This is a genomic window from Burkholderia sp. BCC1047, from assembly GCF_902833155.1.
GTDB lineage: Bacteria > Pseudomonadota > Gammaproteobacteria > Burkholderiales > Burkholderiaceae > Burkholderia > Burkholderia sola.
This window is the reverse complement of sequence record NZ_CADFEH010000018.1, coordinates 57,087-114,757: the sequence shown is the minus strand read 5'-3', so window position 1 is coordinate 114,757 and position 57,671 is coordinate 57,087. Positions and strand designations below refer to the sequence as shown.

47 protein-coding genes (2 of these 47 cut by a window edge) are annotated in these 57,671 nt (G+C 67.4%); 32 read left to right on the top strand and 15 right to left on the bottom strand.

The features are described 5' to 3' along the window. From HWX55_RS19575 to HWX55_RS19520, 12 genes are all read left to right on the top strand, one after another. Positions 1–948, top strand: the 3' portion of a protein-coding gene (locus HWX55_RS19575) for a DUF1302 domain-containing protein (RefSeq protein WP_175976937.1). It extends 897 nt beyond the left edge of the window; 948 of the gene's 1,845 nt are visible here — the last part of the coding sequence; its start codon lies beyond the left edge, outside the window; the stop codon is at positions 946–948. A gap of 49 nt (positions 949–997) precedes the next feature. Beyond that, positions 998–3,358, top strand: a complete 2,361-nt coding sequence (locus HWX55_RS19570; RefSeq protein ID WP_175976936.1) for an efflux RND transporter permease subunit — start codon at positions 998–1,000, stop codon at positions 3,356–3,358. A 31-nt stretch (positions 3,359–3,389) separates the two neighbouring features. Next, positions 3,390–3,668 (top strand): hypothetical protein, encoded by a 279-nt coding sequence (locus tag HWX55_RS19565; protein ID WP_175976935.1) that lies wholly within the window; start codon positions 3,390–3,392, stop codon positions 3,666–3,668. 34 nt (positions 3,669–3,702) lie between these two features. Continuing rightward, positions 3,703–4,671, top strand: a complete 969-nt coding sequence (locus tag HWX55_RS19560) for a YCF48-related protein (RefSeq protein WP_175976934.1) — start codon at positions 3,703–3,705, stop codon at positions 4,669–4,671. A 43-nt stretch (positions 4,672–4,714) separates the two neighbouring features. Continuing rightward, complete coding sequence (locus HWX55_RS19555; RefSeq protein WP_175976933.1) at positions 4,715–6,199, top strand: FAD-dependent oxidoreductase; 1,485 nt, start codon at positions 4,715–4,717, stop codon at positions 6,197–6,199. Beyond that, positions 6,200–6,871, top strand: coding sequence for a c-type cytochrome (locus tag HWX55_RS19550; RefSeq protein ID WP_175976932.1), 672 nt, complete (start codon positions 6,200–6,202; stop codon positions 6,869–6,871). Positions 6,872–7,044: 173 nt separating this feature from the next. Beyond that, entirely contained in the window at positions 7,045–8,175 is a 1,131-nt protein-coding gene (locus tag HWX55_RS19545) for a DUF5938 domain-containing protein (RefSeq protein ID WP_175976931.1), read from the top strand. Between the two features lie 42 nt (positions 8,176–8,217). Further along, positions 8,218–9,771: an AMP-binding protein gene (locus tag HWX55_RS19540; RefSeq protein WP_175976930.1), complete on the top strand. Its 1,554-nt coding sequence runs from the start codon at positions 8,218–8,220 to the stop codon at positions 9,769–9,771. A gap of 25 nt (positions 9,772–9,796) precedes the next feature. Continuing rightward, positions 9,797–11,038: a thiolase family protein gene (locus tag HWX55_RS19535; RefSeq protein WP_175976929.1), complete on the top strand. Its 1,242-nt coding sequence runs from the start codon at positions 9,797–9,799 to the stop codon at positions 11,036–11,038. Positions 11,039–11,049: 11 nt separating this feature from the next. Next, a complete protein-coding gene (locus HWX55_RS19530) occupies positions 11,050–12,534 on the top strand; it encodes an FAD-dependent oxidoreductase (RefSeq protein WP_175976928.1) in 1,485 nt (494 codons plus the stop codon). A gap of 167 nt (positions 12,535–12,701) precedes the next feature. Continuing rightward, positions 12,702–13,379 carry a TetR/AcrR family transcriptional regulator gene (locus HWX55_RS19525; RefSeq protein ID WP_244140602.1) on the top strand — a complete coding sequence of 226 codons (678 nt, stop codon included), beginning with the start codon at positions 12,702–12,704 and terminating at the stop codon, positions 13,377–13,379. 171 nt (positions 13,380–13,550) lie between these two features. Beyond that, the gene (locus HWX55_RS19520) at positions 13,551–14,840 is read left to right on the top strand and encodes an acyl-CoA dehydrogenase family protein (protein ID WP_175976926.1); all 1,290 of its coding nucleotides are present in this window, start codon (positions 13,551–13,553) and stop codon (positions 14,838–14,840) included. Positions 14,841–14,902: 62 nt separating this feature from the next. On the opposite strand, the gene hchA is transcribed toward HWX55_RS19520, so the two are convergent. Further along, positions 14,903–15,784: a glyoxalase III HchA gene (hchA, locus tag HWX55_RS19515; protein WP_175976925.1), complete on the bottom strand. Its 882-nt coding sequence runs from the start codon at positions 15,782–15,784 to the stop codon at positions 14,903–14,905. 361 nt (positions 15,785–16,145) lie between these two features. On the opposite strand from hchA, the gene HWX55_RS19510 reads away from it, so the two are divergent. Together HWX55_RS19510 and HWX55_RS19505 are read left to right on the top strand one after the other, a co-directional pair. Continuing rightward, a complete protein-coding gene (locus tag HWX55_RS19510) occupies positions 16,146–17,813 on the top strand; it encodes a fatty acid--CoA ligase (RefSeq protein WP_175976924.1) in 1,668 nt (555 codons plus the stop codon). Between the two features lie 272 nt (positions 17,814–18,085). Then, a complete protein-coding gene (locus HWX55_RS19505; RefSeq protein WP_175976923.1) occupies positions 18,086–20,851 on the top strand; it encodes a LuxR C-terminal-related transcriptional regulator in 2,766 nt (921 codons plus the stop codon). 24 nt (positions 20,852–20,875) lie between these two features. Here the strand turns inward: HWX55_RS19505 and HWX55_RS19500 are convergent, their stop codons facing one another. Then, the gene (locus HWX55_RS19500; RefSeq protein WP_027813897.1) at positions 20,876–21,748 is read right to left on the bottom strand and encodes a LysR family transcriptional regulator; all 873 of its coding nucleotides are present in this window, start codon (positions 21,746–21,748) and stop codon (positions 20,876–20,878) included. Between the two features lie 195 nt (positions 21,749–21,943). On the opposite strand from HWX55_RS19500, the gene HWX55_RS19495 reads away from it, so the two are divergent. From HWX55_RS19495 to HWX55_RS19485, 3 genes are all read left to right on the top strand, one after another. Continuing rightward, positions 21,944–22,981, top strand: coding sequence for an NAD(P)H-quinone oxidoreductase (locus HWX55_RS19495; RefSeq protein WP_175976967.1), 1,038 nt, complete (start codon positions 21,944–21,946; stop codon positions 22,979–22,981). Between the two features lie 137 nt (positions 22,982–23,118). Then, positions 23,119–24,093, top strand: coding sequence for a LysR family transcriptional regulator (locus HWX55_RS19490; RefSeq protein WP_175976922.1), 975 nt, complete (start codon positions 23,119–23,121; stop codon positions 24,091–24,093). A gap of 48 nt (positions 24,094–24,141) precedes the next feature. Beyond that, entirely contained in the window at positions 24,142–24,531 is a 390-nt protein-coding gene (locus tag HWX55_RS19485) for a BON domain-containing protein (protein ID WP_175976921.1), read from the top strand. Positions 24,532–24,638: 107 nt separating this feature from the next. On the opposite strand, the gene HWX55_RS19480 is transcribed toward HWX55_RS19485, so the two are convergent. Beyond that, a complete protein-coding gene (locus HWX55_RS19480; RefSeq protein ID WP_006483086.1) occupies positions 24,639–24,794 on the bottom strand; it encodes a DUF3309 family protein in 156 nt (51 codons plus the stop codon). A gap of 201 nt (positions 24,795–24,995) precedes the next feature. On the opposite strand from HWX55_RS19480, the gene HWX55_RS19475 reads away from it, so the two are divergent. The 8 genes from HWX55_RS19475 to HWX55_RS19440 all read left to right on the top strand — a co-directional run bounded on the left by HWX55_RS19475 (position 24,996) and on the right by HWX55_RS19440 (position 37,394). Continuing rightward, complete coding sequence (locus tag HWX55_RS19475; protein WP_175976920.1) at positions 24,996–25,670, top strand: histidine phosphatase family protein; 675 nt, start codon at positions 24,996–24,998, stop codon at positions 25,668–25,670. 19 nt (positions 25,671–25,689) lie between these two features. Then, entirely contained in the window at positions 25,690–26,721 is a 1,032-nt protein-coding gene (locus HWX55_RS19470; RefSeq protein ID WP_175976919.1) for a phosphotransferase, read from the top strand. A 70-nt stretch (positions 26,722–26,791) separates the two neighbouring features. Further along, positions 26,792–27,556, top strand: a complete 765-nt coding sequence (locus HWX55_RS19465) for an SDR family oxidoreductase (RefSeq protein WP_175976918.1) — start codon at positions 26,792–26,794, stop codon at positions 27,554–27,556. 7 nt (positions 27,557–27,563) lie between these two features. After that, on the top strand, positions 27,564–28,322 hold the full coding sequence (locus HWX55_RS19460) for a glucose 1-dehydrogenase (protein WP_175976917.1): 759 nt from the start codon (positions 27,564–27,566) through the stop codon (positions 28,320–28,322). A 40-nt stretch (positions 28,323–28,362) separates the two neighbouring features. Further along, positions 28,363–29,607 carry an acyl-CoA dehydrogenase family protein gene (locus HWX55_RS19455; RefSeq protein ID WP_175976916.1) on the top strand — a complete coding sequence of 415 codons (1,245 nt, stop codon included), beginning with the start codon at positions 28,363–28,365 and terminating at the stop codon, positions 29,605–29,607. Between the two features lie 61 nt (positions 29,608–29,668). Then, positions 29,669–30,574: a LysR family transcriptional regulator gene (locus HWX55_RS19450; protein WP_124594876.1), complete on the top strand. Its 906-nt coding sequence runs from the start codon at positions 29,669–29,671 to the stop codon at positions 30,572–30,574. A 146-nt stretch (positions 30,575–30,720) separates the two neighbouring features. Beyond that, positions 30,721–31,917 carry a M48 family metalloprotease gene (locus HWX55_RS19445; protein WP_175976915.1) on the top strand — a complete coding sequence of 399 codons (1,197 nt, stop codon included), beginning with the start codon at positions 30,721–30,723 and terminating at the stop codon, positions 31,915–31,917. Then, entirely contained in the window at positions 31,914–37,394 is a 5,481-nt protein-coding gene (locus tag HWX55_RS19440) for an AAA domain-containing protein (RefSeq protein WP_175976914.1), read from the top strand. The genes HWX55_RS19445 and HWX55_RS19440 overlap by 4 nt, the downstream gene beginning before the upstream one ends. Positions 37,395–37,592: 198 nt before the next feature. On the opposite strand, the gene HWX55_RS19435 is transcribed toward HWX55_RS19440, so the two are convergent. The 4 genes from HWX55_RS19435 to kdgT all read right to left on the bottom strand — a co-directional run bounded on the left by HWX55_RS19435 (position 37,593) and on the right by kdgT (position 42,947). Further along, entirely contained in the window at positions 37,593–38,714 is a 1,122-nt protein-coding gene (locus HWX55_RS19435) for a J domain-containing protein (RefSeq protein WP_175976913.1), read from the bottom strand. A gap of 315 nt (positions 38,715–39,029) precedes the next feature. Further along, positions 39,030–41,414: a DNA polymerase II gene (locus HWX55_RS19430; RefSeq protein WP_175976912.1), complete on the bottom strand. Its 2,385-nt coding sequence runs from the start codon at positions 41,412–41,414 to the stop codon at positions 39,030–39,032. A gap of 79 nt (positions 41,415–41,493) precedes the next feature. Further along, positions 41,494–41,790: a hypothetical protein gene (locus HWX55_RS19425; RefSeq protein ID WP_175976911.1), complete on the bottom strand. Its 297-nt coding sequence runs from the start codon at positions 41,788–41,790 to the stop codon at positions 41,494–41,496. A 137-nt stretch (positions 41,791–41,927) separates the two neighbouring features. Beyond that, positions 41,928–42,947: a 2-keto-3-deoxygluconate transporter gene (gene kdgT / locus HWX55_RS19420; RefSeq protein ID WP_175976910.1), complete on the bottom strand. Its 1,020-nt coding sequence runs from the start codon at positions 42,945–42,947 to the stop codon at positions 41,928–41,930. A gap of 242 nt (positions 42,948–43,189) precedes the next feature. Here kdgT and HWX55_RS19415 point away from each other — a divergent pair, with 242 nt between their 5' ends. Continuing rightward, the gene (locus HWX55_RS19415) at positions 43,190–43,549 is read left to right on the top strand and encodes a hypothetical protein (RefSeq protein ID WP_244140606.1); all 360 of its coding nucleotides are present in this window, start codon (positions 43,190–43,192) and stop codon (positions 43,547–43,549) included. Between the two features lie 18 nt (positions 43,550–43,567). Here the strand turns inward: HWX55_RS19415 and HWX55_RS19410 are convergent, their stop codons facing one another. Continuing rightward, positions 43,568–45,172, bottom strand: a complete 1,605-nt coding sequence (locus HWX55_RS19410; protein WP_175976909.1) for an EAL domain-containing protein — start codon at positions 45,170–45,172, stop codon at positions 43,568–43,570. A 425-nt stretch (positions 45,173–45,597) separates the two neighbouring features. Between HWX55_RS19410 and HWX55_RS19405 the strand changes: the two genes are divergently transcribed. Continuing rightward, positions 45,598–45,894, top strand: a complete 297-nt coding sequence (locus HWX55_RS19405; RefSeq protein WP_175976908.1) for a hypothetical protein — start codon at positions 45,598–45,600, stop codon at positions 45,892–45,894. Between the two features lie 22 nt (positions 45,895–45,916). Here HWX55_RS19405 and HWX55_RS19400 read toward each other — a convergent pair whose 3' ends face one another. Beyond that, positions 45,917–46,225 (bottom strand): hypothetical protein, encoded by a 309-nt coding sequence (locus HWX55_RS19400; RefSeq protein ID WP_175976907.1) that lies wholly within the window; start codon positions 46,223–46,225, stop codon positions 45,917–45,919. Between the two features lie 335 nt (positions 46,226–46,560). Between HWX55_RS19400 and HWX55_RS19395 the strand changes: the two genes are divergently transcribed. Then, a complete protein-coding gene (locus HWX55_RS19395) occupies positions 46,561–47,091 on the top strand; it encodes a YcxB family protein (RefSeq protein ID WP_175976906.1) in 531 nt (176 codons plus the stop codon). 75 nt (positions 47,092–47,166) lie between these two features. Here the strand turns inward: HWX55_RS19395 and HWX55_RS19390 are convergent, their stop codons facing one another. The 3 genes from HWX55_RS19390 to HWX55_RS19380 all read right to left on the bottom strand — a co-directional run bounded on the left by HWX55_RS19390 (position 47,167) and on the right by HWX55_RS19380 (position 51,086). Next, positions 47,167–48,786: a histidine-type phosphatase gene (locus HWX55_RS19390; protein WP_175976905.1), complete on the bottom strand. Its 1,620-nt coding sequence runs from the start codon at positions 48,784–48,786 to the stop codon at positions 47,167–47,169. A 182-nt stretch (positions 48,787–48,968) separates the two neighbouring features. Further along, positions 48,969–49,403, bottom strand: a complete 435-nt coding sequence (locus HWX55_RS19385; protein ID WP_124639201.1) for a phosphatase — start codon at positions 49,401–49,403, stop codon at positions 48,969–48,971. A gap of 324 nt (positions 49,404–49,727) precedes the next feature. Further along, positions 49,728–51,086, bottom strand: coding sequence for an NAD(P)/FAD-dependent oxidoreductase (locus HWX55_RS19380; protein ID WP_175976904.1), 1,359 nt, complete (start codon positions 51,084–51,086; stop codon positions 49,728–49,730). A gap of 100 nt (positions 51,087–51,186) precedes the next feature. Here HWX55_RS19380 and HWX55_RS19375 point away from each other — a divergent pair, with 100 nt between their 5' ends. Next, positions 51,187–52,140: a LysR family transcriptional regulator gene (locus HWX55_RS19375; protein WP_175976903.1), complete on the top strand. Its 954-nt coding sequence runs from the start codon at positions 51,187–51,189 to the stop codon at positions 52,138–52,140. A gap of 19 nt (positions 52,141–52,159) precedes the next feature. Here the strand turns inward: HWX55_RS19375 and HWX55_RS19370 are convergent, their stop codons facing one another. Next, on the bottom strand, positions 52,160–52,354 hold the full coding sequence (locus tag HWX55_RS19370; protein WP_175976902.1) for a hypothetical protein: 195 nt from the start codon (positions 52,352–52,354) through the stop codon (positions 52,160–52,162). 193 nt (positions 52,355–52,547) lie between these two features. On the opposite strand from HWX55_RS19370, the gene HWX55_RS19365 reads away from it, so the two are divergent. Next, the gene (locus HWX55_RS19365; protein ID WP_175976901.1) at positions 52,548–53,465 is read left to right on the top strand and encodes an AraC family transcriptional regulator; all 918 of its coding nucleotides are present in this window, start codon (positions 52,548–52,550) and stop codon (positions 53,463–53,465) included. Positions 53,466–53,699: 234 nt separating this feature from the next. Then, positions 53,700–54,587, top strand: a complete 888-nt coding sequence (locus HWX55_RS19360; protein WP_175976900.1) for an NAD(P)H-binding protein — start codon at positions 53,700–53,702, stop codon at positions 54,585–54,587. Between the two features lie 21 nt (positions 54,588–54,608). On the opposite strand, the gene HWX55_RS19355 is transcribed toward HWX55_RS19360, so the two are convergent. Together HWX55_RS19355 and HWX55_RS19350 are read right to left on the bottom strand one after the other, a co-directional pair. Further along, positions 54,609–55,811 (bottom strand): benzoate/H(+) symporter BenE family transporter, encoded by a 1,203-nt coding sequence (locus HWX55_RS19355; RefSeq protein WP_175976899.1) that lies wholly within the window; start codon positions 55,809–55,811, stop codon positions 54,609–54,611. A gap of 175 nt (positions 55,812–55,986) precedes the next feature. After that, positions 55,987–57,012 (bottom strand): fatty acid desaturase, encoded by a 1,026-nt coding sequence (locus HWX55_RS19350; RefSeq protein WP_175976898.1) that lies wholly within the window; start codon positions 57,010–57,012, stop codon positions 55,987–55,989. 241 nt (positions 57,013–57,253) lie between these two features. Here HWX55_RS19350 and HWX55_RS19345 point away from each other — a divergent pair, with 241 nt between their 5' ends. Next, positions 57,254–57,671, top strand: the 5' portion of a protein-coding gene (locus HWX55_RS19345; protein ID WP_175976897.1) for a PhnD/SsuA/transferrin family substrate-binding protein. It continues 407 nt past the right edge of the window; only the first 418 of its 825 coding nucleotides appear in the window; it begins with the start codon at positions 57,254–57,256; its stop codon lies beyond the right edge, outside the window.

Here is a 57,671-nt window from a genome sequence, read left to right as displayed (position 1 = left end):
AACGGCGCGTACGCCGGACCGCCGTTCAACGACATCGGCCTGCCGAGCACGACGAACCTGCCGGCGAAATACCGGCCGCAGTTCGGCGTGAAGTTCAACTATGCGCCGCGCTCGTTCGACGCGAACTTCGCGTTCTACTACCTGAACTACACCGACAAGTCGCCGGTGCTCGCGTCGCTCGCGAACGGCACCGAGCAATGGTCGTATCTCGGCCGGCGCCAGCTGTTCGGCGTCAGCGCGAACTTCGGCGTCGGCCCGTGGGCGATCGGCACCGAACTGTCGTACCGGCCGCGCGACGCGGTCGCGCTGTCGAGCTGCTACGGCGCGGGCGGTCCGCTCGACCTGAACACGAACGGCGTGGCCGGCGTGAATTGCCCGCAATGGGTCGACAAGAAGAAGTTCCAGTACGACATCAACGGGCTGCTCGCGCTCACGCGCAGCGAGTATCCGTTCCTGAAGCTGCTCGGCGCCGATTCGGCCGCGCTGACGTGGGAACTGACGTGGATCTACTACCCGGGGCTGAAGTCGAGCGGCGTGACGCGCACGGTCGACGGGCAGACCGTCACCCAGGTGCCGCAAACCGGCTACCTGCCGTGGCTGAACAACGGGTCTGCGGCCGGCTATCCGATCGGGATGGGCCAGGGTACGTCGAGTTCGGTGGGCGCGACGATCGACTTCAACTGGACCTATGACGGCTCGCTGATTCCCGGCTGGCAGGTCACGCCGGGCGTGACCTTCAGCACTGGCCTGTACGGCTACACGCCGACCTTCACAGCGAACTACATGCAGGGTGCGAAGTCGCTGAACGTCTACGTGCTGTTCAACCAGAACCCGCCGAACTGGCAGGCCGGCATCAACTTCACTTCGTTCTGGGGCGGTCACAACACGGTGGGCCAGCCTTATGCGGACCGCAATTTCGTCGGCTTGTTCGTCACGCGGAATTTCTGACGGCGGCGGGTGGCAGGTGGGCCACCCCAATACATGAAGGGGTAACGTCGTGCTCAATCGTCTGGTCAGTCGCCTGGAAAGGCTTTTCTTCGGTCACCGCGCGATCGTGCTCGCGGCGATCGCGTTGTTCACGGTCGCGATGGCCGTGTTCGCCGTGCAACTGCGCATGGATGCCGGGTTCGAGAAGCAGATGCCGATCGGGCACGAGTACATCCGCACGTTCCAGCAATACCGGAACGACCTGCTCGGCGCGAACCGGATCACGGTGGTCGTGCGCGCGAAGCACGGCTCGATCTGGTCGAAGCAGGGGCTGACGCGGCTGTACGACGTCACGCAGGCCGTCACGTACCTGCCGAACGTCGACCGGATCGGCGTGCGCTCGTTGTGGACGCCGAACGCGTTCGTCAACGAAGTGACCGACGAAGGGTTTCGCGCCGAACCGATCATCCCCGGCACGGTCACGCCCGACCAGTTGACGCCCGACATCGTCGCGCGGGTGCGCCGGGCGACGACGCTCGGCGGCTACGTCGGCACCCTCGTGTCGCACGGCGAGGACAGCGCGATGATCACGGCCGAGCTGAACGAGCGCGACAGCGCCGGCAAGGTGCTCGACTACGTCGCGTTCAATCATCTGCTCGAAGACAAGATCCGCAAGCCGTTCGAGGATACCGGCTACGAGATCCAGATCATCGGTTTCGCGAAGCAGATCGGCGATATCGCCGACGGCGCGACGGCCGTGCTCGGCTTCTGCGCGGTCGCGCTGCTGCTGACCACGCTCGCGGTGTACTGGTACTGCCATTCGGTGCGCTTCACGGTGCTGCTGGTCGCGTGCTCGCTCACGTCGCTCGTGTGGCAGTTCGGCACCCTGAAGCTGCTCGGCTTCGGCCTCGATCCGCTCGCAGTGCTCGTGCCGTTCCTCGTGTTCGCGATTGGCGTGTCGCATGGCGTGCAGCAGGTGAACTTCATCGTCCGCGAGATCGCGCACGGGCAGAGTTCGTTCGATGCCGCGCGCCACAGCTTCAGCGGCCTGCTGATCCCGGGCGTGCTCGCGCTGATTACCGCGTTCGTGTCGTTCATCACGCTGTTGCTGATCCCGATCCCGATGGTGCGCGAGCTGGCGATCACCGCATCGCTCGGCGTCGCGTACAAGATCGTGACGAACCTGATCCTGCTGCCCGTCGCGGCATCGTGCTTCAACTTCACGAAAACCTACGCGGACAATTCGCTGAAGCGCGCACAGCAGCGTGCGAAGCCGCTGCGCGTGCTCGCCCGCGTGGCGGAGCCGAAGTACGCGGGCGTCACGGTCGCGCTGACGGTGGCGATCTTCGCGCTCGCCGCGTGGCAAAGCCGCGATCGCGTGATCGGCACGCTGCAGCCGGGCGCGCCGGAGTTGCGCGCGGACGCGCGCTTCAACCGCGACGCGACGTCGATCGCCGGCAACTACGACATGGGTCTCGACTGGCTGACGGTGGCGATCGAATCGACCGGCAACGCGTGCGACAACCCGGCAGTCGGCCTGTACGAGGACGACTTTTCGGCCGCGATGAAGACCGAGCCGGGCGTCGTGTCGGTGCAGTCGTACTCGGCGATGCTGCGCGCGTACAACCAGGGCTACAACGAGGATTTCCCGAAGATGAACGTCGTGCCGATCGCTGCCGAGAACTACGGCGCGGTGTCGGTCGACGTGTCGCGCCTGAAGGGCTTCATGAGCCGCGACTGCGGGATGACGGCCGTGCACCTGTTCCTGACCGATCACAAGGCGACAACGATCAACCGCATCCTCGACGACGTGAAGCAATACCGCGCGTCGCATCCGTTCCCGGGCATCACGGTGCGGCTGGCCGCGGGCAACGCGGGCGTGCTCGCCGCGACGAACGACGAAGTCGAGAAGAGCGAGTTGCCGATGATGCTCTACGTGTATGCGGCGATCCTGGTGCTCGTGTTCCTGGCCTACCGCGACTGGCGCGCGATGCTCGCGTGCTGCGTGCCGCTGTCGGTCGCGACCTTCATCGGCTACTGGTTCATGAAGGAGCTGCAGATCGGGCTGACGGTCGCGACGTTGCCGGTGATGGTGCTGGCGGTGGGTATCGGCGTCGATTACGCGTTCTACATCTATAACCGGCTGCAGGTGCATCTCGCGGGCGGGCAGGACATCGTGAAGGCCGTGCAGCACGCGATGCTCGAAGTGGGCGTGGCCACGATCTTCACCGCGATCACGCTGGCGATCGGCGTCGCGACGTGGAGCTTCTCGGCGCTCAAGTTCCAGGCCGACATGGGCAAGCTGCTCGCGTTCATGTTCATCGTGAACCTGGTGATGGCGATGACCGCGCTGCCCGCGCTCGCGTCGGTGCTCGAACGCTGGTTTCCGCGCCGCAAGCCGGCCCGCGCACCGGGCCTGTTCAGCCACTGACGCCGACCCACATTCCGACGGAGATTCAGTCATGGTCAAGACCCTCGCTATTTGCGGCGTGCTTTGCTTGGCGGCGGCAGCGTTTGCACGCTTCCATGAAGCGCGACAGCCGGCGCCGGCCCACGCGTTCGCGACCGACGCGCAACGACTCAGCGTGCGCCACGCCGCTTTCGACGAGCCGGCCGTGGCCCCGTCGTCGAACGACGGCGACGCCGGCCGTCAGGCGGCGGCCGCGCAGGGTGCCGACAAGCCCGCCGTCATCGCGCTCGGCGTCGCGCATGCGGGCTGGTCGGTGCTGTTCAGCCACTGATGCCCGCGCACACCACCACTACGGAGGTTCATCCATGATCAAGACGCTCGTTGCCTGTACCGCGCTGTGCGCCGCCGCGGCGGCCTTCGCGCAACCGCAGGACGGCACGGTGGCGGCCTGGGCCGCGAAGCCCGCGCATGCGTGGGCCGCGCCGACGCACCGGATGCTGATGGATGCGGCGCGCGCCGGATCGCGGATCGTCGCGGTCGGCGAGCACGGCATCGTGCTGCTGTCCGACGACGACGGCAAGACCTGGCGGCAGGCGCAACGCGTGCCGGTAGCGGCGACGCTGTCGACCGTGTCGTTCGCGGATGCGAAGCACGGCTGGGCCGTCGGCCAGTGGGGCGCGATTCTCGCGACCGACGACGGCGGCGAAACGTGGGCCACGCAGCGGCTCGATACGTCGGTCGACCAGCCGCTGTTCTCGGTGCTGTTCACGAATGCGAGCGACGGCATTGCCGTCGGCCTGTGGTCGCTGATGCTGCAGACGCACGACGGCGGCAAGACGTGGGCGCGCACGACGCTGCCGAAGCCGCCGGGCGGCGGCAAGGCCGACCGCAATCTCTATCACGTGTTCGCCGACGCCGCACACGCGCTTTACATCGTGTCCGAACAGGGGATGGTGCTGAAGTCGGCCGACGGCGGCGCGAACTGGACCTATCTGCCGACGGGCGGCAAGGGCACGTTGTGGTCGGGCGTCGCGATGCCGGACGGCCGGATCGTGGTCGGCGGGCTGCTCGGCAGCCTGTTCGAGAGCCGCGACGGCGGCGCGACGTGGACCGCACAGCACACCGGCACGCGCAGCTCGATCACCGATCTCGTCGCGACCGGCGGCGGGCTGACCGGCGTCGGGCTGGACGGCCTCGTGCTGACGCAGCGCGTGGCCGGCGGCCCGTTCGACGTCGTGCAGCGCGCGGATCGCGCGACGCTCACCGCCGCGCTGATCGATACGCGCGGCAAGCCGGTGCTGTTTTCGCACGACGGCGTGCTGGCCGCGCCGTGAATTGAATTCGTCGAGAAAAACGAGGAAGCATGGAGCACTCGGAATGAAACGCAAGGACAAGCCGGACATGAAGGCCCGGCGGCAAATATTGCGCGTCGCGGCCGCGGGGGCCGCGTCGCTCGCCGCCGGCGAGGTGTCGTTCGCCGAAGGCACGGCGTCGGCATCGACATCCGCGGATCGCGGCGTGTTCGATGTCGTCATCATCGGCGCCGGGCTCGCGGGCCTGACCGCCGCGCGCGACCTGAAGCGCGCCGGATGCGAATCGTTCGTCGTGGTCGAGGCGCGCGATCGCGTCGGCGGGCGGACCTACAACCACGACCTCGGGCACGGCGTGGTGTCCGAAGCCGGCGGCCAGTGGATCGGCCCGGGGCAGACGGCGATTGCCGATCTCGCCCGCGAACTGGGCGTCGATACGTTTCCGACGTATTACGCGGGCAAGACCGTCGTGCTGGCCGGCGACGCGCGCGTCGCCCAGGATTTCCACGGCGGCTCGGGCGGCGACGACGCGCTCGGCGCGAAGCTCGGCGCACTCGCGCGCGGCGTGCCGTCCCGCGAACCGTGGACCGCGCAGCACGCGGCGGAGCTCGACAAGCTGACCTACGGCGAGTGGCTGCTCAAGCAGGGTGTGACCTATGAAGACGGCTACTTCCTCGGCCTCGCGGCGAAACTGTCGCTCGGCGGCGCGCCGGCGCAGCTCGGGCTGCTGCACTACCTGTCGATGATCAACAGCGCCGATTGCGATTACGCGAAGCTCGAATCGACCAAGGGCGGCGCACAGGAAACGCGCTTCGTCGGCGGCTCGCAGGTATTGAGCTTCCGGATGGCGAGCGAACTCGGCGCGAAGGTGCAACTGTCCTGCCCGGTGCGCAAGATCTCGGGCTGGGACCGTGACGTCGTCGACGTGCAGACCGATCGCGGCGTGCTGCGCGCGCGGCGCGTGATCGTCGCGCTCAATCCGGCGCTGTGCCAGCAGATCGCGTTCGATCCGCCGCTGCCGGACGGCCGCGCGCAGTTGCAGCGGAACTGGCCGGCGAATGCGCCGATGCGCAAGACCGTGCACGTGTACGACCGGCCGTTCTGGCGCGACGACGGCTACAACGGACAGATCTTCGAGGTCGGCGGCCCGGTGTTCATGGCGTACGACAACTCGCCGCCGGACGGCGCGGTCGGCGTGCTCGCCGCGTTCGTCGCGCCGGGCGCGCTGCCGGCCGAGCCGAAGGCCGCCGAACGGACGCTGTCGGCCATCTTCGCGCGCGCGCTCGGCGACAAGGCGCTGCACCCGACGCAGTTCCACGACTACGACTGGGGCCGCGTCGATCCGTGGACGCTGCAGTGCATCCATCCGTTGCCGCCCGGCTTCTGGACGAAATGGGGCAGGTTCCTGCGCCCGGCGGCCGGCCGGCTGATCTGGTCGGGCACCGAGACGGCCGACCTGTGGGCCGGTGCGATGGACGGCGCGGTGCGCTCCGGACACCGCGCGGCGCTGCAGGCGCTCGGCAAGCTGGCCGGCCGCGGCGGGGAGGCCTGAATGAAACGAACCTGGATGATCGGCGCCGCGCTGGTGCTGGCGGGCGGGATGGCGGCAGGCGTGCTGTACGGGCCGGATCTCGTCGACGGCATGCGTTACCAGAAAGCGCTGGCCGCGATCGGCGAAGCCGACAAGGCCAACGGCGGCGCGTGGTCGCAGCTGCAGGAGACGTGCGTCTTCTGCCACGGCGCGCAAGGGCAGTCGCGGAACGCGTGGTATCCGTCGCTGTCCGGCCAGCCGGCCACGTATATCGCCGCGCAACTGCGCGCGTTCGCCGCGGACCAGCGCCGCAACGCATACATGGGGCCGCTTTCGCGCGAACTCGACGACGCGAAGATCGACGCGCTGGCGACCTATTTCGCGCGACAGGCGCCGGCGCGTAACGAGGCCGTGCCGGCCGACGCGGCGCTCGACAAGCGGGGAATGGCGCTCGTGGAGGCGCGAAGCTGCCGTGCGTGTCACGGCTCGGCGCTGACAGGCAAGGATCCGGCGCCGCGCCTCGCTGGCCAGGGGCAGCTTTACCTGGAGACGCAACTGGCGGCGTTCCGCTCGGGCGAGCGGCACGATCCGACTGGCGCGATGAACGCGTTGGCCGCGACGTTGTCGGGCGACGACACGCGTGCGGTTGCGCACTATCTGGCCGGCCTGGCGCCGGACGGAGCGGCGAAGTGATGCGCGAAACGCGTCAGGGCCGGGAATACCCTGCCTTTTTCTTTATCCCTTACTTTGTCATAGTGACCTAAAATTGGTAATGTGTTCTACAAAAGAACACGCCGGATACGCATCAGCAGTACCAGAGTTTGAACCGAACCGGTTCTCGACAATTCACGTTTCAGGAGACAAGCATGGCCAAGCACCCCGTCGTCGTTTATGGCGCAAGCGGTTACACCGGCATGTTGATCATGGATTGGCTGATCGACCAGAACATCGCGTTCACGGCGGTCGCGCGCAATGCGGGCCGCGCGAAGGAAATGATGGCGCAGCGCGTCGTGCGGCTCGAATCCGCGCAATACGAAATCATCGAAGCGGAGCACGACGTCGATGCGCTCGTGAAGGCTTTCCGCGGTGCGAAGGTGGTGTGCAACACGGTCGGGCCGTTCTCGAGCTTCGGGCTCGTCGGCGTCGAGGCCGCGCTGAAGGCCGGCTGTCACCACCTCGATACGACCGGCGAACAGTCGTATATCCGCGCGGTGCGCGACCAGTTCGGCGAGCAGTACCGCCAGGCCGGCCTGCTGGTGTCGTCGTCGAACGCGTACATGTACACGTTCGCCGAGATCGCCGCCGAGCTCGCGCTCGAAACGCCGGGCATCGATGCACTGGAGACGGCCACGCTGACGCGCGGGCCGCGCGGCGCGGCCGGCGTGAGCATCGGCTCCACCGCGACGATCTTCGACGGCGCGCGCCACGAGTCCTGCTACCTGTGGGAGAAGGCGCTCGTGCCGCACGCCGCGGATGCATCGTTCACCGTCGCGACGCCCGAGCTGATGCAGCCGGTGTTCTGCCTGCCGTGGGGCGGCACGTCGCTGCCCGTCTATTTCGAGCACGATGCGCGCGTGCGCAGTTGCATCTCGTGCGTAGGCTTCTACGACAACAACGTGATGAAGCTGGTGCACCAGTTCGGGCAGAAATGGGAAGCCGAATACAAGCACCTGCCGCGCGAACAGCAGGACGAAGTGCTGAAGCAGGTCGTCGCGTCAACCACGCCGACGATGCCGCCGCGCGAGCGCACGACGATCCAGCGCAGCGTCGACTTCGCGGTCGGCCGCGGCCAGCTCGCGGCGGTGCGCGCGACGGTGCACGGCGTCACGCCGTACATCTCGACGGGTGCGATTCACGCAGCCGGCGTGCTCAAGCTGCTCGACGGCGATACCGCGCGCACGGGCTTCGCGTCCGGCTCGAAGGCATTCGGCCATCGCTACCTGCTCGGCTTCCTCGAACAGCGCGGGCTCGCGCGCGCCACGGTCACGCAACTGTGACGGCCGCCGCCGCACCGGACCAGACCCAACGGAACTTGTGACATGGCCATTATCGATTTCTACGACCGCGGCTGGCGCCTCAATCCCGACGGCATCGCGTACATCCAGGGCGATCGCGACTACACGTTCCAGGAGATCGGCGAGCTGTCGTGCCGCATCGCCAACGGGCTGCTCGCCGCCGGCTTCGCGAAGGAGGCGAAGGCGGCGGTGTGGGCCGACAACGACGTGATCGGCTGGAGCTGCGCGCTCGGGATGTGGCGCGCCGGGCTCGCGTACATCCCGGTGAACGGCCGCAACGCGGTGGCCGAGAATCAGTACGTGCTCGACGCGTTCGACTGCGAGGTGCTGTTCTTCCATCACGCGTTCGCGGCCGCGATCGACGCGCTGCGGCCGAGCCTGCCGAAGGTCCGGCTGTGGGTGTGCCTCGACGCCGACCTGCCGTGGGCGCCGTCGCTGGCCGCATGGAGCGAGCGCCAGCCGGCGACGCCGCCGGCCGTCGATTACGCGATGGACGACGTCGTCGCGCTGTCGGCCACGGGCGGCACGACGGGTGCGCCGAAGGGCGTGATGAACACGCATCGTTCGCTGCAGACGTACTTCGCGCAATTCATGATCGCGATGACGTACGACGATGCGCGCCCGGTCAATCTCGCCGCGGCGCCGATGACGCACACGGCCGGCATGATGTCGCTGCCGTGCACCGCGCGCGGCGGCACGGTGGTCGTGCTGCCGAAGCCGGACCCGGCGCTACTGCTCGGCGCGATCGTCAAGCACCGCGTGACCGAGTTCTTTCTGCCGCCGACCGTGATCTACCGGCTGCTCGACATCCCCGGCATCGAGCAGGTCGATTTCTCGTCGCTGCGCTACTTCCTGTACGGCGCCGCACCGATGTCGGTCGAGAAGCTCAAGCGCGCGATCGACGTGTTCGGCCCGGTGATGACGGGCGGCTATGGGCAGACCGAGGCGCCCGCGTCGATCTCTTACCTGACGCCCGCCGAGCATTTCGTCGACGGCAAGCTCGCATCCGACACGCGGCTCGCGTCGGTCGGCCGCCCCAATCCTCTGGTGCGCGTCGAGATCGTCGGCGAGCGCGGCGACGTGCTGAAGCAGGGCGAGACCGGCGAGATCTGCGTACGCGGCGACCTCGTGATGAAAGGCTACTACCGCGCGCCGGACAAGACGGCCGAGACGATCGTCGACGGCTGGCTGCACACCGGCGACATCGGCCACCTCGATCGCGACGGCTATCTGCACATCACCGACCGCAAGAAGGACATGATCATCAGCGGCGGCTTCAACGTCTATCCGAGCGAGATCGAGCAGGTGATCTGGGCGCATCCGGCCGTGCAGGACTGCGCGGTGATCGGCGTGCCCGACGACAAATGGGGCGAAGCCGTGAAGGCCGTGGTCGAGCTCAACGCCGGGCAGCAGGTGAGCGCGGAAGAACTCGTCGCGCTGTGCAAGGAGAAGCTCGGCTCGGTGAAGGCGCCCAAGAGCGTGGATTTCGTCGCCGCATTGCCGCGCAGCACGGCCGGCAAGGTGCTGAAGAAGGACCTGCGCGAACAGTACTGGCAAGGCCAGCAACGCAGGATCTGAGCCTGCTTATTACGGATTCCATACGATGAGCAAAATATACATCGCTGGCATCGCGATGACCGTGTTCGGCCGGCATCTCGACCGCAGCCTCGACGATCTGGCGAGAGAGGCGCTGCAACGCGCGTTGCGCGACGCCGGCTGCCACGCCGATGCGATCCGCGCTGCGTTCTACGCCGGCATCACCAACGGCCCGCTGCAGGGGCAACTGTCGATTCCCGGCCAGGTCGTGTTCAGCAAGATCGGCCTCGAAGGCATTCCGGTGTTCAACGTCGAGAATGCATGCGCATCCGGCAGTACGGCCGTGCACCTCGCGGTGCGGCAGTTGCAGTCGGGCGCGTGCGACGTCGCGCTCGCGCTCGGCGCGGAAAAGATGAACGTCGCGGACAAGGCGAAATCGTTCGCGCTGTTCGACGCCGGCTGGGACGTGTCGCGCGTCGACGAGAATTTCGCGACGCTCGCGCGGCTCGGCGAAGGGATCGAGCCGCCGCCCGGCTCGGAGTCCGAGCGCCCGTACAGCCGCTTCATGAAGATCTACGCGGCGATGTGCCGGCACCACATGCATACGTACGGCACGACGCAGCGGCAGATCGCCGCCGTGTCGGCGAAGAACCACGGGCATTCGGTGCACAACCCGTATTCGCAGTTCCGCCAGCCGTTCACGATCGACGAGGTGCTGGCGGCCGCGCCGATCACGTACCCGATCACGCTGCCGATGTGCGCGCCGCTGTCGGACGGCGCGGCGGCCGCGATCCTGTGCACGGAGGAAGGGCTGGAACGCATCGGCGCCGATCGCAGCCGCTGCATCCGGATCGCCGCGAGCGTGATCCGCAGCTTCACGCGACGGCGCATCGACGAGCCGCACAAGCACATCGGCCGGCTCGCCGCGTTGCAGGCGTACGAGCAGGCCGGCGTGGGGCCGGAAGACATGGACGTGGCCGAAGTGCACGACGCATCGGCGATGGGCGAAATCATCCAGGCCGAGAACCTGGGCTTCGTGCCGCTCGGCGAAGGCGGTCCGGCCGCCGAGCGCGGCGAGTTCACGCTCGGCGGGCGCATCCCGATCAACCCGTCGGGCGGCCTCGAATCGAAGGGCCATCCGCTCGGCGCGACCGGCATCGGGCAGTTGTACGAGCTGGTCACGCAGTTGCGCGGCGAAGCCGGCGCACGGCAGGTGGACGGCGCGCGTCATGCGATCCAGGAGAACGGCGGCGGCTTGCAGGGCGTCGAAGAGGCCGCGTTGGCGATTCACATTCTCAGCAGGGACTGACGGAGGCGGACATGAGCGACGCACACGGCGCGATGGCGCTCGGGCAGGGAGCGCAGGCAGGGCAGACGACGCGACAGGCATCGGGCGGGGTCGGCGCGGCCGCGGCGATGCAGACGGCGGGCGCCGACGCGGCCGGGCCGCTCGCGCGCTGGGGCGAGGAAATGCGCGCCGACGCCGCGTTGCAGAAGTATCGTCCGGTCGGCGGCTGGATCGACGTGCCCGAGCGTGCGCAGCCGCCGCTCGAAGGCGACATGCAGGCGGACGTGATCATCGTCGGCGCGGGCTTCGCCGGCCTGTCCACCGCGCTGGAGCTGGCGGCGCGCGGCGCGAGCGTCGTCGTGCTCGAACGCGAATTCGCGGGCTTCGGCGCGAGCGGACGCAACGCCGGCTATCTCGCCGGCGGCCAGGGCCTCGAATACGAGCTGTTTCTCAAGCGGGTCGGCCACGAGCAGGCGAAGCGGATCGTCGACTTCTACGACGAAGGCGTCGCGTACGTCGAACGCAAGCTCGCCGAATACGCGATCGACTGCGACTACCGCGCGTCGGGCATCATTCGCGCGGGCGTGCATCCGTCGCAGGAGAAGCGCTTGCGCGAGAGCATGGCAACGGGCATCGAACTCGGCTCGCCCGCGCAGTTTCTCGATCGCGCGGCGATGCGCGAACGCGGCATTCCGCCGGCTTTCCTGTTCGGCGCATACGTGCCGGGCGGCGGCACGCTCGATCCGGGCAAGTACGTGACGGGCTTGCGGCGCGCGGCGCTCGCGGCCGGCGTGAAGCTTTACGAGAACACCGCGCTGCTCGATTTCGACACGGGCGAGACGGTGCGCGTGCGCACCGCACGCGGCAGCGCGAGTGCGCCGGTGCTGGTGCTCGCTACCAATGCGTACACCCCGCAGCTCGGGCTGCTCGGCGACAAGGTGATGCCGCTGCGCGTGTCGGCGCTCGAAACCGAGCCGCTGTCCGACGCGCAGCTCGCGGCGCTCGGCTGGCCGAATCGCGAGGGCATCGTCACGTCGCACTTGACGATGGAGAGCCATCGCCTGACCGCGCGCAACACGCTGCTGCTGACGACCAAGCGGCTGCATTACGTATACGGCTCGCAGACGCCGAACGTGCCGGACGACGACGCGTATCGCGCGCTGCTGAAGGCGCTGCACACGCGCTTTCCGCAACTCGGCAACGTGCCGGTGCGCGCGTGCTGGAGCGGCTACATCTCGTTTGCGAGCGATGCGTTGCCGGTGGTGGGCGCGACCGGCGCGCATGGAAACGTGTTTTACACGGCCGGGTGTTCGGGGCATGGCGTCGGCACGCAATCGCTGATCGGGCGCGTGCTGGCCGAGCGCATTCACGATGGACGATCGCCGCTGCTCGACGCGTTGACGCACAAGACGCCGTCGGTGCCGCCCGAGCCGTTGCGATGGTGTGCGATGACCGCGATGCTCGGCGTCGCGAACCTGCTCGACGAACGCGTGAACCGCAAGGTGCGGCCGGTGTAGCGGCGCATGCGATCGTAGCGACACGCAAACGTGCATACGGCCGGGCCGCCCGACGGACGGGCGGCTCGATGGAAAATGCAGCGCGCATCGGGTATAGTCGTTGGCGCTCCGTCAGGCACGGAGCATCCATTCGACGAAGCCGAAACGCCACCTTCACGACGAACACGATGACAGTGTCCAACGAGCCGCGTAGCACGAGAAAGCGGCGCACTTCGACTCCCGCCGCCGCGGCCGGCAACACCGAGGGCCTGCGGGCGCAGGGCCTGCGCACGCGCAACACGATCATTCGCGTCGCACGCAAGCTGCTGCTGGAAGGCGGGCCGCTCGAATTCTCGCAGCGCGCGGTTGCGGCTGCTGCGGGCATCAGCGTCAGCAATCTGCAGTACTACTTCCCGACACGCATCGCCGTATTGCGGGCCGTCATCGAGCCGGTCATCGAAGCATATCTCGACGACATGAAGCGCGCGATGAGCAGCGAAGCGTCGCCGCGAGACGTGTTCGAAGAGATCATCGTGCGCTCGATCGCCGATGCGAAGGATGCGAAGTACAACGCATTGTTCCGGCATTTTCTGTCGTTCGCGGCCACCGATGCCGAATGCCTGAAGCTGTGCGAGGAATGGTATTCGGCGCTCACGCGCGACCTCACGCAACTGGTGCGCGCGCTCACGCCCACCTTCAGCGCGGCCGACAGCCGGCATGCGGCCACGATGCTGATCGCGCTGGCCGACGGCCTCGCGATGCAGTACGGCACCATCGGGCGGCACACGCAGGCGCTCGACGCGTATTTCGCGGCGACGTCGCGCGCGATCGCCTACGGCACGCTGGCCGTTCCTGCCGGCAAGTAGTCGCGCGAGCCGGTAGCGGCCACGCGAACGGAGACAGGGGAATACCCTGTCTTTTTTTTGCTTCCTGTGTTTGTCATGATGACCTATGTTTGGTATGTATTACTAGATGTGGGACGGCCGGGCGCGTCCGCTGCCAGGTCGACATGATTCGAGTCCAGGAGGAGAACGGAGATGATTCGTCTGAACAAGTCCGCGGCGCTGCCCGTGGTCGGCTTGACCGGCTTCGAGACGCCGCTGAGCGAAGAGGAAAGTGCAATCCAGCACACGGTTCATCGTTTTGCGCGCGACGTGCTGCGGCCGATCGGCCGCGAGCTCGACCGGATGACGGCGGAGGACGTGATCGCCCCGGGCTCGCCGTATTGGGCCGCGATCGTCGAGAGCGCGAAGCTCGGGCTCGATCCGCAACTGATCGCGCAGTTTCCGCCGGAGACGGCCGTGCGCATCGAGTCGCTGATCGGGGAGGAGCTCGGCTGGGGCGATTCGGGCCTCGCCGTGTCGATCGGCGCGGCCACCATGCCGCTGATGATGGCGCATACGGTCGGCAACGCGGAACTGGTCGAGATGTGCGCGGGCAAGGTCGGCTGCTGGATGAACACGCAGCCCGATCGCGGGTCGGACGCGGCGATCCTGTATCGGCAGGAACTCGCCGGGAGCGGCCGGCAGCCGGTCGGCAACGTGACCGCGAAGGTCGGCGCCGACGAGATCGTGATCAACGGGCAAAGCTCGGCGTGGATCTCGAACGGCTCGGTCGCGCAGGTCGCGCTTGCGTACATGGCGGCCGACTACGGCGACGGCTTCTACGGCGAAGGCGAGCGCAGCGCGTTCACGAACGGCATCGCGATGATCCTGCCGCTCGATCTGCCCGGCGTATCGCGAGGCAAGCCGCTCGACAAAATCGGCCAGCGCTCGCTGCCGCAAGGCGAGATCTATTTCGACAACGTGAAGGTGCCGAAGCGCTTCGCGGTCGCGCTGAAGGACGACTATCTCGGCAACCTCGCGTCGACGTGGTCGTATGCGGGCACGCACATGTGCCAGGTGTTCGTCGGCGCGGCGCGGGCCGCGTTCGAACTGGCGCTCGCGTACTGCCACGAGCGCAAACAGGGCGGCGCGCTACTGATGGATCACCAGATGACGCATCTGCGCATCGGGGAGATGCTGCGCCGGCTCGAGATGGCGCGCGCGATCGCACGCCGCAGTCTCGCGTTCTCGCGGATGTCGCCGCAGAGTCATCCGTACGCGACAGCCCAGGCAAAGGTGAGCGTGACCGAGGAAGCGATGAAGATCACGCACGAGGCGTTCCAGCTGTTCGGCGGCAACGGCACCACGCGCGAATTCCCGATCGAGAAGCTGTTCCGCGACGTGCGTTCGGCGCTCATCGAGGACGGTGAGAACTACATTCTTGCGTCGCGCCTCGGCGTGCTGGCCGGCAAGCTTTACGAAAACGGTTGGACGCGGGAGTAAGCGGTACCGTGCCGCGCCGCGGCCACGCCCCGGCAGAACATCGCAGGGGCGCGGACCGACCGTCAGTGCCCGACTTCCTTCAGCAGCGCGGCGGCCGCGAGCTTGCCGATGCCGTTCGACGCGAGCGGGCTGTCGCCCGTGATCAGTTTTCGGTCCTGATGGCAGCGCCCGGTCATGTCCTTGTTCAGCACGCGCGCGCCGAGCTTTTCGAGGCTCTGCGCGACGAGCCACGGCAGTGGGCCCGGCATGTAGCCGATGTCGAGGTTTGGCCCGGTATCGAGCGCATCCGGAAACACGCAGATCTCGTAGTCCTTGAACGGGTACTCCCGGGGATCTTCGTCGACGGCGGCCGACAGCAGGCATGCGGGCCCGTGGCACAGCGTGATGATGTGCCGGTCGTGGTCGAGCGCCCAGCGCAGCGTGCGCTTGACGTCCTTGCTGTGCGGAATGCCGGCGAGCACGCCGTGGCCGCCGGGAATGAACACCGCGATATACGGCGAATCGGCGCCCGGATGCTGGTCGAGCACGTCGGACAGCTTGAGCGGCGTCTTCAGCTTCGGCAGGTACTTGCGGTAGGTGCTCTGCACGGCCTCGTCATCGTTCGGCATCGCCCAGAGTTCGAGCTTGGCCGGATTGCCCGACAGCGTCGCGATGTCGATCTCGAAGCCGGCCTTGTCCATGTGATGCATCGGCAGCAGCATCTCGACCGGATGGTTGCCGGTCGAGAACATCTTGCCGTTCGTCATCAGGATGTAGCGCTCGTCGGTCGCGATCATCAGAACCTTCCACTTGCCGCCGGTGTACGGATTCGGGTAATCGGCGCCGTCGAAGTCGGTCTTCGACGACGTGTACTGCGACAGCGAATACGGCGACGGGAAATACGCGTTGTTCTCCGCCGGGTCGGCGGCGGGCGTGCGGTCCGTCTGCGTCGTGTCGGAAGTCATGGCTGCTCCTTGCTCGGGGAATGGGTTCGGATGGGGCGGGCGTGGCCGGCGGGCGCCTGCGTGAGTCGTCGCGACGATTCCGCGGCGGCGACCTGGCTTTCCGGTCATGTCCCGGTCGTGCGGACGGGTATCTCACAGGAAAGATACGTGCTGCGATGAATCCTACAACGCCGTTCCGCGGCGAACGCCTCCCCGAACGGGTGGGTATCCCGTACCCATCGCCGTGATACGCGTCCGGACGGCTCGCCGCCGGTTTCGACGGGGGCTCGTTCCCCCCGGACAGGGGGGACGCGAAAGCCGGCCGGTCCGGTATCGTGGCCGCACGCTTGACTGGCGCGACCGGTCGCCCACGGAGACATTCATGAATTCGTCATATCCATACCCGCAAGACGAACCGGCGCCGTCCGGCCATGCGTCTCCGCTGCTGATCCAGCAGTTGCTTCATGCGCCGCTGGCGACGCGGCCCGAGCAGGAGATCGTGTACGGCGACCGGGTTCGGCACGATTACTGGACGTTCCGGCATCGCATCGGGCAACTCGCGAGCGGACTGTCGTCGATCGGCGTCGGCGCGGGCGACGTCGTCGCGGTGCTGGACTGGGACAGCCATCGCTACCTGGAGTGCTACCACGCGATTCCGATGATGGGCGCGGTGCTGATGACGGCCAATGTCCGGCTGTCGCCCGACCAGTTGCTGTATACGCTCAACCATTCGGGCGCGCGCGTCGTGCTGGTGCACCGCGACTTCCTGCCGTTGTGGGCGGGCATGCGCGACCGGCTCGACACGGTGCGGCACGTCGTGCTGATCGCCGACGGCGACGAAACCGGGTTGCCGGCCGGTTTCACCGACGAATACGAGGCGCTCGTCGCGGCCGGTTCGCCCGATTTCGCGTTCCCCGATTTCGACGAGCAGACCCGCGCGACGACGTTCTACACGACCGGCACCACCGGCCTGCCGAAGGCGGTGGCGTTCACCCATCGGCAGCTCGTGCTGCATACGCTCGCGGGCATGGCGGCGTTGTCGAGCGCGCGGGATCTCGGCCGCGTGCATCGCGACGACGTCTACATGCCGATCACGCCGATGTTTCATGTGCACGCGTGGGGGATGCCGTACATCGCGACCGCGCTCGGGCTCAAGCAGGTCTATCCGGGCCGCTATTCGCCGGACGGATTGGTGGCGCTGATCTCGCGCGAAGCGGTGACGTTCTCGCATTGCGTGCCGACGCTGCTCGCGATGATTCTCGATAGCCCGGCGTCGGCGGCGGCCGACCTGTCGGCGTGGAAGGTAATCGTCGGCGGCTCGCCGCTGTCCGACGGGCTGGCGCGGGCGGCGCTCGCGCGCGGGATCGAGGTCTACACCGGGTACGGGATGTCGGAAACCTGCCCGCTGATGACCATCGCGCAGATCGACCCGCCGCGCGCGGCCGGCGGCGCATCGGCCGACGACGACATCGCGCGCCGGACCAAGGCGGGGCTGCCGTTGCCGCTCGTCGACCTGCGCATCGTCGATGCGCAGTTTCGCGACGTGCCGCACGACGGCCGCTCGGCCGGCGAGGTCGTCGTGCGGATGCCGTGGGCGACACAAGGCTATCTGGGCGATGCGCCGGCGTCGGCGGCGCTGTGGGCCAGCGGCTATCTGCATACGAACGACATCGGCGTGATCGATCCCGACGGCCGGCTGCAGATCACCGACCGCATCAAGGACGTGATCAAGACGGGCGGCGAATGGGTCTCGCCGCTCGAACTCGAGAGCATCCTGTCGCGCCATCCGGCCGTGCGCGAATCGGCGGTGATCGGCGTGAAGGATGCGCGCTGGGGCGAGCGTCCGCTCGCGCTGGTCGTGCTGACCGACGAGCAGGCTGGCCGCGTCGAGCCGGAGGAATTGAAAGCGCATGTGAAGCAGGTGGCCGACCGCGGGCTGATCTCGCGCTATGCGGTGCCGGAACGGCTGCTGATCGTCGACGCGATCGAGAAGACGAGCGTCGGGAAGATCAACAAGCGCGCGCTGCGCGAGCGCTACCAGCCCGACTGACGGGTGCCCGGCCGCCAAGGGACGCTGGCGGCCAGGGCCACGCGGCTCCCCGCCCGGGGTAACCCCCCGAATGGGGGGCTGAACATCGCGTGCCGGTTCGAGAACAATGCGGGTCCCGTGTCGCGGACCGATACGCGCTGCGCGCGCCCACGCCGGTACGGACATCACCTACTTTTGACGGCCGGCGTCGAATCGTTATGCTGTTTTCGGCGCACGGCGAGACCGGGTCCGGCCGGCGGACACGCGATCAGTGCGAGGAGAATACGAACAGCATGGCGCCGATGGACAGCAGACAACCGGCCCGCCCGCCGGACCCCGATGCGATCGAAGTGCTGGTGCGCACCAAGCTGGCGCCGGCGTCGGCGCGCGGGATCGTGACGCGCATCGCGCGGCTCGGGCGGCTCAGGCGCGGCCTTGACCGCCGGCTGACGCTCGTGAGCGCGCCGGCCGGTTACGGCAAGACCACGCTGTTGGCCGAGTGGCGCCATGCGCTGGTGGCGTCGGACGTGAAGGTTGCGTGGGTGAGTCTCGATCAGGACGACGACAACGCGTCGATCTTCGCGTCATACGTGGTCGCCGCGATCGTCGACACGACCGGCGGTGTCGGTGCCCGCGCCCAGCAGTTGTTGCGCGATCGCGCGCTGATTCCGCTGAAGACCGTATTCGACGAACTGCTCAACGAACTGGACAGCGCGGGCGTCGACCTGTTCCTGATGCTCGACGACTTCGATCGCCTCGCGTCGCCGGCCATCCACGACGCGATGTTCGACCTGTTGCGCTATGCGCCGTCGAACCTGCATGTCGTGCTGTCGTGCCGCTCGGCGCCCGCGTTGCCGCTCAGCTATTTCGAATCGCGCGACGAACTCGTGCGGGTGGACGAGAACGACCTGCGTTTCGACGACGCGGAGACGCGTGCGTTCTTCGCGCGGGTGGCCGGCAAGCCGCTCAATGCGGACAACGTCGGGCGCTTGCGCGCGGCGACCGAAGGCTGGGTGTCGGGCCTGCAACTGGCGGCCCTGGCGCTGCACGACGACAGCGACGCGGCGCGCGTGGCCGAGCAGGTCAGCCACGCGCGTGCCGGCATCGCCGCGTACCTGAACGAGAACGTGATGACGCAGGTGCCGGACGCGATCCGCCACTTCCTGCTGCATACGGCGGTGCTCGACCGGATGACGCCGGCGCTGTGCGATGCGCTGACCGGCAGTGACGATGCGCTCGACTGCCTCGAATGGCTAACCGCGCACAACCTCTTCATCCGGTCGATCGACGGCGACCGCCGGCGCTACCGCTATCACGCGCTGTTCCTCCAATACCTGCGGGAGGAGCTGGCGCTGCGCGAGCCCGGCGCGGTGGCGACGCTGCATCGCCGCGCGAGCGCCTGGTACGCGGCCGAACGGCAATGGCCGGACGCCGTCAGGCACGCGCTCGCGGCGGACGACTTCGATGCGGCCGCCGGCTGGGTCGAGGCGTGTGCGATGAAGCTCATCGTGTCGAGCGACGTGCGTACCGTGCTCGACTGGGTGTCGCGCCTGCCCGAGCAGGCGCTGACGGGCCGCCTGCGGTTGCGGATCGCGCATACGTGGGCGCTCGCGCTGTCGATGCAGATCGTCGATGCGCGCCGTGCGCTGGAGGCGCTGGAAGCCGACATCGCGGCCGGGCGGCTCGATACGGACGCCGTCACGGCGACCGAACTGCTGGCCGTGCGCTCGCTGATCGCCGGGCTGTCGGATCGCAGCATTGAATCGCTGCAGCTCGGCGAGCGTGTGTTGGCGGCCGCTCCGCCGGCCGGTTCGTGGGTCGAGCAGATCGGGCAGACGACGCTGATCTTCGGGCTCGGCTACGCGGGCCGCCTCGGCGACGTGCGGGATCTCGGCGCGCGTGCGGAACACGCGGCGTCGGGGCACGAGCCGCTTTACGCGAACGTGTACCGCCAGAACATGTCGGGCCTGGCGGAGTTCGTCGCCGGGCGGCTGCACGACGCGTCGAAGACGTTCGAGACGGCGTTGCGAGCCGCCGAACGCTCGGCGGGTCGCCTGTCGGCGGCGACGGCGCTGTCGGCCGGCTATCTGTCGGCGATCTACTACGAATGGAACGACTGGGCGAAGGTGCGCGACGCGCAGGCCGACCGCTTGGACATCGCGATGCAGGCCTGTTCGCTCGGGCCGTTGCTGAGGTTCATGCAGACCGCCGCCCTGCTGCAATTCCGGTCGGGGAACGACGCGCGTGCGCACGACATGCTCGACGAAGCCGATCGCATCGCGTGCAGCCGGCAATGGCTGCGGCTGCGCGTCGCGTGCATGGCGACCGGTATCCGGCTGCATCTGGACGCCGGCCAGCCGACGCAAGCCCACCGTGTGGGGCGCGCGCTGGCGTCGCTGGTGTCGCCCGTGCCGCCGGACGAAGCGTCGAGCCACGTCGAGACGTGGCAGATGGCGCAATCCGCGCAGGCAAGGCTGCTGCTCGCCGATGCGCGCGCGAACGAAGCCGCGCAGCACATGGCGACCGTGCATGCGGTGCTGGCCGCGCGCGGGTTCGACTGGTTCGCGGCGCAGGCCGCCGTGTTGCTTGCGATCGCACTCGACCACGCGGGCGACGAGAGCGCGGCGCTCGCGGCGTTCGCGCGTGCGCTCGAATACGGCCAGGGCAACGGACTCGTCCGCACCTTCGTCGACGAAGGCGCGGCGGCCGAGCGCCTGCTGGCGCGCATGCAGAAGCGTGCCGATCGCTTTCCGGCAGTCGGCGCGTGGTATCTGCGCGAGCTGGCCCGTGCGTTCGACGCGCAGCGGGCGTCGGGCGGGGCACCGGCCACGCGGCCGGGTGCGCCCGGCAACCTCAGCGCGCGGGAGCTCGAGATCCTCGACTACGTCGCGCGTGGCCTGTCGAACAAGGAAATCGCCCGCGCGCTGCGGGTCGCGCCGGAGACGATCAAATGGCACCTGAAGAACATCTTCGAGAAGCTCAACGTGACGTCGCGCATCCAGGCGGTGCGCAGCGGGCTGGCGCTCGATCCGTCCCGGGTGCGGCGCGACGACGAATGACCGGCTGACGCGCTGCCGCCCGCGTCAGCGGTGCGCGGCGAACGCGGCCACGATCTCGTCGATCGCCGCACGGATACGCGCGGTGTGGCGCAGGTCGCGGTGCGTGACGAGCCAGACCTCGTACGGCGACGCCCGCATGCGGTCGGGCCAGATGCGCGCGAGCCCGTCGCGCTCGCCCATGTGGACGGGAATCTCGCCGACGCCGAGGCCCGCACGCAGCGCCGCACGCAGCATCAGGTTCGAGTTCGTCCGTGTGACGATGCGGCCGCCGTCGATCGGTTCGCCGGCGAGGGTCGGCTTGCGGCTGGCGTCGATGTACGGCTGGTAGACGGCGAGGTCGTGGCCCGCGAACGCGCGGCCGCGCTCGGGCTCGCCGTGCCGGTGAAGATAGTCGGGCGACGCGAACAGGCCCATGTCCCAGCACGCCAGCCGGCGCGCGACCAGATCGGGGTTCTCGGGCCGCACGGTGCGGATGGCGATATCGGCTTCGCGTTTCGCGAGATTCAGGATGTGGGTCGACGTGTTCAGCGCGACGGAGACGTCGGGATGTTTCGCGTGCAGCCGTGCGATCGACGGCATCACGAACTCGATCGCCAGCGCGTCGGTCGTCGTGATCTTCACCTCCCCGGCGAGCCGCCGGTCGACCCCCTGCGTCAGTCGCACCAGCTCGTGCGCGTGCTGCTCCATCGCCTCGGCGGCGCGCAGCGCCAGCTCGCCGACCGGCGTGGGCAGATAGCCTTTCGACGAACGCAGGAACAGCGTCGCGCCGAGCATGTGTTCGAGTGTCGCGAGCCGCCGCCCGACCGTCGCCTGATCGACGCCGAGCGTCTGCGCCGCGCGGCGCAGCGTGCGCTCGCGATGGATCGCGAGAAAGACGCGGGCGTCGTCCCAATTCATCGTGTGTCCCGACTGATGCATTTTTGCATTCCCCGACCGGTAATTCGCTGCGTGCCCGCACGGGGCATCGCCCATAGACTGGCTTCACACACATGGCGATGCCGCGATTCGGGGGATGGCCCGCGAATCGGCCGCGCATCGACGAACGTTGAGGATCATATCGTGATGGATGACGCGAACCCCCTTCCCACCCACATGACCGCGATCGAAATCGTGCGGCCCGGCGGCCCCGACGTGCTCGTGCCGGCGACTCGCGCCGTGCCGGTGCCGGGCTCCGACGACGTGCTGATCCGGATTCACGCGGCCGGCGTCAACGGTCCGGACGTATTCCAGCGCAAGGGGCTGTACGATCCGCCGCCCGGCGCGTCCGACATTCCCGGCCTCGAGATTGCCGGCGAAGTGGTCGCGGTCGGGCGCGACGTCACGCGGTTCGCCGCCGGCGATCGCGTCTGCGCGCTGATTCCCGGTGGCGGCTACGCGGAATACGCGGTCGCGAACGAGAGCAACACGCTCGCGATTCCCGACGGCCTCGGGATGGCCGAGGCAGCGGCGCTGCCGGAGACTTTCATGACGGTCTGGCTGAACCTGTTCCAGCGCGGCCGGTTTGCGGCTGGTGAAAGCGTGCTGATCCACGGCGGCGCGTCGGGCATCGGAACGACGGCGACGATGCTGGCGAAGGCGTTCGGCGCGGCGACGATCATCACGACCGTCGGGTCGGACGCGCAGCGCGACGCGAGCATGCGGCTCGGCGCGGATCTCGCGATCGACTATCGCGGCGAGGATTTCGTCGAGGCGGTCGCGCGCTTCACGGGCGGCAAGGGCGTCGACGTGATCGTCGACATCATCGCGGGAGACTACGTCGCGCGCAATTTCGCGGCGGCCGGGATGAACGGGCGCATCGTGCAGATCGGCGTGATCAATGGCCCCGCGAAGGAGCTCGACCTGTTTCCGATGCTGACGAAGCGGCTCACGCACATCGGCTCGACGCTGCGCTCGCGCACTTACGCGGAGAAGGCGCAGATCATTCGCGAACTCGAGGCGGCCGTGTGGCCGCTGATCCGGCAAGGCACGGTCAAGCCGCAGGTCTATCGGCTGTTCGATTTGCACGACGCGCGCGCGGCGCACGAGCTGATGGATTCGGGACGACATATCGGCAAGATCGTGCTGGTGACGCCGGCCGCGGATCATGCGCTTCGGGCTGCCATCGACGCAAACGCCAAGCATTCCACATGATTCACAGACGCTTCAGCCCCCCGGTCGGGGGGCTGAAGCCGCGGCGGGGTGGCCCGACAATCGGTGACACCGAATGCGTCGCCGCGCCCCGCCGGCGCGTCGCGTGGATGCAGCACCGGACTGGACGATGAGTCGAAATGGACATGCTCGAGAACATGCGGACGTTCGTTCGCGTCGTGCAGGCCGGCAGCTTCTCCGCCGTGGCGAAGCAGACCGATGTCGCGACCGCGCAGGTGTCGCGGGCCGTCGCGAGCCTGGAGGCGTATGCGCAGATTCGTCTGTTGAACCGGACCACCCGGAAGATCGCGCTGACCGACAGCGGGCGCCGCTATTTCGAGCGCTTGCAATCGATCCTCGGCGATGTCGACCAGGCGAATGCCGAGGCGCGGAACGCGCTGGTCCGACCGTACGGACGCCTGCGCGTACATACGATGCCGGGGCTCGGGCAGAGTCACGTGACCGCGTTGGCCGTCGCCTATCGGGCGCGCTTTCCCGAAGTCGCCATCGAGATGACTTACTCGCAGCGGATGCCCAATCTTGTCGAGGAGGGCTACGACGTATCGGTCGTCATGGCCGCGAGCCTGCCCGACTCCGCCTGCATCGCGCATTCGTGCGGCACGTCTTTTAGCGTGCTGGTCGCGTCACCGGCATACCTGGCCCGCTATGGCGCGCCGTCCGGGCCCGCCGACCTGGCACGCCATATCTGCCTGCGTCTCGATACGCCGGCGGAAGCGAACGACGAATGGGTGCTGCACGACCCTGGCGGCCAGACCGCGTCGCATGCGATAACGGCCGCGCCGTTCCACGCGAATGCGCCGGAGGCGCTGTCGATCGCGCTGCGCGCGGGGCTGGGCATCGGCTCGCTCGCAATCTATTCGGCGATCGACGACCTGCGCAGCGGGCGGCTCGTGCGCGTGCTGCCGGACTACCGGTTGACGATGCTCGACGTGTACGCGATGTATGCGTCGCGCCGCTTCCTGGATGCGAAGGTCCGCACCTTTGTCGATCATCTGCGCGCGGCGCTGTCGCCCGCGCTGAAAGCCGATGCGCGCGCGCTCGACGCGCTCGCGGCGCCGTACGGCCCCGAGCGTGCCTGTGCGGTCACGGCCTGATGGCTGGCCCATCGGGCTTACCCGTTCGTTCCTGTCGAGGAGAATCCGATGAAGTCCCGTTTTGCAATCGTCGTTGCAGGTTTCGTTGCGCTGTCGCCGCTGGCCGGTCACGCGCAGTCCGCCGCGTCCGCCGCGCCCGCTGAGCAGGCTGCGTCGGCAGCCGCGTCGGCAGCCGCGTCGCCGCACGCGGCGAAGAAGGCCGAACGCGCGGCCGACCGCGCATTAGCGAAGAAGGTTCGCCAGGCGATCGTCGCGGCACCCGGCGTCGGCAATGCGCAGGTCACCGTGTTCGCGAAGGCGAAGACGGGCGACGTGACGCTGGCCGGGCAGATCACCGACGCGTCGCAGGACCGGGCTGCGATGGACGCAGCCCGCCAAGTAGCGGGCGTGACGTCGGTGAAGAGCAAGCTCCAGTTGCGCCTGGAGGGTGGCCAGTAACGGGCGGTATCGACGGCATCGGGTGCCTGTCTTTGCGGCCTCGTCGTGTAAAGAATCCACGTCAAAGGTCCGGGAAGGCACGCACCCGCGCCGCCGGTGGCGCGGCGTCAGATGCGACCGAGCAGCACCAGTATCACGACAATGACGACGATTAGCCCGACGGTCCCCGATGGCCAGTAGCCCCAGCTTCGGCTGTGCGGCCATGCAGGAAATGCTCCGATGAGCAGCAGAATCAGAACGATGATGAGGATCGTACCGAGCATCGCATCCCTCCAGAATTTATTCGACACGGTGTGCGCTGTCGCAATTCGCGTGCCGCGACGTAGGGACAGATGAAACCGGCGCAAGCGCATCGTCTGAATCCGCGTAATTCATGCGGTGAATACCGTTTGATTCAGAAAATAAATTTCAAAAATGCACGCCCAGTCGCTATGCTGGGCCTTCGTTTTCCTCAGGCGAGCGCAATGGCTGAACTCTTTCTGGTACGGCACGGGCAGGCGTCGTTCGGCACCGACGACTACGACCGGCTGTCCGCGGCGGGCGACCAGCAAGGCGTGTGGCTCGGCGAATACTTCGCGCGGCAGGGCCTGACGTTCGACCGTGTGATCTGCGGCACGATGAACCGCCATGCGCAGACGGTCGCCGCGATCCTGCGCGGGATGGGCCGCGAAGGCGTCGCGGTCGACCGTCATCCGGGCCTGAACGAATACGATTTCCACGGGCTGTTCGCGGCCGCCGCCAGCGACTATCCGGAGATCGCGCGGCTCGCCGCCGGCTCGATGAAGGAACATTTCCGCGCGCTCCGGCAGGTGCTGCAGCTGTGGACCGAGGACAAGCTCGGCGAGGCGGCCCCCGAAACCTGGGCCCATTTCCAGCAGCGCGTGGCCGACGCGCGCGCGGCGATCCGCGAGGGCGGCGGGCAGCGCGTGCTCGCGGTGAGTTCCGGCGGCCCGATCGCGGTCACCGTGCAGCAGGTGCTCGCCGCGCCGCCGTCGAGCGCGATCGCGCTGAACCTGCAGATCCGCAACAGCAGTCTTTCGCAGTTTTTCTTCAACGCCGACGCGTTCCACCTCGCGTCGTTCAACGGCATCCCGCATCTGGAGGACCCCGAACGACACGCGCTGCGAACCTACGGCTGACCCACGAACGATCGCGACGATGACGAACCCTTCCCAGCAACTCGACGTAGCCCGCCTCACGCGCTATCTGGAAACGCACGTGCCGGGCTTCGAAGGCCCGGTCGACACGGAGAAGTTTGCCGGCGGCCAGTCGAATCCGACTTTCCTGCTGAATACGAAGAGCGGCCGCTACGTGCTGCGCCGCCAGCCGCCGGGCGAGCTGCTGAAATCCGCGCACGCGGTCGACCGCGAATTCCGCGTGCTCACCGCGCTGTCGGGCACCGCGGTGCCGGTCGCGCATCCGTATCACCTGTGCGAAGACCGCGACGTGATCGGCAGCCTGTTCTACGTGATGAGCTTCGAGGATGGCCGGATCTTCTGGGATCCCGCGCTGCCGGAACTGCCGAAGGCCGACCGCGCGACCTGCTACGACGCGCTGCTGCAAACGATGGCCGCGCTGCACGACGTCGATGTCGACGCGGTGGGCCTTGCCGACTACGGCCGGCCGGGCAACTACTTCGAGCGGCAGATCGGCGTGTGGACGAAGCAGTATCGCGCGGCCGAAACCGGGCGCCTCGACGCGATGGAGACGCTGATCGACTGGCTGCCGAAAGCGTGCCCCGAGGACACGGGCCGGCCCGCGCTGGTACACGGCGATTTCCGGATCGACAACCTGATGTTCGCGCGCGACGGCTATCGCGTGCAGGCCGTGCTCGACTGGGAACTGTCGACGCTCGGCAACCCGCTCGCCGATCTCGCGTATTTCTGCATGTGCCTGCGGCTACCGTCCGGCGGCCAGGTGCGCGGGCTCGCGGGCCAGGATCGTGCCGAACTCGGCATTCCGGACGAAGCGGCGATCGTCGCGCGCTACTGCGAACTGCGCGGCATCGCGCCGATCCGCGACTGGCATTTCTACCTCGCCTTCAGTTTCTTCCGGCTCGCGGCGATCGCGCAGGGCGTGAAGGCGCGCGCGTTGCAGGGCAACGCATCGAGCGAGCAGGCGCTGCGCGTCGGCGAAATGGCCGGCCGGCTGGCCGAACTGGCCGTCGGCGTGATCGACGCGCATCGCTGAACGCGACGCAGGCGCATGCAGCGCCGCGCTGCGGCACGAACAAACACAATCAATGGAGGAGCACAGCAACATGGCAACGAATCTGTTCGACCTGACGGGCAAGATCGCGCTGGTGACGGGCGCGAGCCGCGGCATCGGCGAGGAAATCGCCAAGCTGCTCGCGGAGCAGGGCGCGTACGTGATCGTGTCGAGCCGCAAGCTCGACGACTGCCAGGCCGTGGCCGACGCGATCGTCGCGGCGGGCGGCCGCGCCGAGGCGCTGGCGTGCCACGTCGGGCGCCTGGAGGACATCGCCGCGACGTTCGAGCACATCCGCGGCGAGCACGGCCGCCTCGACATCCTCGTGAACAACGCGGCCGCGAACCCGTATTTCGGGCACATCCTCGATACCGATCTCGCCGCGTACGAGAAGACCGTCGACGTGAACATCCGCGGCTACTTCTTCATGTCGGTCGAAGCCGGCAAGCTGATGAAGACACACGGCGGCGGCGCGATCGTCAACACGGCATCGGTGAATGCGCTGCAGCCGGGCGACCGGCAAGGCATCTACTCGATCACGAAGGCGGCCGTCGTCAACATGACGAAGGCGTTCGCGAAGGAATGCGGGCCGCTCGGCATCCGCGTGAACGCGCTGCTGCCGGGGCTCACGAAGACGAAGTTCGCGGGCGCGCTGTTCGCCGACAAGGACATCTACGACGCGTGGATGACGAAGATCCCGCTGCGCCGCCATGCGGAGCCGCGCGAGATGGCCGGCACCGTGCTGTATCTCGTGTCGGACGCGGCGAGCTACACGAACGGCGAATGCATCGTCGTCGACGGCGGCCTGACGATCTGAGCGCGCGATGAAACTCGACAGCTACGCCGGCCAGGCCGTGATGATCACCGGCGCCGCGAGCGGCTTCGGCGCGCTGCTCGCGAGCGAACTCGCCGCGATGGGCGCGCGGCTCGCGCTCGGCGACCTGAACGGCGACGCGCTCGAACGCGTGGCCGCACCGCTGCGCGCGGCCGGCGCCGACGTCGTCGCGCGGCACTGCGACGTGCGCGTCGAAACGGACGTCGCGTCGCTGGTGCATGAGGCCGTCGCACGCTTCGGACGGCTCGACGTCGGCATCAACAACGCGGGCATCGCCCCGCCGATGAAGGCGCTGATCGACACCGACGAAGCCGATCTCGACCTGAGCTTCGCGGTGAACGCGAAGGGCGTGTTCTTCGGGATGAAGCACCAGATCCGCCAGATGCTCGCGCAGCGCGAAGGCGTGATCCTGAACGTCGCGTCGATGGCCGGGCTCGGCGGTGCGCCGAAGCTGGCCGCGTATGCGGCGTCGAAACATGCGGTGGTCGGGCTCACGAAGACGGCCGCGCTCGAATACGCGCGCCACGGCATCCGCGTGAATGCGGTGTGCCCGTTCTACAGCACGACGCCGATGGTCACCGACAGCGAGATCGGCGAGCGCCAGGAGTTTCTGGCGCAGGGCTCGCCGATGAAGCGGCTCGGCCGCCCCGACGAAATCGTCGCGACGATGCTGATGCTGTGCGCGAAGGACAACACGTATCTGACCGGGCAGGCCGTCGCCGTCGACGGCGGCGTCTCGGCCTTCTGAACCGAACGAACGGAAACACGGAAATCTCGAGGAGTCGATCATGGACTTTGGCTACACCCCGAAAGTGGAAGCACTGCGCGAACGCGTGAGCGCATTCATGGATGCGCACATCGTGCCGCGCATCCGCCAGTGGAACGACGAAGTGCACGCGGGCCAGTATCCGGTGTCGTTCATGGAGGAACTGAAGGAGCGTGCGAAAGCGGAGGGGCTGTGGAACCTGTTCCTGCCGCACCTGAAGGACGACGAGCCGGGCACGGGCCTGACGAACCTCGAATACGCGCCGCTCGCCGAGATCATGGGGCGCGTGAGCTGGGCGTCGGAAGTGTTCAACTGCAACGCGCCGGATACCGGCAACATGGAGCTGCTGCACATGTTCGCGACGCCCGAGCAGCGCGAACAGTGGCTGCTGCCGCTGCTGCGCGGCGAAATCCGTTCGGCGTTCGCGATGACGGAGCCCGACGTCGCGTCGTCGGATGCGACCAACGTCACGACACGCATCGAGCGCGTGGGCGACGAGTACGTGATCAACGGCCGCAAGTGGTTCATCACGAACGCCGCGCATCCGAACTGCAAGATCTTCATCGTGATGGGCAAGACCGATCCCGACGCCGAATCGCACCAGCAGCAGAGCATGATCCTCGTGCCGCGCGACACGCCGGGCGTGACGGTCGTGCGCAACATCACGGTGGTCAATCACCACGCGCCGGAAGGGCACTGCGAGATCACGTTCGACAACGTGCGCGTGCCGGCGCGCAACCTGCTCGGCGAGGAAGGCAGCGGCTTCGCGCTCGCGCAGGCGCGCCTCGGGCCGGGCCGCATTCACCACTGCATGCGTTCGATCGGCGCGGCCGAACTCGCGCTGGAGCTGATGGTCGACCGTGCGCAGTCGCGCGTCGCGTTCGGCAAGCCGCTGAACCGGCACGGCACCGTCGGCGAATGGATCGCGCGCTCGCGTATCGAGATCGACCAGGCACGCCTGCTGGTGCTGAAGGCCGCGTGGATGATCGACAAGGTCGGCGCGAAGGCCGCGCGCAAGGAGATCTCGATGATCAAGGCGCTCGTGCCGACCGTTTATACGGACGTGTGCGATCGCGCGATGCAGGTATTCGGCGCGGCTGGGTTGAGCCCCGATACGCCGCTGGCCGACCTGTGGACCTGGGGCCGCGCGCTGCGCTTCGCCGACGGCCCGGACGAGGTGCACCTGCAGGCCATCGCGCGGATGGAGATCAAGGACGGCGAACCCGGCTCAACCGCGCCGTACCTGACGCCGCCGCCGCGCGGCTGAGCGGGGCGACATGGACGAACGAATGGCGCCCGCCGTAAGATCTCGGCAAGGAGATTCGGCGATGCGCCTTTCGAAGATTGATCTGAACCTGTTCGTCGTATTCGAGGCGATCTACAACAAGCGCAATCTGACGCGCGCGGCCGAGGTGCTGAACCTCACGCAGCCGGCCGTCAGCAACGCGCTGGCGCGGCTGCGCAAGACGCTGAACGATCCGCTGTTCGTCAGCACGCCGGCCGGGATGATGCCGACGCCGATGGCCGAGAACATCGTCGGCCGCGTGCGCGAGGCGCTGCAACTGCTCGATTCGAGCGCGCACGAAGGCGACGTGTTCGATCCGGCTTCGTCCGAGCGCGTGTTCCGGCTCAGCATGAGCGACCTGACCGAAGCGCTGTTGCTGCCGGCGCTCGGCGAGCTGCTACAGACGCATGCGCCCGGCATGCACGTGCGCAGCTACACGATGGACCGCCGCGAGGTCGCGACCGCGCTCGCGAACGGCTCGGTCGACATCGCGATCGACGCGCCGCTGATCGGCGATCCGCATCTGCACCAGGCGCTGCTGGTGCAGGACCGCTACGCGTGCATGATCCGCGACGATCACCCGTTCAAGGGCGACACGCTGACCCTGGACGACTACCTGTCGATGGGGCACATCCACGTATCGAGCCGCCGCAAGGGCAGCGGGCACGTCGACGCGGAACTGACGCGGCTCGGGCTGCGCCGCAACATCCAGATGCGCGTGCAGCACTACATGGTCGCGCCGCTGATCGCGATGCGCGGCGATCTCGCGCTGACGGCGCCGCTGCGGCTGCTGCAGCGCTATCCGGCGCGGATTCTCGAACTGCCGTTCGAGATGCCCGGGCTCGACTACTTCTGCTACTGGCATCGCAGCGCCGATCAGGATCAGGGCAGCCAGTGGCTGCGCGGACAGTTGATGGCGTTGATGGGCGGGATGGGGGAGGGGCGGTGATGGAATGCCGCGCACGCGATCGTCGCCGTCGAATCGGTCGGCCGCGCGCATCGCCCTGAGCGGTGGTCCTCGGTAAGGCGCTTTTCGACAGTTGCGGCGACGTATTCCGTCGGTAGAATCGGTACTTCCCTACCGGAGTGCCTCGCATGGACTCTCACGCCCCGAATCGCCACGCACTGGCGCCGCTCGCGTACCACGAAGCCGTGGCCGACTATTTGCGCCGGCACGAGCCGGACGTCTGGCGCTGGACTAGCGAGCGCACGACGCATGCCGAGCAGCTCGAATCGCTGCGCGCTTCGTTGCTGCGCGAAACCTACCGGATCGACGCTGATGCGCACGGCAATGTCCATGCTGCCCTGGCGCTGGCAATGGAGCGACTCGGGATCGTCGACGTGCCGGCCACCCTCTATCAGTCGCCGGGCACGGAGATGAATGCGTCGCTCGTATTCGTACCGGGCGAGATCCACATCCTGTTGCAGGGCCCCGTTCTGGAGCGTCTGGCGCCGCCTGAACTGCTGGCGATCCTCGGGCACGAGCTCGCACATTATGTGCTGTGGTCGCTCGGCGACGGCCGGTTCCTGACGGCGGACCGGATCCTGAACGATGCAGTGGCCGCTCCCGGCGGAGCCGACAGCCATCGTGAGACGTTTCGGCGTTATGCGTTGCACACCGAACTCTTTGCCGATCGCGGTGGCGCATTGGCGGCGGATGCGGTGGCGCCCGCCGTTTCGACCCTGGTGAAGGTGCAGACGGGCATCAGCACGGTCGATGCCGCGGCTTATCTGCGTCAGGCCGCCGAGATCGAATCGAACGAATCGGGTGCCAGCGCGGCATTGAGCCACCCCGAGACTTTCATCCGTGCCCGTGCGCTTGCGTTGTGGTGGGACGGCGAGGCAAGCCTCGATAGCTGGATCGACACGCGGCTGCACGGCCCGCTTTCGCTGGAGCGGCTCGACTTGCCGGGCCAGGCGCGCCTGCAGGCACTGACGCGCGGATTCCTCGCGCATTACCTCGATGGCGCGTCGCTGGGCAGCGATGCCCTGCTGGCCCAGGTACGCATGCTGTTCCCGGACTGGCGTGAGGACGAACCCGTGGCCGGCCCGGATGCATTCGACGCGGCAGGCGTCGACGACAGCGTGCGCAGCTACCTGAACGCACTGATGATGGATCTTGCACTGGCGGACCCCGATCAGCGCGATGTGGCGTTGCTGCGCGCAGGGCAGGTTGCCCGGTCGCTCGGCAGTCTCGATGCATTGCAGCTCAACCTCCGGCGCGACGCGGGCCTCGGCAAGCGCGAACTCGAACGCTACAAGCGGCAATTGGCCGAGGAGAAGGACGCATGAACGACAGGATCGCCGACGGCGTGCCGCGCACGCTCCGTACGCTGATTGCCGCGCAGGCCGGCGCGGCATTGTCGACAGACGACGTGCTCGTGCTGGTGCTGCCGCTATTCGGGCAGGTGGCGGAACTGCACGCGCAGGGCAAGGTGGCGGCGCTGGACACGGACAGCATCGTGATCGACGAAGGGGGCGGCCTGGCGCTGCGACGCCCCGACGGCGAAACGCCGCAGATGGACGTCGGCGCCGTGCATCGCGTCCAGCCGCACCCTGCATCGGGCCTGAACATCGTCGGCGCGCTGCAACTGGATCACACGCCCGACGGCCATCACAGCCAGACCGATCTCGCGTTGCAGCTCGACGCGGCGGCGCCGGTCGAGCGGCCCGTCTATTTGCCCGGGTACGCGAGCTGGGAGCGATCCATCGGTCATCACGACGAGATCACCGACGTGTTCATGCTGGGGATGGTGCTGGCCAGCCTCGCATGCGGGCTGAACTTCGAAACCGAAAGCGAGCTGCGCGCGTTCGTCGAGCATCGGCGCAATCTGTTCGTGCTTCATGACCGGCTGCATCCGATCGTGGCGGCGGCGATCGTCGAAATGACGGAAGTGAACCGTCATGACCGCGCGACCGACGTGGCCGCGCTTGCGATGCGCCTGCGCACCTGGCGCGAGCAGCCGCTCGGCCTGGACGTCGAGCGTGCGCTGGCCGGGGCGACAGGCGCGGCGTCGCGCCGCGGTGCAGTGCTGGCGCACCTTCGCGACCGCTTGTTCGATCTGTCGCGTCGCAACCGGTTGCTGCATTTCCGCCCGACTGCGGCGACCGTCAACCTGACCGTGGCCAGCGTGCCGCTGATGCTGCAGATCGAAAGTGTGCGCCCGGAGCATATCTGCACGTGGGGCGGACCGTTCGCTGCCGACCTCGTGGCCGGCAAGGCGGTGCCGCTGCAGCAATGGCTGCGGTTCGACGATCAACCGTACCTGCCTGCATCGCTGGATCGGCTGATCGCCGATACTCGCCGCGAGCGGGCCGAATTCGGCTTCAGCAACCTGCGTCTCGTGATCGCGTTCCTGCGCTGGCACAACCTGAAGGAAGCCCCCGACGAGCGGATCGTGTCGCCGCTGCTCTGGTTGCCGGTCGAACTCGTCAAGCGCAAGGGCGTGCGCGATCAGTACGTGATCCAGTGCGCCGGCGGCGACGCCGAATTCAATCCGGCGTTGCGGCACCACCTTAGCCAGCTCTACGACATCCGGTTGCCCGAGACGGTCGACCTGGGCAAGATCACGCTGGCCGAGATTCATGCGGATATCCTGACGCAGATCCGGAGGTCGGAACCGTCGGTCGAGCTGCGGCTCGTCGACAAGGCGTCCGTACGGCTGGTGCGCCAGAAGGCACAGCAGCGCATGCAGCAATACCGACGGCGGAAGCCCGCGGCACGTGCAGGCGGTTCGCACGGCAGTCGGCTGCCGTCGTTCAGCTATGCGCAAGACGATTACCGACCGCTCGGCCGCGCGTTGTTCGAGGAATGGGTGCGGCCGAGCGAACTGCCGCAACGTTTCGAGGCTGGCGCCAGCCTGCGTCGGCCGCAGATGGCCGACGCAGCGGCGGCGGAGGCCGTCGACGATCGGCAGGGTTACGTGCTGCAGGAATCCGACGGGCATCGCTATGCGTGGGATTTCGACCTGACGCAGGTCACGCTGGCCAATTTCAACTACAGGAAGATGTCGCTGGTGCGTGACTACGCGCAACTGCTCGACGAGACCGCTGTGAATCCCGCATTTGACCGGGTGTTCTCGATCGAGCCGCGCGAGGTGGAAACGTCGGCGGCCGCGCCGCTGCCGGCCGGCGAGCAATGGAACGTGGTGGCTTCCGATGCGACCCAGAATGCGTCGGTGAGCCTGGCGCGCAGCCAGCGCAGCTTCATCATTCAGGGGCCGCCGGGCACCGGCAAGTCGCAAACCATTACCAACCTCATCGCCGATTACGCGGGGCGCGGCAAACGTGTGCTGTTCGTATGTGAAAAGCGCGCGGCGCTGGACGTGGTGTTCCACCGGCTCAAGCAGAGCGGGCTGGACGCGCTGTGTTGCCTCATCCACGATTCGCAGTCGGACAAGAAGGCGTTCGTCGCCGATCTGAAGAGCTGCTACGAGCGCTGGATCGCCCAACCGCACGACAGCGAAGCGCTGCACGCACGACGAGCGGCGCTGATCGATGCGCTCGACGTACAGCAGCGACGCATCGATGCATTCGAAGCGGCGATGGCGGCTGCGCCCGACGCACTAGGTGGCAATGTGCGTACCTTGCTGCGCCGGCTGGTCGCGCTGCCGGCGGCACCGGACGTGGGCTTTGCGTTGCGCGAACGCTTGCCTGCGCTGGCCGTATGGGATCGGCATGGCGAGTTGACCCAGCGCGTGCATCGTGCGATGCGAGAACGGTTCGGCACGAACAGCCTGGCTTCGCAACCCTTCGCGCGGCTGTCGGCGGCGCTGCTGGCCGATGAGCGCGCATTCGGGCGGGTCGAGCAGCTGTGCCAGGACACCGACGCGCTGTTCGATGTACTCGATCCGGTGCTCGACAGCACGGTGGCGTCGATCGGACATGACACGGCGTTGTCGCGTGCATGCGCGATAGCCGCCGATTGCCAGTGGCTGATCGATACGGGCCTCGCTGCACATCTCGACGTGCTCGAGCCGGCGTCGTCCGCGCAGACGGCATTGCGGGAAGTCCGCGACGCGTTGTCCGCGCACGCAGACGCGCTGACGGCCGCGCAGGCCGCCACCGTGCACTGGCGAGACAAGCTGTCGCCGGGCGATACCGCGTCGGCGCTCGCACTCGCGCGCCGGCTCGAGGCGTCCGCGATGCGATGGCTGCAACCTGCATGGTGGCGGTTGCGCGGCGAGCTTCGGCGTCGCTACGACTTCGCTCAGCACGCGGTGCATCCCGGCTACGTCAAGGTGCTGGAGCAGCTTGCCGCCGAACAGGCTGCTGCTGCCGCACTCGACGCAGCCGATGTCGAGTGCCGCAAACGCTATGGCGTGGGCGAAATGACGGCGTTTCTGCGCGCGTTGGCCGAGCTGGAGGCGCGGCTGGCGTCGGACGGCGATCTGCGCGAACGGATCGCGCATCTGCGTCAGGCGGTCGATCCGCTTGCTGCCGCGCGACTCGATGCCGGCGCACGCGAGGCGCTCGACAAGCTCGAGCGTCGCGTCCGCGACAACCTAGTCATGGACGACGGCGTGTCGCTGGCCGAAGTCGCCGAAGCGTTGCGCGATCTTCGGGAGGGGCTGGACGACTTGCCTGACTTGCTGCCGTTGTTGCGTGCGGTGCACGCGGCCGACTCCGCGTATGCGGCGACGCTGCAGTCCGTCGACCTCGCGCCCGCGGAGCTGGAGGCGCTGATTGCCGACGAGGCGTTGCGCCGCCTGGAGCGCGAAAACCCGGTGCTCGCGCGATTCGGCGGCGCGGCGCTCGCGCAAGCCGCGCGCGCTGCCGCCCGGATCCAGCGCGAATTGCTGACCGTGAATGCACAGGTGGTGAGCGCTACGTTGCATCGGCAGTTTGCCGACCACGTGCGTCAGTCCTCGCTGTCGGCCACGCAACTGGATGCCGACGGCAAGACCTTCAAGAAGCGCTACTCAACCGGCCGGCGCGAGCTCGAACACGAATTCGGCAAGAGCATGCGCCACCGTTCGATCCGCGATCTCGCCGACGACGAGACGGGCATGGTCGTCAACGACCTGAAGCCGATCTGGCTGATGAGCCCGCTGTCCGTATCCGATACGCTGCCGCTGTCGGCCGATCTGTTCGACGTGGTGATCTTCGACGAGGCCAGCCAGATTCCCACCGAGGAATCGGTGCCGGCGCTCAGCCGTGCCCGCCAGGTCGTGGTAGTCGGCGACGAGATGCAGTTGCCGCCGACGAGCTTCTTCACGGCAGCGGGCGCGGAGGGCGAGGACGAGATCGTGATCGAGGAAGAGGGTGAGCGCATCGCCATCAATCTCGATTCCGACAGCCTGTTGAATCAGGCCGCGCGCAATCTGCCCGCGACGCTGCTGGCGTGGCATTACCGCAGCCGGCACGAAGCGTTGATCAGCTTCTCCAATGCGGCGTTCTACGACGGTCGTCTCGTCACGATTCCCGATCGCGTGCTGGAGCGTGCCGACGAGGACGGGTGGTCGGTGCGATCGAGTCAGGATGATGCCGGCATCGTGGCTGCCGATGCGCTGCTCACTCGGCCGATCAGTTTCCACCGGCTTGACGACGGTGTGTACGTCGAGCGCAGCAACGTGCCGGAAGCGCGCTATATCGCGTCGCTCGTACGCGAGATGCTGCGCCGGGAGACGGGCCTGAGCCTTGGCATCGTCGCGTTTTCCGAGGCGCAGCAGAGCGCGATCGAAGCGTCGCTGGAGGCACTGGCGGCCGAAGACGCCGATTTCGCCGCGCGGCTCGAGCGCGAGTACGTGCGCGAGGACGACGACCAGTTCAATGGCCTGTTCGTCAAGAACCTGGAAAACGTCCAGGGTGACGAGCGCGATGTAATCATCCTCAGCATCTGCTATGCACCAAGCCCAGACGGCAGGATGCTGATGAATTTCGGGCCGATCAACCAGCGTGGCGGCGAAAAGCGTCTGAACGTCATCTTCAGCCGCGCACGGCACCGGATGGCCGTGGTCTCGACGATTCACGCCGAGGCGATCACCAACGTGCACAACGACGGCGCGGCCGCGCTGCGGACATTCTTGCAATTTGCGCAGGCTAGCGCCACAGGTCAGTTCGACCGTGCGCAGGCGGTGCTTGGTGCGTTGAATCAGGGCGCGCGCGATGCGTTCACGCGGCGGACATCGTCGGACGCCATTCGCGATGCTCTGGCCGAAGCCCTGCGCGCACGCGGTCACCAGGTCGATATCGACGTCGGCCGCTCGCAATTCCGCTGCGACCTGGCGATCGTCGATTCGTCGAAGCGGGACTACGCGCTTGCGATCCTGCTCGACAACCCGGCCCATGCCGTAGCCGATACGGCGGAGCGCTACGTATTCCGGCCCGGCATCCTGCGCGGCTTCGGCTGGCGCGTGCTGGACATCCCCGGGAAAGACTGGCTGGATGACCCGGCCGCGGTGCTGGCACGCATCGAGGCCATGCTCGCGGATGGCGAAGATCGAGCGCTCGACCAGGAAATCGAGTTGCCGACGCCAGTTGTTCAGGCGCCCGCGCCGGAGGCGGCAACTGTGCAGAGCGAGGCTGCGGCGGCGGCCGGTGTGCCGATGGAACGCGTGCGATCGCTGCGATTCGAGCAAGGCACGTCCAGCAAGTTCTGGCGGGCCAGCCTGCGGGGCACGGAGCTGAACGTGACGTACGGTCGGATCGGATCGGCCGGACAAGCCAACCTCAAGCAATTCGAAACCGTCGAGCGTGCACAGCGCGAGATGGACAAGCTGGTGGCGGAGAAACTGCGCAAGGGCTACGTCGAAGACCCGGCCGGGTGACGGCCGGCGTTCGATACGGCGGTCATGCGGGCGTTCCACACGCAGCCGCGGTCGGACTTCACGTTGTCGACGTTCCTCCGTGGATCGACGGCGTGTTCGATTTGACCGGCGAGGCGGGGCCGATCTCGGGACACCGGGCGTCGCGCCGGGCGGATGAACGGGGACGGCGGCGGCGCGCAGATGCGTGCCGCCGTATCGTCAATACGAATCGTCGTCGAAGCGAGACGACGCCGGCCGGCGCTTCATGTCCTTCAGCCAGCGCCTGACTTGATCCGGGTCCTCGAACTCGCGCAGCGCGACGCTCAGGTCCTGGTTGCTCCGCTGCGTGCCGGCGATGTCGCGCGCCAGCATGCGCAGCACGGTATCGGGCGCGACCTTGGTGGACGACGCGATCCCGTACGTGCGCCGGAAGTCGTTCTCGACGTGCACGATCTCCTGATCGAGTTCGCGCAGCTGTTCCTCGAGGATGCCGTTGTAGCGCGTAAGCCGCGCTTCGCCGAGGCCGTCGATCGCACGCCGGTCGATCTGCTCGATCTCCAGCTGGAGTTCGAGCAATTGCAGCAGGTTGCCCTTTTCGTACGCGCGATTGACCCGCTGCATCAGCACGGTTTTGCGTTGCTGTTCCTGCGGATCGGTTTCGCGATCGGGATGCAACGCGCTGGCGAGCTTGCGATAGATCTCGCGGATCGATTTGTTCGATTCGGCTTGCTCGGCTTCGATCCGGGCCTGGGCGGCCGATTGCTTCGGTGCTTTCTTGCGCTTCGCGCGCTGCGCCTCGCGGGCCGCGTGGGCGGCCATGTCGCGCTCGAACTGGGCGTCGAGTTCGGCCTGCATGCGTTCGGCAAGCTCGTCGGGCGACAGAGCGTCGAGATTTTCCGGCTGTCCGGGCTCGGGTGCCTGTCTCGGCTTCGTCGGTTCAGGCGCAGCCGCTGCGCCGGCGCCGTCGCGGGACGCGGCATGCCGGTTGTAAATAACCTTCAACGCCGCATCGTCGCTGACGTTCAGCAGATCACTCGCCATATCGGCGATCAAGTCCGACAGCGTGCGCTGCTCGGCCTTGCTCAGGCCCTTCTGCAGGAACGCGTCGTCGAGCAGATGGATCAGCCGGATGCGCAGCGCCGTCGCTTCCTGTTCGAGCGGCAACAGCCCGTCGACGAATTTCTTCTGGAACGCCGGCATCACGGCTTCCCACGCGCTGAGCCGCTCGCGGCGCTTTTCGATCTGCTTGACGAGCGTATTGAACGTTTGCTGGGCTTTCGACAGGCTGGCTGTCTCGTGGCCGGGTGCGATGGCGACCGCGGCACCGCGACGTGCGGTCATGATGAGTGTCCTCCGGCCGCGGCGGGACGCGCGGCAGGCCGGTATTTTAGCCGCATGCCTGCGGGTCGGCGTGGAACGGGGTGCTTCCCCGCAGCGATCGGCGGCGCGTCGACGCTTCACGGCGGGCACGGCCGGCGCGCTGGAACCCGCGCCCGCTGCGCCGTTCGGCCCGCAGGCCGCTTCGGCGTCCTTCTGTTCGGCGAGGCGCTTCGCGGCCAGCTGTCCTGCGCGGCGACGATGCCGTCCGGATAGCGGTTGCGCTGCCTGAAGGGAATCGGTTGCACGCGCAACCGAGTTGGGCCGGAGTATGACCCGTCAGTCGCCGAACAACTGCCCCTGCCCGGAAATCACGCGTTCGAAATCGTCGCGCAGGAACGGCAGGATCGCATCGGCGACCGGCTGAAGCTGGCGGCTCAGGTAGAACGCATAATCGATCGGCGAGCGCATCGTTTCGAGCGGCTCGGGGCCGGCCGTCGTCATCACGTAGCTGATCCAGCCGCCGCGCTGATATTGCAGCGGCCGGCCTTGCGCGTGATTGAACTCATCGGCGATGCGCGCCGCGCGCACGTGCGGCGGCACGTTGCGCTCGTATTCGCGCAGCGGCCGGCGCACGCGCTTGCGGTAGACGAGCTGATCGTCGAATTCGCCGGCCAGCGTGCGTCGCACGTAGTCGCGAATGAAATCCTGGTACGGTTCGCGCCTGAACACGCGCCGGTACAACTCGCGTTGGAACTGCTGCGCGAGCGGCGTCCAGTCGGTGCGCACCGTTTCGAGCCCCTTGAACACGAGGTCCTCGCCGCCGTCGGCCGTCGCCGCGAGGCCCGCATAGCGCTTCTTGCTGCCTTCTTCCGCGCCGCGTACGGTCGGCATCAGGAAGCGGCGGTAATGCCGCTCGTATTGCAGCTCCAGCGCGCTATCGAGCCCGAACTGCTCGCGCAGATGGGTTTGCCACCAGCGATTCACGTGCTCGACGAGCGCGCGACCCTTGACGCCGGCTTCGTCGTCGTCATGCGTGCGGCCGAGCCACACGAACGTCGAATCGGTATCGCCGTAAATCACTTCGTAACCCTGAGCTTCGATCAGTTGACGCGTGCGGTGCATGATCTCGTGGCCGCGCATCGTGATCGACGACGCGAGGCGCGGGTCGAAGAAGCGGCAGCCCGTCGAGCCGAGCACGCCGTAAAACGAATTCATGATGATCTTCAGCGCCTGCGACAGCGGCGCGTTGCGCTGCCGCTTCGCGTCGTCGCGGCCTTCCCACACGCGGCGCACGATGTCGGGCAGGCAGTGCGCGGTGCGCGAGAAACGCGCGCCGAGAAAGCCGGGCACCGATGCGTCGTCGGCGGGGTTCGCGAGTCCTTCGATCAGGCCGACCGGATCGATCAGGAACGTGCGGATGATCGACGGGTAGAGGCTCTTGTAGTCGAACACGAGCACCGAGTCGTACAGCCCGGGGCGCGAATCCATCACGAAGCCGCCGGGGCTGTTCTGCCCCGTCACGTCGCCGAGGTTCGGCGCGACGTAGCCGAGCCGATGCATGCGCGGCAGGTACAGGTGCGTGAACGCCGCGACCGAGCCGCCGGTGCGATCGGCCGCGAGGCCCGTGACGCTCGCGCGCTCCAGCGCGAAGGACAGCAGGTCGACCTTGTCGAAGATGCGCGTGACGAGTTCGCAGTCCTTCAGGTTGTAGCGCGCGAGCGCGGGCTTGTCGTGATCGAAGCGGCGCTGGATCTCGTCCATCCGCTGGTACGGGTTGTCGATCGACTTGCCTTCGCCGAGCAACGACTGCGACACGTATTCGAGGCTGAACGACGGGAAGGTCCACGTGGCGGATTTCAGCATGTCGATGCCGTCGAGGATCAGCCGGCCGGCCGCGCCCGCGAAGAAGTGGTCGGGCTGCTGGCCGTGCGCGCGCCAGTCGAGCACGTTGCCGCCGCGCCCGAGCTTCAGCGGCACGCCGTATTGCTCCGCGTGCGCGTGCAGGATGCGCAGGTCGAACTGCACGAGGTTCCAGCCGATCACCGCGTCGGGATCGTGCTCGTCGAACCAGTCGTTGAGCCGATTGAGCATCGTGGTGCGGCTGTCGCAGTAGTCGAGGTTGAAGTCCAAGGCGCCTGCGCTGCCGCTTTCGTCGCCGTTCGGCGGGCCGAGCATGTAGACCTGGCGCAGCCCGCAGCCTTCGAGCGCGATCGAGTACAACTCGCCGTGGACGCTGGTTTCGATGTCGAGCGACACGCAGCGCAGCGTCGGGCGGTAACCGGTTGCGGGTTTCAGCTCGCCGCCGGTGAGCGTGCCGTCGCGGCCGGGCTGGCCGCGAAACTGAACGCATGCGGTGATGAAGCGCTCCATCGCGTAGCGGTCGGGCGGCTGCACGTCGGCTTCGTAGACGTCGACACCGGCGGCGGCGAGCCGCTTCTGGAGCCCGGACAGATGGCGGTAGCGCTTGCAATAGAGGCCGACGACGGGGCGCTGCCGGAAGTCGCGCAGCGCGAGCGGGCGCAATTCGGCTTCTCGCTCGTCAGCCAGCGTCCGCTCGGCGAGCGCCTGCTGTTCGGCGGGGATGAACGCGACGGCTTCCTGCGGGCGCAACCGCACGCGGCGCGGACCGTGTTCGGTTGCCAGCCAGAACTCGATCTCGATGCCGGATGCGGTGTCCCGCCAGTGGCGGGTAAGGATGAAGCCCTGCTCGAACGCCGTCAAAACGCTTGCTCGTGATGGATGCCCAGGGGGCGGATTTTAGCGCCTGGAAGCGCTTCGCGCCGGCGGCGGACCTATGGCATCAGGTGGCAGGAAGGCGGCGCGTGATGCGCCATCCTCTGCGGGCCGCATCGATCGGCCGCAGCAACCAGCGGCGCGCGACGATCGCGTGGCGCTTCTGCGTGACGTATTCGTCTACCGTGAGTTCGAGGGTATCGTCACCGACGCGGGACAGTGTCGCGGTGGCGCCGGAACCGTCCGCGAATTCGATGACGGCGGGATGTGGCGTTGCGGTGCGCGGCGCATCGTGGTCGAGCGTCACGATGCTGCCTGGGTAGAGGTGCGAATGGCTTGTACGCAGCAGGACGGCAGTGGGCATGGAAAGCGCTCCGGAAAACGTCGACTTGGGCAACGTGAGCCGGCCCGCGGAGCCTACATGAAGGTGAGCGTTCGCGGGGGATGTCTTGCGGGCGCTCAGAGGCTCGGTGCCGGAGGCCGGACCCGAACCGCTACCCGTCAAACATGCCCCTCATGCTCGATCGCCGCGCCATGCCCCGCCCGCGCCGCGACCCTCAGCGGCACCCCTGAAGCCCTGGCTGCCCGCTTCGCCCACATCGCCGTCAGGATCGGCACGAGAATCGCCGTCACGAGGCACGCGGTCGCGACGATCGCCGTTGCCGCCGGCACCATCGGTTTGAACTTCGGAATCATTTCGCCGATGATCGCCGGGTTCGCGACCGCGGCGCCGGCCGTCGACGACGCGGCCAGCCCGGCCGTCCCATTGCCGCCACCCACGAACTTGTCGGCGAGAATCAATGGCACACCGGTCACGACGATCACCGCGAGCCCGAGCGCGATGCCCGGCAGCCCGCTCTTCGCGATCACGTTGAGATCGATGCCGTTGCCGAGCGCGAAGCCGAAGAACGGGATCAGCGGATGGACGCAGCGCCCGAACAAGTCGCGCAGCTGCACATCGAGATTGCCGAGCGTGAAGCCGATCAGGAACGGCAGCACCGCGCCGACGAAAAGCCGCGTCTCGAACACCGCGACGCCGGCCGCGCCGAGAATCAGCATGCTGACGAGCGGCCCCGATTCGATCGACATCAACACGAACGCGCCGGCTTCTTCCTTGGTGCCGTATTGCTGCATCACGGCCGCATAGAGGCCGCCGTTGGTCATGTCCATCGACGTCGTGATCGCGAGCAGCGACAGGCCCGCGAACAGGCCCGTGCGGATACCGTCGTCGGGGATGAACCGCGCGGCGATCAGCGTCGCGAGCCATGCGACCACGATTTTCGTCGCGAGCAGCGTGCCCGATTTGCGCAGCACGACGCCCGTCGCGCGCAGGTCGATCGTCGCGCCCATGCAGAAGAACCAGACGGCGAGGATCGGCACCGTGCCCGCGATCAGGCCGTTGGTGAACGAGCCGAAGTACTTCCCGGCATTCGGTGCGAACGTGTGCACGCACGCGCCCAGCAGCATCGGGATCAGCATGAGCCCGCCCGGAATGCGGTCGATGGCCTGTTTCAGCTTCACGTCTCCTCCGTGGACGTCGATGCGTCCCGTTGTCGAATGATGTCTGCTGACTGACTATAGGACATGATTCGGAACGGTGGTCCGTTTTTATGCGTTTCGACGGTAGTCGTATCATCCGGAAGCGGCCGGCGTCGAAGCGACCACGGTCGCGCAGGATTGAGCGTGTGCCGGCCGCGAACCGGCAAACCGGAAAAACGATACGGCGTAGAGGGCGAATGAGAATGATGAAGACCAAAACGACGATGCGCATCGGCATCGCGATGCTGGTGCTCGGCGCGAGCCTGGGCGCGAACGGCGCGCACGCAAAGCGCGCGGTCGATTGCGGGAAGCTCGACGCGGCCACGAGCGGCCCGGACGACAACTTCCGGCCACCGGCGTCCGGCACGGTCGTCGGCACGGGGCGCGCGTATTTCTACTCGGCGCCCGACGCGCAGTGCATCACGAAGCGTACCTTCATCGTTCCCGGCGATTCGGTGACCGTCTACAAGTCGCACGGGCGCTGGTACAACATCATGTACGTGAACGGCAAGACCGGCGACGACGTCGAAGGATGGGTCGAGCAGGGTCGCGTGCGCGTCGGCGGTCAATACGGCGCGCAGTAGTCGCCTTCGGCGTCGCCGCTACACCGTCGCCCATGCGACGTCGCGCTTCAGGTTCTTCGCGCGCAGCGGCCGCTGGTACAGGTATCCCTGCGCGTACTGGATCCCGACCGCATGCAGCGCGCGATGCTGGGTTTCCGTCTCCACGCCTTCCGCGATGATCTTCATGCCGTAGTGATGCGCGACGGCCGCGATCCCTTCGATCAGCTTCGCGCTGCCGCTGTCCAGTTGGGAGACGAACTGCCGATCGATCTTCACGTAGTCGAACGGGAAGCGCGACAGCATGTCGAGATTGCTGTGATGCGTGCCGAAATCGTCGATCGCGAACTTCGCGCCTTTGGATCGCAGCGCGTGGAAGATCTCGGTGGTGCGCGCGTTCTTCTCGAGCAGGATGCGCTCGGTGACTTCGAGCACCAGCGTGAAGCCGGGCGGCAGCGCGCGGATCGTTTCCTCGACGACGGCCACGAACCGCGCGCGCTCGAGATCCTGCGGCGCCACGTTCACGGCGATGCGCAGCGGCGTGGACGGCGTCAGCGCGGTCAGCTCGGACACCGCCGTGCGCAGCACGAATTCGGTGATCTTCGGCAGCAGCGTGCTCGATTCCACCTGCGGGATGAACACGGCCGGGCTGATGGCCCCCCACTTCGGATGGTGCCAGCGCAGCAGCGCCTCGACGCCGACCGTCCTGCGCGTCTGCACGTCGACGATTGGCTGGTACACGACATGGAACTCGTTGCGTCTGAGCGCGTGGCGCACGGCCTTCAGCAGCAGCCGCCGCGGCGCCATCGCGAGCAGGTAGGCGGCCATCACGAGGCTGTCGGCCAGCAGGACGATCGTCGCGCCGATCAGCCGGTCGTGGCGCCGGACCTGTGACGCGTAGCGCGCCGAGGCGACGACCGACACCGTGAACGGCCAGCGCTGCGACGCAATCGTGCTGCCGCCCGTGGGGCCTGCGTCCGTGTCCGGCGCGAACGTCCCGTGTTGATCGAGGCGGCCCGATCCCGCGATCGACAGCGTGGCCGTTTCCGCCCCGTTGGCCGTGCCCAGGGCGAGCGCGTCGGCCACGTAGTCGCCTTCGATCAGGTACAGGACGCCCGCGCCGCGCGCAGTGGCGCGGAATGCGTACAGCACCGGAATGCCGTGCTGGAACGCCGTCTGGCGCAGCAGCGTGACGGTCATCGATCCCGGTTCGGGCTCGCGCGCATACTTGACGAGCGGCACGTCGATCGAACCGAGCGCCGACGAGCACATGACGCGGCCGTCGTTCACCAGCGCGACCGCACGCAGATAGCGCAGGCGAGTGCCCACTTCGGCCAGCGTCCGGAACACCGCCGCGCACGGCTGCCTGACCAGCGCGGTCAGCTCGTCCGCGTGGCGGAGGCGCACGCCGTCCAGGATGCGGTCCACGGAAGCCACGATGTCGTTGGCCACGGCGCGCTCGTGCGCGGTGACGGTATCGCGGGCGAAGCGGTCGGCCAGCACGATCGCGAACGCGGGCACGAGCACGCAAATGATCACGGCGGCGAAAAGGACGACGCGCGGCCACGCGCCGCCGCGGTGGAAAAGATGCGTCGAGCCGGGCGGGAGCGCCCGTAATCCCGCGGTTGCCTTTGGTGTTGTACGCATGGCGTGGCAAGTCGAACCGGTCGGTGCGCCGACGGCGTGCATGCCGCATGCCTGGTTCGGGCCATGCGGCTTGCGCGCCGGTTTCGGGACGCCGATCGAGTCGGCCGTCGCGACGGCATCCGCTTGGCCAGTCGCGATCAGCCATTCATCTGGCAGCATTCCTCAATAACATGCGCGCATCCTGCATGTATATCGGCGCAACGTACCGAAAAAAGCCCCGGCCGCACAGTACGTGCAGCCGGGACAAAAGACACCGTCTCTTGGCACGAGGATGGTGCGCGGCAAGTATAAGATGCGGCGCGCCATTACGTAATATCGTTGTCTAAAAATTGATGCCGTTTCGGGATTGTGTCTCGAAAAGAAACATTTCAATAGGGCGCCGTGGCCGGCAATTTGCCGCCAGCGCGTCAAACCGGAGCGTTGCGATGAAAGAAAATGCCACACCCGCGGTCATCGTGACCGATGGCGCCGCCGCGGCGGACGGCGGTTCGCTGTGGATCCGGATTTCGGTGGACGGGGAGGCCCGCGACTATTGGCTCGATCGCGCGCTCGCGTCGCGCGGTACGCCGCGTTACGACAGCATCCGCGGCGCGCACGGCGTGCTGTCGGAAGGAGAGCGACGGGAATTGCGGGGGCTGCTGGCGCGCATCGCCGACCCCGCGATGTGGGCCGGCATCGTCGGCACGTTCATCCAGGTGCTGACGCGCCCCGACGAGCCATGAACGATGCGGTGCCGGCGGCGCGTCAGAAGTCGTTGCGCATCTTGTGGAGCAGACCGCTGGGCGACTGGTGCGTGTCCACGGCGGTGAGGACATCGGTCACGAACCACGGCAGGTTCAACTGCGTATCGGAATCGCCGACGCAGACGCGGATCGGCGGCGCGCTGGACGGTGAATGGGCGCCTTGCGCGGCATCCCGCGACGGCACGCAATTTTTCGCGTAGGCCTGAGCCGGAACCGGCGCGACGCTGGAGGATGCACCGGCGAAGGCCGGCGCGGACACGCCGATGGTGGCAAACAGGGTCAGGGCAGCGGCAAGGGCGACGCGTTTCATGAGGTTCTCCGGCGATGCACGTTCGACCATTTGAGCCGCTGCTAGTTCGTCGGCGCAAGATACGAATCACCTGCCCGAACAGATTGCTCAGCCGCGCGCAATGCCGGTCGTCCGCGTCGGCCGCTCGCCGCAGGCCGCACCACTGCCGCGGCGGCTCGCCGCACGGGTGTCGTTCCACGCATGTATATTGTCGCCGTGCATCGATCGGCCGGCGATATCGCGCCGCTTCGTTTGCACGTCTCTGTGCGCGCGCACTGCCAACCCGCCCGAGCGCGGTGCTCGCGGCGAAGCGTCCAGAGCAATTACAAGAACCAGAGAGCGTTCCGAGCCTGCCCATGAGCGATACCGAAGTCGTTTTTCAAATAACCGCGGACGATCTCGTCCACGCCTACCGCCTGCATCTTTGGCGCAGGTACAACTGGAAATACCTGCTCAAGTCATTTGCGATCGGTGCGATCGTGTACATAATCCTGCTGGTCGGCGGCGTCCGGATAGCAAGCGGACGTTTTCCGGAATGGCGCTATGTCTGGATGGCCGCGGGAATCGCGGCTGTCGTCGCGATCGGCGTGCCCATCCTGAATCATCTGATACTGCCGCGCGCAGGTCGCAAGATTTACGACCAGCAAAGGACGCTTCATCAGATTCACACGGTCATTTTCCAAGGCGACCGGTTCATTGTCGAAACGCCGACTTCGCGCGACGAAATTCACTATGCGGATCTCATTCGCTGGAGCGAGGATCGTCAAATGATCCTGCTTTATCAGTCGTCGGTGATGTTCCGCGTGGTACCGAAGCGCGTGCTGAACGACGGACACGTGGCATTCCTGTATCGAGCGCTGCTTCAGAACGGCGTGCGCAAAGTCTAGCGGGCCGTGGCCGGACGGTCTGCGCCGTCCGGGTTTCAACGTGTGCTTGCGGCCAGAAGGCCCCCACGCATCACATCACTGATACCCGTAACACTGCTTCAACCCCGCGTAGTCGTAGAAGTGGCTGCCCGGCGCGATCTTCGCGCCGTCGCACGCGGCCTGGAAATCCGTCTCGCGCTCGTTGTACAGCATCTTCACGATGAGCCGCGATCCGTTGCGATAGACATCCCACTGCATGTTCGCGGCCATCGGCGACACCTGGTCGCCGCGCCACGGGTTATTCGCATACGTGTACGTCTGCGCCTGCGGCGTCGGCACGAACACGCTCTTCAGGTTCATGATCGACGCGAACGGAATCACGATCTCCGCATGCGTGAAGCGCAGCTTCGCGGCGTGTGTCAGGTCGCCGCGCGCGATCGCATCGACTTCACTGAAGAAATCGTCCTGCAGCACCTTCGCCATCCGGTACGTCACCGGGTTCGCTTCCTGGATGCCGGGCCCCTTCTGATAGTAATCCTCGGCATCCTGCAGATACGCGAGATACTGCGCCTGCTCCGCGCCGATGTACTTCTCCATCGCGACGCCGCCGGTTTCCGCGGTCATTGCCGGCGCCACCTGAAGCAGGTTGTACAGCACGTTCACCGCGTCGACGGCGGTCGCGATCTTCGTCTTGCCGTCGCCCTTCAGCGTGTTGGTGAACTTGCCGTCCGTCGACGTGAATGCATAGGTGCCGGTGTTCGCGAATGTGTAGCCGTCGGAGCCGAGCTTCGCGATGAAGGCCGGCGACACGAGCGCGGACAGCACCGTTTGCGCGACATCGCCGGCCTGCGGCGCGGCCTTGATCGCCTTCAGCTTCGCGGCCACCGTCGCGTCGTTTGCATAGGTCTGGTACGCCTGGCTCGCCTGATAGGTCGCGTAGTATGGATCGCTCGTGTCGGTCACGAGATCGGTGGCCGGCTTCAGCGAATGGAAATACAGCAGGAAACGATTGGTGCCGGCCGGCTGCACGACCGGTGCGCTCGCCGGATAGCCGGCCGGCGCGGCCGGCAGCGTGATGGCCGGCGCCAGTGCCGGCTGCGCGGCAACCAGTGCCGCCGAGAAATACGTCGAACTGTCGACCGCGCGATCCTGGCCCGAGTTGACGACGACCACCTGCCGGTTGCCCGCCGCGAACAGCGCGGGTAGCCGCTGCGCGAGACGCGCGGCGAGTTGCTGATGTTCGCGGATGCCGGTTTGCGTGAGGTTGCCGTACCCGGGTGTCGAGATGCCCTGCACGCCATAGCCTAGCAGCGCATTGGCCTTCATCATCGCGTACGTGTCGGCCTTGAGCTGCACGCCGAGCGGCGTCAGCGCGCCGTCGGCCTCGGCCTTGACCAGCATCGCGTAGATCGCGCCGTCGTATTTGAAGCCCGACAGCCCGCGCGAACCGTGACGGGCGACGAGTTCGGTATAGACGGGCGCGTAGCCGGCCGGCGGCGCTTCGTACGTCGCGGCGTCCTGCTGCGGGCGGTACGGCGTCTTCGTCTGGTAGTAGGTCGCGGGTGCCGGAGTCGGCGTGGGCTGCGGCTGCGGTGCGGGCGTCGTGCCGTTGTTGCCGGCCGACGCGGCGGGCGGTGTCGAATCTTCACCGCCGCAAGCGGCGAGCAACAGGCAGGCAATCGCGAGGGCGGCGGCGGTGCGGGTCGGGCGTGTCATCGTGGCGGGCAACGGACGGGACGAAGCGCATGTACGTCGTCCCGTCTTCTGGGGAAAGTAGTTGAGCCCCGAAGTGTTGCAAGCGACTTTGACAGCAGAATGTCAGGGTGAGGTCGGGCAATCGTCGGATTGCCGCCGGATCGACGTGGATGGCCGGCCGCGGCCGGCCCGGGTGTCGACGTTCAGTGCAGCCCGGCCGATGCGATCGAGCGCACCGTATCGGTGATGTTCACGCAGCGCGACAGCCCGAAATGCTCGGCTTCACGGCGTTCCGGTTCGCTGCTCGCGATCCCGACCGCGCGCTCGCGCGGCACGCCGAGCGCTTGCAGCGCGACATCGAACGGATGCCGATTCGATCTGGAGTCCTGTTGATTGGTGTCCGTGACGACGACCGAGAAACGGTCGAGGTTCGCGCGGCCGAACTGGCCTTCGAACATGTCGTTGAGCCGCGCGGCCGGCAGCGTCGTGACGAGACCGAGCCGATAGCCTTCTTCCGATGCGCGGTCGAGCCACTGGATGATCGCGTCGCGCTGATGGCGCGATTCGCGCGAATCCGGTGTGGCTTCGATCTGTGCGAATGCTGCGTCGAGACGGGTGACGATGGCTTCGATGACCACGGTGATTCCTTTTCAGAAACGTGATGATCCGTTCGCCGACGGGAATGCCACACACCTTAGCGTCGATCCGGAAAACGCGACCAATTAATATTTTTCGCCGACTCATAGGATCCGGCTAATGAATGAGGCGGCGAGCCAGAGCGGGCGCGGGATGCGTCGCACGGCATGCCCCGCATGGATCGCGTCGTATCGTCGGTGTTCAATGCGATGCACCAGCGTGGCGCATATTCCGGATGCAGCGCGCCTGTGCATATAAAAAAACGGCATATCGAGCGATGCCGGCCCGATATGCCGCGTTGCGATGCCGTGCGCGAACGGCTGCGATCAATGCAGCTTGATCGACGGCTGGTTACGACTTTGCAGCCAGTGGCTCAGCGACTGGAACAGCGCTCGCTTCATGCCGACCACGCTGAACAGGTGCTTGCGATACAGGAACTTGTACAGCCCGATCGCCGCGAGCCCGTCGACGATCAGCGAGCGCGAGCGCACGCCGATGTCCGCCTGGTAGACGGCGCCCGCCTGCCCGAGCGACACGACGGTGCCCGCGTCGTGGAACGTGAAGCCGGCCACCGGCTTGCCGGCGATACGGCGCGCGAAGGCGTTGACCAGATACACGGCCTGCTGGTGCGCGACCTGCGCACGCGGCGGCAGGCACCCGCTTGCACCGGCCGACGGGCACGCGGCGCAGTCGCCGAACGCATACACGTGCGGATCGTCGGGCGTCTGCAGCGTGTCGGTCACGATCACCTGGTTCGAGCGGTTGAGCGCGATGTCGCCGATATCCCGCAGCATCGCGGGGCCCGCGACGCCGGCCGCCCAGATCGTGATGTCGCTCGCGAGCCGTTCGCCGGTCGCGGTCGTCACGGCATCCGCACCGACTTCCGCCACGCGCGTGTCGATCAGCACGTCGACGTTCAGCGCGCGCAACTGCGCGTGCATCTTGCCGGACAGCCGTGCGTCGAGCGCCGGCAGGATGCGCGGGCCGCCTTCGATCAGCCGGATATGCACGTCGCGCGCGGACACCAGCGCCTTGAAGCGGTACGTCGTCAGTTGCTGGATCGCGTGCCGCAGCGCGGCGGCCAGTTCGACGCCCGTCGCGCCCGCACCGATCACGTTGATGCAGATCGGCGCCGCGCGCCGCGCGGGCTGCTGCTCGGCAGCGTGATTCGCCTTCGTGCACGCAGCGAGGAACTTGCGGCGAAAGTCCTCGGCCTGGTCGAGGTTTTCGAGCGGCAGCGCATGACGCTCCGCGCCCGGCACGTTGAAGAAGTTCGTCACGCTGCCGACCGCCAGCACGAGATCGTCATAGTCGAGCGCGCGCTGCGGCAGGATTTCCGTGCCTTCCGCATCGTGCACGGCCGCGATCGTCGCCGTGCGCGCCGCGCGATCGACCCGCTGCAGCGCGCCCTGCACGAAGCGGAAGCCGTGGCGCTTCGCCTGCGCCGCATATTCGATCGTGTGGGAGGCCGGATCGCGATGGCCCGATGCGGCTTCGTGCAAGAGCGGCTTCCAGAAATGCGTCGGATAGCGGTCGACGAGCACGATTTCGGCGTGCCTGCGGCGTCCGACCGTATCGCCGAGACGCGTCGCGAGCTGCAGGCCGCCGGCGCCGCCGCCGACAATCACGATGCGCGGCAGGCGCGGAGCGCGCGCCGTTGCAAGGTTGGGCGTGATGTTGTCCATGTTGGGCTCCCGCTGAATGACGATTCGGATGACATTGCTCAAGAACCGACGATATAGTTTGGAACCCAGTCGAACAATTTAATGTTTATAAGCGACTCATATGTATTCACTTATAGGAAAGACCGCGACGTTCCGGCAATTGAAGGCGCTGGACATGATCGCGCGGCTCGGCAGCGTGTCGCGCGCGGCCGAGGAGCTGAACTTGACGCAGCCAGCCGTGTCGCTGCAGGTTCGCCTGCTCGAGGAAGCCGTGGGCGCCGCGTTGCTGCAGCGGGTGGGACGGGGCGTGCAGCTGACCGCGGCCGGCGAGATCGTGTCGCGCTACGCGCGCGAGATCCTGCATCTGTGGAGCGAGGCCGGCGACGAAGTGGCCGCGCTGACGGGCGATCTCGGCGGCACGCTGCGGATCGGCGCGATCACGACGGCCGAATACCTGATCCCGCCGCTGCTCGTCAAATTCACCGCGACGCGCCCGCACGTGAAGACGTATTTCAAGGTCGGCAACCGCGACGACATCATCCGCATGCTCGCGACGCATGAAATCGATCTCGCGGTGATGGGCAGCGCGCCGAAGGAGCTGCGCACGCACGCGGTCGAGTTCGCGAAGCATCCGATGGTGTTCGTCGCGGCGCCCGGCCATCCGCTGATGCAGCGCAAGCGCGTCGCGCTGAAGGATCTCGAATCCGCGCACCTGCTCGTGCGGGAGCGCGGTGCGGGCACGCGCTCGACCGTCGAGAGCCTGTTCAAGAACGCGGGCCAGCGCTTTCATGTGGGATCCGAACTGTCGAGCAACGAGGCGATCAAGCAGATGGCCGAAGCGGGCCTCGGTGTCGCGTTCCTGTCGTTGCATGCGTGTGCGCTCGAACTGCGCACCGGGCTGCTCGGGCAACTGCCGTTTCCCGGCAACCCGATCGAGCGCGAATGGTATGTGGTCACGCTCGCCGATCGACGGATCTCCCAGGTGACGGGGCTGTTCCGCGACTTCCTGATCAAGCAGGGTGCGCCGGTGATCGACGGCGCGACGGTGGCGTCGCACGAGCGGCGGCGCAAATAGGCGGGTGGCGACCAGCCGGTCAGACGAGCCCGAAGTCGTCGTTGCTGTCGGGAATCGACGCGAGCAGCCGTTCGAGCCGATACCAGCCGACGACGCGCAGGCACCACGCGGCGATGGCGGTGCGGCGGTTGCGGGCGTCGGGGCCGGATGGAGCGCGAGCGGCGGAAGGCGAGGGCGCGATGAACGCCGCGCGCAGCGGGCAGTAATGGGGCATGACGGGGCTCCGTAGGTGTCGGATGAGGCGATCGTAGGCTTCTCGGCGCCCGCCGGCGCGCACGCAAGGATCGTCCCGAGCAGAAACGGATGATCTTTTTCTGCTCGATTCGGCGGCGGCCGCGCAGCGCCGGCACGCCGGCCCGAAACGCGTCACAATGCGCGTTCGGCACCTGATCTGGTGGAGACCATCAATGAGCGATCCGATTCTTGCCGCGCCGACGGACAACGGCATCCCCGTCAGCCTGCGCTCCAGCCGCGGGCTTGGCTGGCATGGCTTCGGCGCGTCGCTGCTGGAAATTCGTGCCGGCACGTACCGGATTCCGGCGGCCGAGCATCACCGGATCGGCGTGCATATCGGCGCGCCGGTGCGCGCGGATTGCGTGTGCGACGGCGAGCGCGTGTCGCGCATCCAGGCGCACGGCGACGTCGATGTGATTCCGGCCGGCTTGCCCGGCCAGTGGACCGACAGCGCCGACTGCCGGATCCTGCACATCGCGCTCAGCGACACGTTCGTGCGGCGCACCGTCGAACAGCTCGAACTGAAGCCGTCGCACGCGCAGATCCGCCGGCGGCTGCAGGTACGCGACCCGCGGCTGCAGCACATCGCATGGGCGATGGCGGCCGAACTCGAAGCGGAAGACGCATCGGACCCGCTCTACGCGGAAAGCCTGTGCACGGCGCTCGTCGCGCGGCTGGTGGACGGCCAGCCGGCGTTTCGCGAACGCCGGCGCACGCTGGCGCCGAAGGCGGCGGCGCGCGTGATCGACTATGTCGAGGCGAACCTCGACCGGCGCATGACGCTGGCCGAACTCGCGGCGCTCGTGTCGATCAGCGTCCCGCATTTCAAGGTGCTGTTCCGCGAAACGCTCGGGATGCCCGTGCACCAGTACGTCGTGCGGCGCCGGGTGGAGCGCGCGAAGGCGCTGCTGCTCGAAGGCCGGCTCAGCATCAGCCAGATCGCGCTGGAAGCCGGGTTCGCGCATCAGAGTCACATGGCGAACTGGATGAATCGCGTGCTCGGTGCGACGCCGACGGAGATTGCGCGGTCGGGTGCGCGCGGCGGGTTGCGGCTGGCTTATGACGGCGAGGATGGCGGGAGAGACGCATAACGCAGCGGCGGTACGCCGACGTTGCAGTCGATCCGAGGGCAATTAATTGTCCAACAGGTTGTTGGACAATTGCTGCATTCGCCTTCTCCGGTTTTGACGCGCTCGCATCGAAGAGCCCGCATGGCGACAGCCATTCAACGTGTCATCCTTTCCTGCTCGATTCATCCCTCCGTGCGCGCTTTCCCGGCCGCGCATGCCGACAATCACAACACTTTCATCCTTCAGGAGCAGATCGTGTTCGTGATCTTCGGAGCATCCGGCAACGTTGGCCCGTCGACCGTGACGACCTTGCGCAACGCAGGCCATTCCGTGCGCGCGGTGCTGCGCGACGCACGCCATCGTGAACGTTTCGCGCAGCTCGGCTGCGATGTCGCGATCGCGGACCTCACCGACGCGAACGCGATCGCCGCGGCGATCGACGGCGCGCAGGCCGTGCAGATACTGTGCCCGGTGCCGGCCGCCGACCCCGACCCGGCCGCGACGATGACACGGACGATCGACGTCGCGACCGCGGCGCTCGCCGCGAACCCGCCGCCGGCGCTGGTCGCGTTGTCGGACTACGGCGCGGAGCTTGAAGGCAATACGGGTATCACGCGTCTGTTCCATGATTTCGAGGAACGGCTGAAGACGATCCCGACGCGATTGACGCTGCTGCGCTCGGCCGAGCATCTGCAGAACTGGGCGCGCGTGCTGCCGGTCGCGCTCGGCACTGGCGTGCTGCCAAGCTTTCACCATCCGGTCGGCAAGGTATTTCCGACGGTCTGGGCGCCCGATGTTGGCGTCGTCGCGGCGCGGCTGCTGCTCGATGCGCCGGAAGGCGGGAGCGGGCCGCGCATCGTCAGCGTCGAAGGGCCGCGGCGAGTGAGCGTGACGGCGATCGCGGATACGTTGGGCGCGGCGGCGGGCCGCGCGATCGTCGCGCGCGAGCTGCCGCGCGACACGTGGAACGCGACGCTGCTGCGCGCAGGGCTCAGCGAACGTCATGCGCAGTTGATCGTCGATCTGTACGACGTGCACAACGCGGGACGGATCGACGTCGAGGCCGACGTGTCGGAGCGGGTGTATGGGACGACGGCGCTGGAGGAGGCGCTTGCTGTGCTGGTGCGCGCGCATGCGCGTTGAGTGAAGGGGGCGCGGCGCGCATCACGCGGGCCGCCGCACCCTGTTCAACACCCCATACGCCACCGACCCGATCACGATCCCCCAGAACGCCGACCCGAGCCCGAGCCACGTCATCCCCGACGCGGTCGCGAGGAACGTGATCACTGACGCCTCGCGATGATCCTCGTCCTCGAAGATCCCATGCACGTTCGCGCTGATCGCGCCGATCAGCGCGAGCCCCGCCAGAATCGCGACGAACGCTTTCGGCAGCGCGAAGAACAGCGTGACGATCGTCCCCGCGAAGAGTCCGCCGATCAGGTAGAACACACCGTTCGCGAGCCCGGCGACATACCGCCGCGCCGGATCCTCGTGCGCGTCCTTGCCCGTGCACAGCGCCGCGGTAATCGCCGCGACGACGATCGTGATTCCGCCGAAACACGCGACCACCAGCGACATCACGCCGGTCGCCGTGATGATCGGCCGCGCCGGCGTGTGATAACCGGACACGCGCAGGATCGTCATCCCCGGCAGGAACTGGCCGGTGAGGCTGACGACGACGAGCGGCAGCGCGAGGCTGAGCGTCGTGCCGAGCGTCCATTCGGGCGCGATGAAGACCGGCCGCGCGAGACTCGGCGACACGTTGCCGAGATGCGTCATCCCGAGCAGCGTCGCGAGCGCGGCGCCCGTCAACAGCACGAGCACGATGCTGTAGCGCGGCAGCAGCTGCCTGAAGATCACGTACGCCGCGATCATCCCGAAACCGAGCACCGGCTGCGCGGTCGCGGCGGAGAACGCGTGCATGCCGAACGGCAGCAGGATGCCGGCCATCATGCCGCACGCGATGCCGCGCGGGATATGGCGCACGAGCCGGTCGAAATACCCCGATACGCCGATCGCGAGGATGATCAGCGCGGCCGTGATGTACGCGCCGACGGCCTGGTTGAGCGTCAGTTGCGGGAACAGGCCGACGAGCAGCGCGGTGCCGGGCGCCGACCACGCGGTAACGACGGGCACCTTCAGCTTCCAGCTCGCGAACAGGCCCGACACGCCCGCGCCGATCGAGATCGCCCAGACCCACGACGACACCATTTCGTTGGACACATGCGCGGCCTGCGAAGCCTGGAAGAAGATCGCGAGCGGGCCCGCGTACGAAATCAGGACCGCGAGAAAACCTGCGGTAATCGCTGAAATCGACCAGTCGTTGCCGAACGTGCGGATCGCGTCGGGTGGGGTGTTCGGTTGCATCGTCGTCGGGGAATGCGGCGCGCGGCCGTGCGGCGGAGCCGGGGCGAATGATGGTTGGAAGCCCCGGATGAGCGGCCATTCTGCGCATTGCCGACGCAATTGGCAATTCGCGGGCGACGATCGGCGCTGTCGGCTTTTCGTAAGAATTCATGCCGAAACGCGGAAACTTCTGACGTCAGGTACTGATCTGCAACACCCTGTCCACCACCGCCACCTTGATGCCGCTGCCCGTCGACAGCGACGCCGTGCCCTCGTCGAACGGATGGACGGGCGGATCGGTCGGCGTCCACGCGTGGCGCGCGAGCAATTCACGATACCCGCCACGGATCACGAAGCCGCCGCATTTCTTCGCATACGCGTCGCGCCGCATCCGGTACGCACGCGGCAGGTCGTACCACGGCAGCTTCGGCAGGTCGTGATGGACGAGGTGATAGTTGTTGTTCAGGTACAGCAGCCGCATCGCGAAGCCGGCTTCGTTGATCGTGATGCGCGCCTTCGGATGCGGCGCGGCGCGATGTTCGTACAGCGAGCGGATCATCGCGAGCGACAGCGCGGGCCACGTGACGGCGAGCAGGTAGTACCACCACGGCACGCCGATCGCCCAGTGCAGCCACGCGAGCAGCGTGGCCACGCAGGCAACGTGAGTCGACCACATCGGCAGATAACGGAAGTCGCCGCGCCGGAACGCGGCGAACGCATCGCGGAACGTCGCGGCGATGGCGAGCGGCGGCCCGACGACGATGCGTCCGAGGAAAGTCTTGCGCGCGACCGTCAGCGCCCGGCGCCAGCGCGGCAGCCGCGCCCAGCGTTCGCGCGTCACGTAGTTCGTTTCGGGATCGACGCCCGGCACGGTCAGGTCTTCGTCGCGGTGATGCTCGAGGTGCGTGTCGCGATACAGCGTGTATGGATACCAGATCGTCAGCGGCGGATAGCCGAGCAGCTTGTTCACGAGGGCGGAACGCGTCGGATGGCCGTGCAGCAGTTCGTGCTGCAGCGACAGGTGCCATGCGCCAAGCAGGATCAGCGGCGGCGTCGCGGCGGCGAGCGACAGGTGCCCTTCGCGCACGAGCAGCAGCACGGCGAGCCAGCCGCCGTAGATGACGACGACCAGCAGCCAGGTCGGCCACTCGGTGCGGGCGGTGAAGCGGGCGTCGAGCGCGGCGATCGCGCGCGCGTGGTCGACGTCGAAGTATTCGGCCATGGCGTTGAGGCGGATGGATTGGGCAGTGCGGGGAACGAGCGATGGAACCGGGGCGCTCGGCCCGGGTGCGCAGGTGTCTCGCGGATCACGGTCGGCCTGCCCGGCATCGCGCGGTGGCGGCGCCGGCAGGCATTCGAACGGTACCGGGGCGGCGCGGCTGCGCCAACCAATCGATTCGCATTTGCTTATCGTGTTGCGGCCGATAAGCATCCGGGCCGCCGCCGATGCGTAGAATGCCCGCATGAGCTCCTGGATCGCAGTCCTGCCGATGTACAACGTAACGCCGCGTCACGCCGCGCTGTGGCGCGCGCTGCTGCGCGACGCGCTCGATGCGTTCGCGAACGCGGGCGGGCCGGCCGACGTCGCGCTGCCCGACGCGCCATTCGACGACCTGCACGCCCTGTGGCGGCGCGACGATCTGCTGCTGTCGCAGACCTGCGGCTACCCGTACCGGATGCTCGGCTTGCGCGACGTCGTGCGATTGGTTGCGACCCCTGTTTTCGACGCAGACGGCTGCGACGGTGCGCGCTACAGCAGCGTGTTGATCGTGTCGGCGCGCGTGCACGCGGGCGGGGCGACGACGCTCGCCGCGTGCCGCGGATTGCGAGCCGCGTTCAACGGCGAGGATTCGCACAGCGGGATGAACGCGTTCCGGCACG

Coding starts and splice junctions, on each gene's coding strand:
- HWX55_RS19565 (WP_175976935.1), top strand. CDS start 3,390: ATGGTCAAGACCCTCGCTATTTGCGGCGTGCTTTGCTTGGCGGCGGCA.
- HWX55_RS19560 (WP_175976934.1), top strand. CDS start 3,703: ATGATCAAGACGCTCGTTGCCTGTACCGCGCTGTGCGCCGCCGCGGCG.
- HWX55_RS19555 (WP_175976933.1), top strand. CDS start 4,715: ATGAAACGCAAGGACAAGCCGGACATGAAGGCCCGGCGGCAAATATTG.
- HWX55_RS19550 (WP_175976932.1), top strand. CDS start 6,200: ATGAAACGAACCTGGATGATCGGCGCCGCGCTGGTGCTGGCGGGCGGG.
- HWX55_RS19545 (WP_175976931.1), top strand. CDS start 7,045: ATGGCCAAGCACCCCGTCGTCGTTTATGGCGCAAGCGGTTACACCGGC.
- HWX55_RS19540 (WP_175976930.1), top strand. CDS start 8,218: ATGGCCATTATCGATTTCTACGACCGCGGCTGGCGCCTCAATCCCGAC.
- HWX55_RS19535 (WP_175976929.1), top strand. CDS start 9,797: ATGAGCAAAATATACATCGCTGGCATCGCGATGACCGTGTTCGGCCGG.
- HWX55_RS19530 (WP_175976928.1), top strand. CDS start 11,050: ATGAGCGACGCACACGGCGCGATGGCGCTCGGGCAGGGAGCGCAGGCA.
- HWX55_RS19525 (WP_244140602.1), top strand. CDS start 12,702: ATGACAGTGTCCAACGAGCCGCGTAGCACGAGAAAGCGGCGCACTTCG.
- HWX55_RS19520 (WP_175976926.1), top strand. CDS start 13,551: ATGATTCGTCTGAACAAGTCCGCGGCGCTGCCCGTGGTCGGCTTGACC.
- hchA (WP_175976925.1), bottom strand. CDS start 15,784: ATGACTTCCGACACGACGCAGACGGACCGCACGCCCGCCGCCGACCCG.
- HWX55_RS19510 (WP_175976924.1), top strand. CDS start 16,146: ATGAATTCGTCATATCCATACCCGCAAGACGAACCGGCGCCGTCCGGC.
- HWX55_RS19505 (WP_175976923.1), top strand. CDS start 18,086: ATGGCGCCGATGGACAGCAGACAACCGGCCCGCCCGCCGGACCCCGAT.
- HWX55_RS19500 (WP_027813897.1), bottom strand. CDS start 21,748: ATGAATTGGGACGACGCCCGCGTCTTTCTCGCGATCCATCGCGAGCGC.
- HWX55_RS19495 (WP_175976967.1), top strand. CDS start 21,944: ATGACCGCGATCGAAATCGTGCGGCCCGGCGGCCCCGACGTGCTCGTG.
- HWX55_RS19490 (WP_175976922.1), top strand. CDS start 23,119: ATGGACATGCTCGAGAACATGCGGACGTTCGTTCGCGTCGTGCAGGCC.
- HWX55_RS19485 (WP_175976921.1), top strand. CDS start 24,142: ATGAAGTCCCGTTTTGCAATCGTCGTTGCAGGTTTCGTTGCGCTGTCG.
- HWX55_RS19480 (WP_006483086.1), bottom strand. CDS start 24,794: ATGCTCGGTACGATCCTCATCATCGTTCTGATTCTGCTGCTCATCGGA.
- HWX55_RS19475 (WP_175976920.1), top strand. CDS start 24,996: ATGGCTGAACTCTTTCTGGTACGGCACGGGCAGGCGTCGTTCGGCACC.
- HWX55_RS19470 (WP_175976919.1), top strand. CDS start 25,690: ATGACGAACCCTTCCCAGCAACTCGACGTAGCCCGCCTCACGCGCTAT.
- HWX55_RS19465 (WP_175976918.1), top strand. CDS start 26,792: ATGGCAACGAATCTGTTCGACCTGACGGGCAAGATCGCGCTGGTGACG.
- HWX55_RS19460 (WP_175976917.1), top strand. CDS start 27,564: ATGAAACTCGACAGCTACGCCGGCCAGGCCGTGATGATCACCGGCGCC.
- HWX55_RS19455 (WP_175976916.1), top strand. CDS start 28,363: ATGGACTTTGGCTACACCCCGAAAGTGGAAGCACTGCGCGAACGCGTG.
- HWX55_RS19450 (WP_124594876.1), top strand. CDS start 29,669: ATGCGCCTTTCGAAGATTGATCTGAACCTGTTCGTCGTATTCGAGGCG.
- HWX55_RS19445 (WP_175976915.1), top strand. CDS start 30,721: ATGGACTCTCACGCCCCGAATCGCCACGCACTGGCGCCGCTCGCGTAC.
- HWX55_RS19440 (WP_175976914.1), top strand. CDS start 31,914: ATGAACGACAGGATCGCCGACGGCGTGCCGCGCACGCTCCGTACGCTG.
- HWX55_RS19435 (WP_175976913.1), bottom strand. CDS start 38,714: ATGACCGCACGTCGCGGTGCCGCGGTCGCCATCGCACCCGGCCACGAG.
- HWX55_RS19425 (WP_175976911.1), bottom strand. CDS start 41,790: ATGCCCACTGCCGTCCTGCTGCGTACAAGCCATTCGCACCTCTACCCA.
- HWX55_RS19415 (WP_244140606.1), top strand. CDS start 43,190: ATGCGCATCGGCATCGCGATGCTGGTGCTCGGCGCGAGCCTGGGCGCG.
- HWX55_RS19410 (WP_175976909.1), bottom strand. CDS start 45,172: ATGCGTACAACACCAAAGGCAACCGCGGGATTACGGGCGCTCCCGCCC.
- HWX55_RS19405 (WP_175976908.1), top strand. CDS start 45,598: ATGAAAGAAAATGCCACACCCGCGGTCATCGTGACCGATGGCGCCGCC.
- HWX55_RS19400 (WP_175976907.1), bottom strand. CDS start 46,225: ATGAAACGCGTCGCCCTTGCCGCTGCCCTGACCCTGTTTGCCACCATC.
- HWX55_RS19395 (WP_175976906.1), top strand. CDS start 46,561: ATGAGCGATACCGAAGTCGTTTTTCAAATAACCGCGGACGATCTCGTC.
- HWX55_RS19390 (WP_175976905.1), bottom strand. CDS start 48,786: ATGACACGCCCGACCCGCACCGCCGCCGCCCTCGCGATTGCCTGCCTG.
- HWX55_RS19380 (WP_175976904.1), bottom strand. CDS start 51,086: ATGGACAACATCACGCCCAACCTTGCAACGGCGCGCGCTCCGCGCCTG.
- HWX55_RS19375 (WP_175976903.1), top strand. CDS start 51,187: ATGTATTCACTTATAGGAAAGACCGCGACGTTCCGGCAATTGAAGGCG.
- HWX55_RS19370 (WP_175976902.1), bottom strand. CDS start 52,354: ATGCCCCATTACTGCCCGCTGCGCGCGGCGTTCATCGCGCCCTCGCCT.
- HWX55_RS19365 (WP_175976901.1), top strand. CDS start 52,548: ATGAGCGATCCGATTCTTGCCGCGCCGACGGACAACGGCATCCCCGTC.
- HWX55_RS19355 (WP_175976899.1), bottom strand. CDS start 55,811: ATGCAACCGAACACCCCACCCGACGCGATCCGCACGTTCGGCAACGAC.
- HWX55_RS19350 (WP_175976898.1), bottom strand. CDS start 57,012: ATGGCCGAATACTTCGACGTCGACCACGCGCGCGCGATCGCCGCGCTC.